Source organism: Micromonospora sp. DT233, assembly GCF_049841815.1.
Lineage (GTDB): Bacteria > Actinomycetota > Actinomycetes > Mycobacteriales > Micromonosporaceae > Micromonospora.
This window is the reverse complement of record NZ_JBNCLB010000008.1, coordinates 1-56,486: the sequence shown is the minus strand read 5'-3', so window position 1 is coordinate 56,486 and position 56,486 is coordinate 1. Positions and strand designations below refer to the sequence as shown.

General features: G+C 73.4%; 46 protein-coding genes, 2 tRNA genes and 1 pseudogene (1 of these 49 running past the window's edge). 30 read left to right on the top strand and 19 right to left on the bottom strand.

What is annotated here, in order from left to right; genetic code table 11:
* Positions 1–1,866 carry the 3' portion of a propionyl-CoA synthetase gene (locus ACLQ2V_RS18615; RefSeq protein ID WP_425719782.1) on the top strand. Its footprint begins 15 nt before the window's first position, so 1,866 of the gene's 1,881 nt are visible here — the last part of the coding sequence; the start codon falls outside the window, past its left edge; the stop codon is at positions 1,864–1,866.
* A 50-nt stretch (positions 1,867–1,916) separates the two neighbouring features.
* On the opposite strand, the gene ACLQ2V_RS18610 is transcribed toward ACLQ2V_RS18615, so the two are convergent.
* Both ACLQ2V_RS18610 and ACLQ2V_RS18605 read right to left on the bottom strand, forming a co-directional pair.
* Positions 1,917–2,609: a hypothetical protein gene (locus ACLQ2V_RS18610; protein WP_425719781.1), complete on the bottom strand. Its 693-nt coding sequence runs from the start codon at positions 2,607–2,609 to the stop codon at positions 1,917–1,919.
* A 196-nt stretch (positions 2,610–2,805) separates the two neighbouring features.
* A pseudogene (locus ACLQ2V_RS18605) lies at positions 2,806–4,716 on the bottom strand (Hsp70 family protein); the annotation flags it as partial.
* A 526-nt stretch (positions 4,717–5,242) separates the two neighbouring features.
* Between ACLQ2V_RS18605 and ACLQ2V_RS18600 the strand changes: the two are divergent.
* From ACLQ2V_RS18600 to ACLQ2V_RS18570, 7 genes are all read left to right on the top strand, one after another.
* Positions 5,243–6,091 carry a hypothetical protein gene (locus ACLQ2V_RS18600; RefSeq protein WP_425719780.1) on the top strand — a complete coding sequence of 283 codons (849 nt, stop codon included), beginning with the start codon at positions 5,243–5,245 and terminating at the stop codon, positions 6,089–6,091.
* Positions 6,088–8,463 (top strand): collagen-like triple helix repeat-containing protein, encoded by a 2,376-nt coding sequence (locus ACLQ2V_RS18595; protein WP_425719779.1) that lies wholly within the window; start codon positions 6,088–6,090, stop codon positions 8,461–8,463. Before ACLQ2V_RS18600 ends, ACLQ2V_RS18595 begins: the two co-directional genes overlap by 4 nt.
* Entirely contained in the window at positions 8,460–10,205 is a 1,746-nt protein-coding gene (locus tag ACLQ2V_RS18590; protein ID WP_425719778.1) for a hypothetical protein, read from the top strand. Before ACLQ2V_RS18595 ends, ACLQ2V_RS18590 begins: the two co-directional genes overlap by 4 nt.
* A gap of 58 nt (positions 10,206–10,263) precedes the next feature.
* Positions 10,264–10,938, top strand: coding sequence for a vWA domain-containing protein (locus ACLQ2V_RS18585; protein ID WP_425719777.1), 675 nt, complete (start codon positions 10,264–10,266; stop codon positions 10,936–10,938).
* 31 nt (positions 10,939–10,969) lie between these two features.
* Complete coding sequence (locus ACLQ2V_RS18580; protein ID WP_425719776.1) at positions 10,970–12,313, top strand: protein phosphatase 2C domain-containing protein; 1,344 nt, start codon at positions 10,970–10,972, stop codon at positions 12,311–12,313.
* A complete protein-coding gene (locus ACLQ2V_RS18575) occupies positions 12,310–13,341 on the top strand; it encodes a lipopolysaccharide kinase InaA family protein (protein WP_425719775.1) in 1,032 nt (343 codons plus the stop codon). The genes ACLQ2V_RS18580 and ACLQ2V_RS18575 overlap by 4 nt, the downstream gene beginning before the upstream one ends.
* A gap of 112 nt (positions 13,342–13,453) precedes the next feature.
* The gene (locus ACLQ2V_RS18570; RefSeq protein ID WP_425719774.1) at positions 13,454–14,152 is read left to right on the top strand and encodes a Crp/Fnr family transcriptional regulator; all 699 of its coding nucleotides are present in this window, start codon (positions 13,454–13,456) and stop codon (positions 14,150–14,152) included.
* Here the strand turns inward: ACLQ2V_RS18570 and ACLQ2V_RS18565 are convergent.
* From ACLQ2V_RS18565 to eccCa, 4 genes are all read right to left on the bottom strand, one after another.
* Positions 14,137–15,729: a hypothetical protein gene (locus tag ACLQ2V_RS18565; protein WP_425719773.1), complete on the bottom strand. Its 1,593-nt coding sequence runs from the start codon at positions 15,727–15,729 to the stop codon at positions 14,137–14,139. The genes ACLQ2V_RS18570 and ACLQ2V_RS18565 overlap by 16 nt on opposite strands.
* Positions 15,730–15,926: 197 nt before the next feature.
* Entirely contained in the window at positions 15,927–16,430 is a 504-nt protein-coding gene (locus ACLQ2V_RS18560) for a Pycsar system effector family protein (protein WP_425719772.1), read from the bottom strand.
* Between the two features lie 331 nt (positions 16,431–16,761).
* Entirely contained in the window at positions 16,762–17,268 is a 507-nt protein-coding gene (locus tag ACLQ2V_RS18555; protein ID WP_425719771.1) for a hypothetical protein, read from the bottom strand.
* A 77-nt stretch (positions 17,269–17,345) separates the two neighbouring features.
* Complete coding sequence (eccCa, locus tag ACLQ2V_RS18550) at positions 17,346–21,374, bottom strand: type VII secretion protein EccCa (RefSeq protein ID WP_425719770.1); 4,029 nt, start codon at positions 21,372–21,374, stop codon at positions 17,346–17,348.
* A gap of 116 nt (positions 21,375–21,490) precedes the next feature.
* Here eccCa and eccD point away from each other — a divergent pair, with 116 nt between their 5' ends.
* Complete coding sequence (eccD, locus tag ACLQ2V_RS18545; protein WP_425719769.1) at positions 21,491–22,813, top strand: type VII secretion integral membrane protein EccD; 1,323 nt, start codon at positions 21,491–21,493, stop codon at positions 22,811–22,813.
* Here the strand turns inward: eccD and ACLQ2V_RS18540 are convergent.
* The 3 genes from ACLQ2V_RS18540 to ACLQ2V_RS18530 are packed head-to-tail and all read right to left on the bottom strand — an operon-like array spanning position 22,720 to position 24,168.
* Complete coding sequence (locus tag ACLQ2V_RS18540) at positions 22,720–23,133, bottom strand: hypothetical protein (RefSeq protein ID WP_425719768.1); 414 nt, start codon at positions 23,131–23,133, stop codon at positions 22,720–22,722. The genes eccD and ACLQ2V_RS18540 overlap by 94 nt on opposite strands.
* Positions 23,126–23,866, bottom strand: coding sequence for a hypothetical protein (locus tag ACLQ2V_RS18535; protein ID WP_425719767.1), 741 nt, complete (start codon positions 23,864–23,866; stop codon positions 23,126–23,128). Before ACLQ2V_RS18535 ends, ACLQ2V_RS18540 begins: the two co-directional genes overlap by 8 nt.
* Positions 23,867–23,874: 8 nt before the next feature.
* Positions 23,875–24,168, bottom strand: coding sequence for a hypothetical protein (locus ACLQ2V_RS18530; RefSeq protein ID WP_425719766.1), 294 nt, complete (start codon positions 24,166–24,168; stop codon positions 23,875–23,877).
* A 59-nt stretch (positions 24,169–24,227) separates the two neighbouring features.
* On the opposite strand from ACLQ2V_RS18530, the gene ACLQ2V_RS18525 reads away from it, so the two are divergent.
* From ACLQ2V_RS18525 to ACLQ2V_RS18495, 7 genes are all read left to right on the top strand, one after another.
* Entirely contained in the window at positions 24,228–25,097 is an 870-nt protein-coding gene (locus ACLQ2V_RS18525; protein WP_425719765.1) for a hypothetical protein, read from the top strand.
* 63 nt (positions 25,098–25,160) lie between these two features.
* Entirely contained in the window at positions 25,161–25,496 is a 336-nt protein-coding gene (locus tag ACLQ2V_RS18520) for a WXG100 family type VII secretion target (protein ID WP_425719764.1), read from the top strand.
* A gap of 16 nt (positions 25,497–25,512) precedes the next feature.
* Entirely contained in the window at positions 25,513–25,806 is a 294-nt protein-coding gene (locus ACLQ2V_RS18515) for a WXG100 family type VII secretion target (protein ID WP_425719763.1), read from the top strand.
* A 161-nt stretch (positions 25,807–25,967) separates the two neighbouring features.
* The gene (locus tag ACLQ2V_RS18510) at positions 25,968–30,506 is read left to right on the top strand and encodes a toxin C-terminal domain-containing protein (protein WP_425719762.1); all 4,539 of its coding nucleotides are present in this window, start codon (positions 25,968–25,970) and stop codon (positions 30,504–30,506) included.
* Positions 30,503–31,372 carry a hypothetical protein gene (locus ACLQ2V_RS18505; RefSeq protein ID WP_425719761.1) on the top strand — a complete coding sequence of 290 codons (870 nt, stop codon included), beginning with the start codon at positions 30,503–30,505 and terminating at the stop codon, positions 31,370–31,372. The genes ACLQ2V_RS18510 and ACLQ2V_RS18505 overlap by 4 nt, the downstream gene beginning before the upstream one ends.
* Before the next feature lie 76 nt (positions 31,373–31,448).
* A complete protein-coding gene (locus ACLQ2V_RS18500; protein ID WP_425719760.1) occupies positions 31,449–31,820 on the top strand; it encodes a hypothetical protein in 372 nt (123 codons plus the stop codon).
* Between the two features lie 219 nt (positions 31,821–32,039).
* Complete coding sequence (locus ACLQ2V_RS18495) at positions 32,040–33,089, top strand: LCP family protein (protein WP_425719759.1); 1,050 nt, start codon at positions 32,040–32,042, stop codon at positions 33,087–33,089.
* Between the two features lie 88 nt (positions 33,090–33,177).
* Here ACLQ2V_RS18495 and ACLQ2V_RS18490 read toward each other — a convergent pair whose 3' ends face one another.
* Both ACLQ2V_RS18490 and ACLQ2V_RS18485 read right to left on the bottom strand, forming a co-directional pair.
* Positions 33,178–34,428: a DUF1501 domain-containing protein gene (locus tag ACLQ2V_RS18490; protein ID WP_425719758.1), complete on the bottom strand. Its 1,251-nt coding sequence runs from the start codon at positions 34,426–34,428 to the stop codon at positions 33,178–33,180.
* A gap of 1 nt (position 34,429) precedes the next feature.
* Positions 34,430–35,698: a DUF1800 domain-containing protein gene (locus tag ACLQ2V_RS18485; protein ID WP_425719757.1), complete on the bottom strand. Its 1,269-nt coding sequence runs from the start codon at positions 35,696–35,698 to the stop codon at positions 34,430–34,432.
* A 186-nt stretch (positions 35,699–35,884) separates the two neighbouring features.
* Between ACLQ2V_RS18485 and ACLQ2V_RS18480 the strand changes: the two genes are divergently transcribed.
* From ACLQ2V_RS18480 to ACLQ2V_RS18455, 6 genes are read left to right on the top strand one after another with little or no spacing between them, the layout of a single operon-like run.
* On the top strand, positions 35,885–36,997 hold the full coding sequence (locus ACLQ2V_RS18480; protein ID WP_425719756.1) for a glycosyltransferase: 1,113 nt from the start codon (positions 35,885–35,887) through the stop codon (positions 36,995–36,997).
* Positions 36,984–38,165, top strand: coding sequence for a glycosyltransferase (locus tag ACLQ2V_RS18475; RefSeq protein ID WP_425719755.1), 1,182 nt, complete (start codon positions 36,984–36,986; stop codon positions 38,163–38,165). Before ACLQ2V_RS18480 ends, ACLQ2V_RS18475 begins: the two co-directional genes overlap by 14 nt.
* Entirely contained in the window at positions 38,162–39,466 is a 1,305-nt protein-coding gene (locus tag ACLQ2V_RS18470; RefSeq protein ID WP_425719754.1) for a glycosyltransferase, read from the top strand. Before ACLQ2V_RS18475 ends, ACLQ2V_RS18470 begins: the two co-directional genes overlap by 4 nt.
* The gene (locus ACLQ2V_RS18465) at positions 39,463–40,689 is read left to right on the top strand and encodes a glycosyltransferase family 4 protein (RefSeq protein WP_425719753.1); all 1,227 of its coding nucleotides are present in this window, start codon (positions 39,463–39,465) and stop codon (positions 40,687–40,689) included. The genes ACLQ2V_RS18470 and ACLQ2V_RS18465 overlap by 4 nt, the downstream gene beginning before the upstream one ends.
* Entirely contained in the window at positions 40,689–42,101 is a 1,413-nt protein-coding gene (locus ACLQ2V_RS18460; RefSeq protein ID WP_425719752.1) for a lipopolysaccharide biosynthesis protein, read from the top strand. The genes ACLQ2V_RS18465 and ACLQ2V_RS18460 overlap by 1 nt, the downstream gene beginning before the upstream one ends.
* Positions 42,098–43,543: an O-antigen ligase family protein gene (locus tag ACLQ2V_RS18455; RefSeq protein ID WP_425719751.1), complete on the top strand. Its 1,446-nt coding sequence runs from the start codon at positions 42,098–42,100 to the stop codon at positions 43,541–43,543. The genes ACLQ2V_RS18460 and ACLQ2V_RS18455 overlap by 4 nt, the downstream gene beginning before the upstream one ends.
* On the opposite strand, the gene ACLQ2V_RS18450 is transcribed toward ACLQ2V_RS18455, so the two are convergent.
* From ACLQ2V_RS18450 to ACLQ2V_RS18435, 4 genes are all read right to left on the bottom strand, one after another.
* Complete coding sequence (locus ACLQ2V_RS18450) at positions 43,520–44,845, bottom strand: hypothetical protein (protein ID WP_425719750.1); 1,326 nt, start codon at positions 44,843–44,845, stop codon at positions 43,520–43,522. The genes ACLQ2V_RS18455 and ACLQ2V_RS18450 overlap by 24 nt on opposite strands.
* A gap of 264 nt (positions 44,846–45,109) precedes the next feature.
* Entirely contained in the window at positions 45,110–45,568 is a 459-nt protein-coding gene (locus ACLQ2V_RS18445) for a hypothetical protein (protein WP_425719749.1), read from the bottom strand.
* On the bottom strand, positions 45,565–46,071 hold the full coding sequence (locus ACLQ2V_RS18440; protein WP_425719748.1) for a SigE family RNA polymerase sigma factor: 507 nt from the start codon (positions 46,069–46,071) through the stop codon (positions 45,565–45,567). Before ACLQ2V_RS18440 ends, ACLQ2V_RS18445 begins: the two co-directional genes overlap by 4 nt.
* Before the next feature lie 131 nt (positions 46,072–46,202).
* Complete coding sequence (locus ACLQ2V_RS18435; RefSeq protein ID WP_425719747.1) at positions 46,203–46,667, bottom strand: hypothetical protein; 465 nt, start codon at positions 46,665–46,667, stop codon at positions 46,203–46,205.
* Between the two features lie 355 nt (positions 46,668–47,022).
* Here ACLQ2V_RS18435 and ACLQ2V_RS18430 point away from each other — a divergent pair, with 355 nt between their 5' ends.
* On the top strand, positions 47,023–47,406 hold the full coding sequence (locus ACLQ2V_RS18430) for a VOC family protein (RefSeq protein WP_425719746.1): 384 nt from the start codon (positions 47,023–47,025) through the stop codon (positions 47,404–47,406).
* 298 nt (positions 47,407–47,704) lie between these two features.
* On the opposite strand, the gene ACLQ2V_RS18425 is transcribed toward ACLQ2V_RS18430, so the two are convergent.
* Together ACLQ2V_RS18425 and ACLQ2V_RS18420 are read right to left on the bottom strand one after the other, a co-directional pair.
* Positions 47,705–48,064 (bottom strand): hypothetical protein, encoded by a 360-nt coding sequence (locus tag ACLQ2V_RS18425; protein ID WP_425719745.1) that lies wholly within the window; start codon positions 48,062–48,064, stop codon positions 47,705–47,707.
* A 206-nt stretch (positions 48,065–48,270) separates the two neighbouring features.
* Positions 48,271–48,723: an NUDIX domain-containing protein gene (locus ACLQ2V_RS18420; protein WP_425719931.1), complete on the bottom strand. Its 453-nt coding sequence runs from the start codon at positions 48,721–48,723 to the stop codon at positions 48,271–48,273.
* 232 nt (positions 48,724–48,955) lie between these two features.
* On the opposite strand from ACLQ2V_RS18420, the gene ACLQ2V_RS18415 reads away from it, so the two are divergent.
* The gene (locus ACLQ2V_RS18415) at positions 48,956–49,375 is read left to right on the top strand and encodes a hypothetical protein (RefSeq protein WP_425719744.1); all 420 of its coding nucleotides are present in this window, start codon (positions 48,956–48,958) and stop codon (positions 49,373–49,375) included.
* Between the two features lie 325 nt (positions 49,376–49,700).
* On the opposite strand, the gene ACLQ2V_RS18410 is transcribed toward ACLQ2V_RS18415, so the two are convergent.
* Positions 49,701–49,771: transfer RNA gene (locus tag ACLQ2V_RS18410), tRNA-Gly, on the bottom strand.
* A gap of 271 nt (positions 49,772–50,042) precedes the next feature.
* Here ACLQ2V_RS18410 and ACLQ2V_RS18405 point away from each other — a divergent pair.
* From ACLQ2V_RS18405 to ACLQ2V_RS18380, 6 genes are all read left to right on the top strand, one after another.
* Positions 50,043–50,116: transfer RNA gene (locus ACLQ2V_RS18405), tRNA-Pro, on the top strand.
* A 146-nt stretch (positions 50,117–50,262) separates the two neighbouring features.
* The gene (gene tig, locus ACLQ2V_RS18400) at positions 50,263–51,621 is read left to right on the top strand and encodes a trigger factor (protein WP_425719743.1); all 1,359 of its coding nucleotides are present in this window, start codon (positions 50,263–50,265) and stop codon (positions 51,619–51,621) included.
* A gap of 168 nt (positions 51,622–51,789) precedes the next feature.
* On the top strand, positions 51,790–52,431 hold the full coding sequence (locus ACLQ2V_RS18395) for an ATP-dependent Clp protease proteolytic subunit (RefSeq protein WP_425719742.1): 642 nt from the start codon (positions 51,790–51,792) through the stop codon (positions 52,429–52,431).
* A gap of 14 nt (positions 52,432–52,445) precedes the next feature.
* On the top strand, positions 52,446–53,108 hold the full coding sequence (locus ACLQ2V_RS18390) for an ATP-dependent Clp protease proteolytic subunit (protein ID WP_425719741.1): 663 nt from the start codon (positions 52,446–52,448) through the stop codon (positions 53,106–53,108).
* Between the two features lie 211 nt (positions 53,109–53,319).
* On the top strand, positions 53,320–54,615 hold the full coding sequence (gene clpX, locus ACLQ2V_RS18385) for an ATP-dependent Clp protease ATP-binding subunit ClpX (protein ID WP_425719740.1): 1,296 nt from the start codon (positions 53,320–53,322) through the stop codon (positions 54,613–54,615).
* Positions 54,616–54,700: 85 nt separating this feature from the next.
* Entirely contained in the window at positions 54,701–55,498 is a 798-nt protein-coding gene (locus ACLQ2V_RS18380; protein WP_425719739.1) for a carbon-nitrogen hydrolase family protein, read from the top strand.
* Between the two features lie 211 nt (positions 55,499–55,709).
* Here the strand turns inward: ACLQ2V_RS18380 and ACLQ2V_RS18375 are convergent, their stop codons facing one another.
* Complete coding sequence (locus ACLQ2V_RS18375; RefSeq protein WP_425719738.1) at positions 55,710–55,937, bottom strand: hypothetical protein; 228 nt, start codon at positions 55,935–55,937, stop codon at positions 55,710–55,712.
* Positions 55,938–56,486 lie beyond the last annotated feature (549 nt).

The following is a 56,486-nucleotide window of genomic DNA, read 5'->3' as shown; positions in this document are numbered from 1 at the left end:
GCAGCGTACGAGCGGAGCATCGCCGACCCGATCGGCTTCTGGCGGGACGCGGCGACGGACATCGCCTGGCACCGGCGGCCCGACGGCATCCTCGACGACAGCCGGGCCCCGCTGTACCGCTGGTTCCCCGACGGTGAGCTGAACACCTGCCACAACGCCCTGGACCGGCACGTGGCGGCGGGGCGGGCCGACCAGCCGGCGTTGATTCACGACAGCCCGGTCACCGGCACGGTCCGCACGTACACCTATGCCGAGCTGCGCGACGAGACCGCCCGGTTCGCCGGGGCGCTGCGCCGGCTGGGGGTCGGCCGGGGCGACCGGGTGCTGCTCTACCTGGCGATGGTCCCGGAGGCGGTGATCGCCATGCTGGCCTGCGCGCGGATCGGCGCGGTGCACTCCGTGGTCTTCGGCGGCTTCGCCGCCCACGAGCTGGCGGTACGCATCGACGACGCCCGACCGAAGGTGGTGGTGGCCACCTCGTGCGGGATCGAGGGCGAGCGCGTGGTGCCGTACCAGCCGATTCTCGACGCGGCGCTGGCGGAGGCCGACCACGCCCCCGACCGCTGCGTCGTCGTGCAGCGACCCCAGCATCCCGCGCCGCTGACCCCGGGCCGGGACCTGACCTGGGAGCAGGCCCTCGACGGCGCGGAGCCGGCGGCCTGCGTCCCGGTGGCCGCCACCGACCCGCTCTACGTGCTCTACACCTCCGGCACGACCGGCCGGCCCAAGGGCGTGGTCCGCGACAACGGGGGGCACGCGGTGGCGCTGCACTGGTCGATGGGGAACATCTTCGGCATCGGCCCCGGCGACGTCTTCTGGGCCGCCTCCGACGTCGGCTGGGTGGTCGGCCACTCCTACATCGTGTACGGCCCGCTGCTCGTCGGCGCGACGACCGTGCTCTACGAGGGCAAGCCGGTGGGCACCCCGGACGCGGGGGCGTTCTGGCGGGTGGTGTCGCAGCACCGGGTCACCGCCCTCTTCACCGCGCCCACCGCGATCCGGGCGATCCGCCGCCAGGACCCGGACGGCATGCGGATCGGCCGCTACGACCTGTCCAGCCTGCGGACGCTCTTCCTGGCCGGCGAGCGCCTCGACCCGGACACGTTCGCCTGGGCCGGCGCGCGGCTCGGCGTGCCGGTGGTGGACAACTGGTGGCAGACCGAGACCGGCTGGCCGGTGGCGGCGAACCCGCGCGGGTTGGAGCCGCTGCCGATCAAGGCCGGCTCGCCGTCGGTGCCCGTGCCCGGCTACGACGTGCGGGTGGTCGACGGGCAGGGCGCGGAGGTGCCGCCCGGCACGGACGGGTCGATCGTGCTCCGGCTGCCCCTGCCGCCGGGCTGCCTGCCCACCCTCTGGGGCGACGACGAGCGCTACGTCCGGTCGTACCTGAGCGCCTTTCCCGGCTACTACCTGACCGGCGACGGCGGGCGGTTCGACGACGACGGCTACCTGTACGTGATGGGTCGCACCGACGACGTGATCAACGTGGCCGGGCACCGGCTCTCCACCGGGGCGATGGAGGAGGTGCTGGCCGGGCACCCGGCGGTGGCCGAGTGCGCCGTCATCGGCGTCGCCGACGCGCTGAAAGGCCAGGTGCCCAGCGGGTACGTGGTGCTCAAGGCCGGCGTCGAGATCACCCCGGAGGCCCTGGCCGCCGAGCTGGTCGCCCGGGTGCGGGAGCGGATCGGCCCGGTCGCCGCGTTCCGCCGGGTCGCCGTGGTGCCGGCCCTGCCGAAGACCCGCTCCGGCAAGATCCTGCGCCGGACGATGCGTGCGCTGGTGGAGGGGCGCGACGAGCCCGTCCCGGCCACCATCGACGACCCGGCGACGCTCACGGTCTTCCGCGACCTCGCCGCCACCGACTGAACCCGGCACCTCGGCACCCCGGGCCGCCCAGTCCCGGTGCTGCGGCGCGGTCAGGTCCGGGGGGTGAAGCGGTACAGCACGAAGTCCTCCGCCGCGCCGCAGAGCAGCGCGCTGGTGTTCCACGAGCAGGTCTCGGAGCGGATGTCCCGGGCCTCGCCCAGCTCGTGCGGCCGGGGCGCCCCGACCGCCAGGCCGGCGAGGCTGCGGTTGCCCTCGGCGCTGCTCAGCGGGTCGGCGAAGAGCAGCACGTTGCCGGCGTCCAGCCGGACGGCCACCCCGTCCCGGTCGCGCAGCACCGGCTCGGCCTTCGGCCCGAGCAGCGTCGAGGCCGGCTGCGGGTACTCCCGCCGGACGACCAGGTGCCCGCCCACTCCGAAGAGCTCCGTGGCGCCGGCGGCGGCCTGCCGCCGGGTCTCGACGCCCTCGCCGGCCAGCACCACCTCGGTGGCCTCCCGGTCGCCGGAGGTGGCCTCCAGCAGGCACGCCCGGTGCTGGCCGCAGGCCACCAGCGCCTCGGCCCGCCGGTCGGGGTCCGCGGCGGTGTGCAGCACGGTCGGCTCGGCCGTGCGGGTCAGGTCGTAGGCGAGCAGCCGGTACCGGCTGCCGGTGTTGTCGACCACGTAGAGCCGGTCGTCCCGGGCGGCCACCAGGTCGTACCGGTCGGCCACCTCCGGCCAGCTCCGCAGCACCTGGCCCGTGTTGCGGTCGAGCAGCCGGGCCGAGCGGTCGGCGCCGATCTGCACGAGCCGGTCGTCGGTGCCGCGCCACGGGTCGCGCGGGGTCCCCGTCGGCGAAGGCGGGCCCGTTCGCCGCCGCGCTGGTCTCGACCCGCAGCAGGATGCTGGGGGCGTTGTCCGCGGAGTTCCGCGGGCTGTCGGCGGCCCAGACCGGCGCGCCGTCGCTCATCCGCAGCCCGACCAGGCGCTTGCCCGCGTCGTCGAGCAGCACCGCCACGTCGCGGCCGAAGCTGACCTGGTCGTCGTCGCCGATGGCCCGGCTCCACCGCTGCTGACCGGAGGCGGCGTCGCGGAGCACCACCTCACGCTGGGAGTCGACGCCGGTCGCCTCGGAGTAGGCCGCGACCGCGCCGGGGACCGCGACGATCCGGTCCCAGCGCCGCGCCGGCCCGGTGGTGGGCTCCCGCCACCGCTGCTGGCCGGTCTCGGCGTCGATCGCCGCGATCTCCAGCCGTCCGTCGGGCAGCGGGTACGCCACGTAGCCGGTGTCGCCGAGCAGGGCGGTGAAGGCGCCGGCCGGCCGGTCCGCGCCCGCCGGGACGCGCTGCACCACGGTCAGGGTGTCGAACTCCAAGCCCGGGTACCGGTCCCTGGTGAACCAGAGCGCGGCACCGGCACCCACCCCGGCGAGGGCGAGCACCGCCGCGATCGAGATCCACAGGGCCCGCCGCCGTCGCTTGGGCGGCGGCGGCGCGGGCGTACCGGAGGGAGCGGGCCCGCCCCAGGCGGCACCCGCTGCGGCGGGCACGGTCGCCTCCGTCGCCGGTCCGCCGTCGGCCCGGGTGGGTGCCAGGGTTGCAGCCTCGGCCGGCCCGGGCACGGTCGGCGGCACGTCCACGGCGGTGCCCGCCATCCCCGCCGGCACGGTCGGCGGCACGTCCACGGCGGTGCCCGCCACCCCCGCCGGGAAGCCGGGGGCCGGCCCGGGACCGGCTGCCGCCGGGAAGCCCGAGACCGGAGCCGAGCGTGGGGGCCGGGGCAGCGGCAGGTCCGTCAGCGCCCCCTCGGCCACCGGCAGCTCCGGCTGTTCCAGCACCGTCGGCGCGACGCCCAGCTCGGCGTGCAGCATCCGGGCCACCAGCGGCATCCGGGTCGGGCCGCCGACCAGGAACAGCCCGGCGAGCCGGTCGGGGGTGAGACCGGCGGCGGCGATCACCCGCGCGGTCTCGGCCACGGCGCGGGCCAGCAGCGGGGCGGCCCGCCGCTCCAGGTCGTCGCGGTCGAGCTGCACGACCGCCTGCGACCCCGGTACGACCACCGGCGCGACGGGCGCGCGGGACAGCATCTCCCGGGCCTCCCGGACGCTCTCCCGGAGCAGGTGCCGGTCCCGCCGTTGCGCGGCGTCGTGCGGGCGGGTCAGCCGCGCCCACAGCGCCGGGTCGGTCGCGGAGACCAGCTCGCCGAGCCGGTCGACCAGGGCGGCGTCGAGGTCGAGGCCGCCGAGGTCGGGTACGCCCCCGGTGGCGGTAACGGCGAAGCCGGAGTCGCCCCACGGGTCGGCGCCGGCGTTGCGCAGCACCGCCACGTCGAGGGTGCCGCCGCCCAGGTCGAACACGGCGAGGCAACCGCCGACCGGCACCGGCCGACGCAGCACTTGGGCGTAGTACCGGGCGGCGGCCACCGGCTCGCGCAGCAGCCGGGTGCCGGGCGGGGTGGGGCCGGAGAGGGTGTGCTCGGCGGCCTGCGGCCAGCCCGCCCGCAGCAGCGCGTCGGCGAGCACCTGCCGGCGCTCGTCGTCCCAGGACGCGGGGCAGGTCAGCACCGCCGGGGGCAGGAAGCCGACGGTGGCGACCGCCGCCTGGCCCACCGCGTGCAGGATCGCGGCCAGCAGGTCGGCGGGGGCGTACTCGCGGTCGCCGAGCGACACCGAGGGGGAGTCGACGCGGCGCTTCGGGTTCGGCTCGTACCGGCTCGGGTCGGCCCGCGCGAGGCGTTGGGCGTCCCGCCCGACGTGCAGCCGGCCGTCGGCGTCGGCGTACACCCCGGAGGGGATCACCGGCTGCCCGTCGAGCAGCAGCGGCCGGGTCCGCCCGTCCGGCCACCGGAGCACGGCCACGGTGTTGGACGTGCCGAGGTCGACGCCGAGGGCGTACCCCTCGTGCTGGCCTGCCATCTGCCGCTACCTCCGCCGGGACGAGGGGGATTACGGCCCGCATCGTACGCAGCCGGATCACCCACCCCCGACGCTCCACCCTCCCGGGGGGGGGTGAGGGTCGCGTCGATTGTCAATTGTCTGTCGAGACGTTGTCTGTATTAATGGCCGGACGAGTGGCCGGCGTTTCCGCTCGGCGTGCCCTTCGGGCCGATTCGGCGGGCGATTGTGTCGGCAGGTCGTCCGCGGCCGGCGGAACCCGTCGGCGTGCGGGCTGTCGGGGCATTCGCCGGACCGGCCGGGGGAGCTGCGGGGGGCCGGTGGCGCAGAAATGGAAAAGGCCCCGGCCGGGTCTGGATCCGCAGGCGTTCCGCGCCTAGGTTTGACGCCGAGGGCGGCGTCGGGGCCGATTCGCTCCGCGGATTCGCCCGGCAGGTTCCATTCCCGCCACCTGTTTGGCCCTCTACGCCAGATGTCCTTCTCAGCGCCGCCGCAGTTCGTCCAACATGGCACTTTCAGCGCGCTCGTTCGGACCGGAGGAATCGCCATGCCTGTTCCCACCCCGCACGCCATCGTGGTGGTGGATATCGAGGGCTTCGGCCGGCGCAGCAACCCGATGCAGGCGTCGCTGCGCACCGCCATGTACGAGGTCGTCCAGAACGCATTCGCCGACGTCAACCTGAGTTGGGGCGACGTCTTCCCCCAGGATCGGGGGGACGGGATCCTGATGCTCGTTCCGGCCAGCGTGTCGACCGTCGTCCTGGCCGGCGACCTCGTGCGCGCCCTCGACGCCGGGCTGCGCGAGAAGGCGAGGATCTTCACGCAGGCGCACGCGATGCGTTTCCGGGTCGCCCTGCACCAGGGGCTCTGCCAGCCTGACGGCAAGGGGTGGGTGGGCGAGGCGATCAACACCGCGAGTCGACTGGTCGACGCCCAGCCCCTGCGCCTCGCCCTGGCCGCGGCGCCCCGGGCGACCCTGGCCTTCGTGGTCTCCGACGAGATCCACCGCAGCGTCATCCGGCACGACTACCGCTTCATCGACTCGTCCACGTTCGCCTCGACCCGGATCGACATGAAGGAACTGCGCGGGGAGCGGGTGTGGATCCAGGTGCCGGGCTACCCGCATCCGCCGGGCCTGCCGGACGAGGAGCCGGAGCCGGACCGCCCGGTCGACGGCGACGGCGACGACGGCGACGACGGCGACGGCGACGACGGCGATGATGGGGACGATGGCCCCGGGTCCGCTCCGTTGCCGGGCCCCGACCAGCCGCCGCCGCCCGCGCCGCCGGGGCAGAGCGGCGGGATCAACATCCACAACTCGGACGTCCGGGTGCGCGGTAACCAGGCCGGCCGGGACATGTACGTGGACGGCCGGGCAAAGCGGGGCCGCCGATGACCGCCCCGGTGGCGTCGGCGGGCCAGCCGGCGACCGGGGCGCCGTCGGGGCCGGCAGGCGGCGCGGGGGCGGTCCCGTCCGCACCCGCCGGCAAAGGGCCCGCCGGTAGCCCTCCGGACCAGCCCGGCGCCGTCGCGCCCGCGCCCCCCGACGGCAGCGCCGGCGCTCCCGGCGGTGCGGAGCCGCCCGGCGGGTCGGCGGCCGGCTCGGCCGACGCCGACTACATGACGCCGACCACCCTCGACGCGCAGGACAATTCCCTCGGCCCGTCCACTGTCACCAACGGTGCGAGACGGCAGGACAACCTGCAACGCTCCTCGCGGTTCGTGATCGGCGGCGACCAGGTCGGCCGGGACAAGTTCGTGGTCATGCTCGGCGACCAGGAACCGGCCCCGTTGCAGCGGTTGTCCCCGCTGCTGGCTAAGCCCGTCCGACACGCCTTCGTGGAGCCGGACGACTGGCCGAGGGTGCGCAGCGCGTACGCCGACAAGCGCATCGTGATCCTGCGGGCCGCTCCCGGTCAGGGCAAGGTCACCGCGGCCATCCGGTTGCTGCAGGCGCCGTCGGACCGGCGGATCTTCAACCTGGACCGCAACGTCGACCTGCGTCAGCTGGCCCACTGGCTGAACGCGGATACGGACTCCACCGACCCCCTGCCGCGCGGCGCGGGCTTCCTGTTGTGCGAGCCGGCCGGCTGGGGCGACGTCCAGGGCTGGATGCTGCAGCAACTGGACGACGTCCTCGCCGGCATCGACGCCCGCCTGGTGCTGACGATCGGCTCCGACGCGGTGCTCGCCGACCAGGACCTGCTGGACCACGTGATCGACCTGCCGCCGGCGCCCGACCACGCGCGGGTGCTCGCCAGCCATCTGCGCTGGCGCCTGGGCGGCGACGCCGGGGGCGGCGACGCGGAGGAACGAGCCGACCGGATCCTCGCCGACGACGCGTTGCGGGCGTACATCGAGGAGGTGTTCACCGCCGGGGCGCCGCGCAAGCGGGCGGCGGACCTGGCCCTGGTGATCAGCCAGGAACTCGACGGCGACACGGTGGACGTCGCCCGGCTGCGCGACCGGATGGCCGAGCGGCACACCGAGGACTTCGACATCTGGTTCGGTGGCCTGCCGGACGTGCCGTCCCGCTGCCTGGCGATCACGTTGGCGGTGCTCAACGGCCTGCCGTACGAGGTGGTCGTGCGCGCCGCCCGGGCGCTGGCGGAGCGGCTCGACGGCCCGCCCGAGGCCGGCGGGGGCCAGCAGAAGCCCCGGGCGCCCTGGCGTGATCCGTTCGGGCTGACCCGCCGCGAGCGCGAGCGGCTGCTGCGCGCCCGCACCCGGCAGGTCACGTCCCGCGGCCCCTGGGGGCCGGTCCAGGTCGAGGCGCTGGAGTACGTGGACGACGGCTACGCCGGCATGGTGCTGGAACACGTGTGGCGTCAGTACCAGCTCCACGACGACCTGCTCGGCTGGCTCGTGGAACTGGCCGACGACCGAGCCTCGGAGGAGATGCGGGTCTGGGCCGGCACGGCCCTCGGGCTGCTGTCGACGTACGCGTTCGACGTCGTCTGGACCAGGGCGCTGGCGCCGATGGCGGAGCACGACCGGCGGTACTGGCTGCGCGAGGTGGTCGCGTACGCCCTGCGGGTGCCGGCCGCCGACGGGCGGCTGCGTCCGCTGGTGGAGAACCTGGTGGCGTCGCTCTACGCCAACCGGACCCTACCCCTCGGCCAGGCGACCGCCGCCCGGGTGTACGGGGTGAGCCTGGGCCCGTTCGACGCCGGCCGGGCGCTGGCCGCCCTCGACCGGCTGGCGATGATCGACGACGTCCGGATCGCCAACGGCATCGGCGACAGCCTCGCCGATCTGCTGCTGCAGGACCAGGAGCGCAACGCCCCGCTGGTGCTCAGCCACATCACCGCCTGGCTCAACGACCGTCGGCGCAATGTGGCCGGGCAGTACGTCTTCCTCCGGCTGGCCGACTCGCTCACCGCAGAGGTCGAGGTCGCCGGCGCCCCGGCGGGCGGCGGCCCGCATCGGCCCTCGGTGTCCTGGCCGACGTTGCTGATGCTGGCCGACCAGCATCCGCGACTGCGCGTCGTGCTGGTCGGCATGTGGCAGCAGGTGATGAACGCCGGCACCTTCACCAACCTGACCGAGCGGGTGCTGGCGAGTTGGGCCGGGCTGGCCGAGGCGGACCAGGGTGTCCGGCTCGCCTTCGGCCGCATGCTCGCCGACGTGGCCACGCGCAGCGACCGGAGCCGCCAACTCGTCAAGCGCGTCGTCGCCGGCTGGCGGGCGACGGACAACCTGCGCCCCCAACCGCTGACGGCGTACGCGGTGGAGGCCGAACTCTCCTCAGGAAGGAACCCGCGGTGACCAGTCCGTTGCCCCTGATCGTCAGCGAGACCCCGGTGTCCCGGGGGTTGCTCGCCGTGACCACCCCGACCACGCCGTCCCGCGCCGTCGTCTACGCCACGGCCGGCGGCGAGATCGCCTCCTTCGGTGGCCGCCCGATGCGCTGGTCGCAGCAGGCGCTCTCGCCGTACCGGACCCGCTACGACGTCGACATCAGCGACCACCGGCGCAGCGCGGAGCTGCGCAGCAGCCCGCTGCCGTCCCAGGGGGACATCTACTTCTTCGTCGCCCGCGTCGACGTGGGTTTCCGGGTCCACGACCCCGAGGAGATCGTGCGGCGCAACGTGCGTGACGCCATGCCGATCGTCTACGGGGCCCTGATCGACCGCTTCACCGCGATCACCCGGTCCTTCTCCGTCGAGGAGTCGGCAAAGGCCGAGGAGGCGATCCGGCGCAAGTTCGGCAGCGGCTGGGTCCTGCCGGAGGGCATCACCATCTTCGCCCTCTCGCCCCGACTGCTGCCCGACGCCGAGGCCAGCCGGTACCTGCGCGACAAGGTGGCCGCCACGCGCGAGTTGGAGGTCGACCGGGCCCGGCACCAGGTGCGGGTCCAGCAGGCCCAGCACCAGGGGCAGCTCGATCAGCTCACCCAGCGCCAGCAGCTCCAGGCGGCGCGTACCGAGCTGGCCGAGCTGGGCGACCGCCCGCTCACCCCCGCGGAGCTGATCCGTCTGCACCTGGCGCGCAACCCGCAGGACACGACGCTGGCGATGCAGCTGCTCGCGCAGCACGAGCAGGCCCTGCGCCAACACCAGGACGCGCACAACGAGCGTTCCATGGATCTGTTCCGCTTCATGGTCGACAAGGACCTCATCCTGGCGGCGGACGTGGAACCGATGCTCGCCGGCACCTTGGAACGCCTCGGCATGTCCGGCACGCGGCCGGCGCCGCTGACCGCCTCGGCGTCGACCTGGACGCAGCCGTCGGTGCTGCCGGGCCCGAAGCAGACGGCGGGCGGGGGCGCCGCGCGCGACGCGGACGGCAAGCCCTCGGCGATCGTCCTGGAGCAGGAGCCCGGCAGCCGGGTCTGGAAGCCCGCCGACGGCGTCCAGCCGGTGTACGTGATGGTCGACGAGTCCAGGGATGTCGGGCAGTACATCGGCGATCTCAGCGCCGGCGTGCACGCCCTGCACGACGCGCTGGTGCACGCCCCCGACGTCGCGCCGGCGATCCGGCTCTCGGTGCTCGGCTACGCCGACGAGGTGGCCAACCGGCTGCCCCTGGAGATGGTGTCGCCGGGAAGCCAGTCCCCGTGGTTGACCGCGCGCGGGCCGGCCAGCTACGCCAACGCCTTCGAGACGCTGCTCGACAACATCGGCCACGACATCGAGGCGCTCAAGGCGCAGCAGCCGAAGGTGCGTCGTCCGATCGTCTTCTTCCTCAGCGGCAGCGAGCCGTACGACCACCCGGCCTGGGTCAGCCCGTACCGCCGCCTGGTCGACCGCGCCACCCAGCGCTACGCGCCGAACATCGTCGCCTGCGGCATCGGCGCCGCCTCGCCGGGGCTGATTGCCGCGATCGCCACCGACCCCCGGTTCGGCTTCGTGATGGCACCCGGCACCGACGTGCCCACGGCGATCGAGCAGTACTGGCAGGCCCTGACCCAGAGCATCCTCGGCTCCGGTCGCGCCCTCATCGAGGGCTCTGCGGAGCTGGTGATCGACCAACCCGCCGGGTTCCGGCTCGCCAGCGAACTGGTCTGAACACCCCGTGCCACGGGGGAGCGACACATCCGGCGCAGCCGGAGAGAGTGAGGTTGACATGGGCGGCAACAGGGGCAATCTCCTGCCGGTCTACGTGATGGCCGACGAGTCCGGCTCGATGACGGGGGTGATGGGTCAACTGAACGACGGGCTGAGGTCGCTGCACGAGGCGCTGCTCGGCGAGCCGATGGCCGCGGCCAAGGTCCGCTTCTCGGTGCTGGGCTTCTCCGACACGGTGCTGGAGCACCTGCGGCTGGCCGACCTCCGCCGGGAGGACGAGATGCCGCTGCTCACGCCTCGGAACGTCACCAACTACGGGGCCGCGTTCGAGGACCTGGCCCGGCGCATCCCGGCGAACGTGGACGCGCTGAAGGGCGAGGGCTTCACGGTGCACCGCCCGGCGGTGTTCTTCCTCAGCGACGGGCAGCCCAGCTATGACGGGTGGCACGACGCGCACCGCAGGCTCACCGACCGCTCGGTGACCCGGGGGGCGCCGAACATCATCGCCTGCGGCATCGGTGCCGCGGAAGCCGCCACGATCCGGCAGGTGGCGACCCGGGAGGAGTACGGCTTCATCGCGGAGGCCGGCGTCGAGGTGGGTGCCGCCATCGCCACCTTCTGCACGGCGCTGACCAAGAGCATCGTGGAATCGGGACGGTCGCTGGGCTCGGACCAGCCGGAGCTGGTGGTGCAGCGCCCGGAGGGCTTCCGCATGGCGATCGACGTGGTGTGACGTGCGACGATTCTGGATCTGGTTCAGATTGATGAGCGACGACGAAGAGGCCCGGGGCCCCGGGGCCGGTCAGGTGGGCGACGGGCCGGCGCACGGCGGGCACGGCCGAACGGCCGTCGCGCACGGCTCGGCCCCGGTGCTGTACCGGCCCGCCGAGCCGCCTGCCCCCACCCCGTACCTCGACCGGCACCCGGCCCCCGCCCCCTACCTCGACGACCGGCACCCGGCCGCCGAGGGCGGGTACCGGGTGGCGGACGACCGACGCAGGGCCTCCGCCGGCCCGTCTCGGGGCGGGGCCGGGTCGACCGAACCGTCACCGGGGCGGGCGGACGGCGCCGAGCCGCCCGGCGTCCGGTCCGCGCCGGTGTCTCCGGAGCGCACGCGGCCGGAGCATTCCGGGCAGCCCGCCAACGGCGGCGCGGCCCAGCAGCCGGAGCGTCCCCGGCCGAGCCCTTGGCCGAGGAGGGAGGCCCCGGAGCCGGGGCACCGGCGGGCAGTCCCCCCGCCGTCCGGGCGCACGGCACCGACGTGGAACCCGCAGGTGCTCGGCACGCCCACGGTGGACTTCGAACCGCGTCCCCCGGCGTCCGCGTCGTACCGGCCCGACGTCGTGGCGGACGGCTGGTCGACCCGGGACTTCGTGGTGCGCGCCGCCTCCGTCCGTGGCTACGCCCACCGGCACCGGGGGACTCCCCGGCAGGACGACATCTCGGTGGCGGTGCACCAGCCCTCCGGGGCGGTCGTGTTCGCCGTCGCCGACGGCGTATCCGAGGCCCGGCAGTCGCACATCGGCGCCACGGGGGTGTGCCGGGCCGCGGTGGGGGCGATCCTGGCCGACCTCGACGCGACGGGCTGGGTCGACTGGCAGAACGTGGTGCAGCAGGCCGCCTGGCAGTTGGTCGAGCAGGCGCGGGTGGTGCTGGAGTTGGCCGAGCTCGACCAGGCCGCCGCCGAGAAGGCGATGGCCACCACCCTGGTGGCTGGGATGGTGCTGCCCGGCGGCCCCACCGTCTCGCTGATCCAGGTCGGCGACAGCAGTGCCTGGGTCTTGCGGGGCCGGTCGTACCGGTGCCTGCTGGACACCAAGGTCCGCACCGACGAGGCGGTCGTCTCCTCGGCGGTCACCGCCCTGCCCAGAGTCCCCCGGGTAACGCCGCGCACCGGCCAGCTCGGGCCGGACGAGGTGCTGCTGGTGGGGACGGACGGCTTCGGTGATCCCCTCGGGGACGGCGAGGGTGAGGTGGGTTCCTTTTTCGCCACCCGGTTGAGCAGCCCCCAGCCGCCGCTGGAATTCGCGTACAGCCTCGACTTCTCCCGCGAGACCTATGACGACGACCGGACCCTGCTGGCCGTCTGGCCACGGCTGGCGAAGTGAGGAAGGGGCCGACGGGCGACGGGGCAGCGCCGGAGATCGACATCACGGTCCTGGGGCGGCTGACCCAGATCGGAAAGGGCGGGCAGGGTCGGGTCCACACTACGGACGCCGTGCGGATCAACCGGGAATGGCCGGTGGTCTTCAAGGAGTACGAGCCCTCGGTGCTCGCCCAGCTCGACGTGGGGCAGTTGCGGCGCATGGTGGCGTTCGTACCGCAGCTGGACGCCGAGACCGGGCGCTGGCTCTGCGAGCGGGCCGCCTGGCCGGCGGCTCTGGTCACCCGGGGGCCGGCGGTCTGCGGCTTCCTCATGCGCCGGATCCCGGAGGACTTCGAGTTCGCGCCGTCCGGGGCCGTACGCCGGCCCGCCGGCTTCCAGTTCCTGCTGAACCCGGACGACTACCTGGCCCGCATCGCCGTGCCGATCGACGACGAGGGCCGGCTCAGACTCCTGGCCGACCTGGCGGGGACGCTGACCCGGCTGCACCGCCTGGGCGTCGTGGTGGGTGACCTGTCGCCGAACAACCTGCTCTTCCACCTGGGCGACCAACCGCGCTGCTTCTTCATCGACTGCGACGCGATGCGGCTCAGGGGCGGCTCGGTGCTCGACCAGACGGAGACCCCGGACTGGGAGGTGCCGAGGGCGGGCGGGGAACCCCTGGCCACCCCGGCCACCGACGCGTACAAGTTCGGCCTGCTGGCGGTCCGCCTGTTTGCCCGCGACCAGAGCAGTCGGGATCCGTCCGTGCTGTCGGCGGTCTCCACGGAGCTGGCGCAGCTGGCCCGGCGGAGCCTCGCCGTCGACCCGGCGGACCGTCCGAGCCCGGCGGAGTGGATGGCGGCCCTGGCCGCCGCGACCGCCGTCTGCGACGGTGGTGCCCCTGGGCCGGCTCCGGTCGCTTCTTCGCGGCCGGCGCCCGCCACCTCCGCCGCGACCGCCACCGGGAAGCCCGTCCCAGGGGTGGGCACGGTGCTGGTGACCCTGGCCCTGATAGTTTTCGTCGTCTATCTCTGTAGTGAGTACTGGTGAGTTCCGCCGCCGATCGCCGCGGCCCGGCCGTTTTCGCCGGGCGACGACTGGCTCTGCCGTCCTACCATGGCCACGCCGAGTGCGGGTGGTCGCGTCGGCGGAGAGGTCGGGCATGGTGCCGGTACACCGCAGGACGCCGTTCTGGTACGCCCTGAGCGAGGAGCGGCGTGCGGAGCTGCGCGGCCTCGGCGTGCTGCGCGGCTATCCCGCGGAGGCCGTGCTCGTCCACGAGCGGGACGACAGCGACTTCGTCATCGTCCTGCTGGACGGCTGCGTCAAGGTCAGCGCCGACGCCCGCCGGGGCTACCAGGCGATTCTCGCGCTGCGTGACGCCGGTGATCTCGTCGGCGAACTGGCGGGGGTCGACGGAGGCGGCCGGTCGGCCACGTTGACGGCGCTGACGCCGGTGGAGGCGCTGGTCGTGCCCGTCGACCGGTTCCGGGCCTTCCTGAAGGGCTGTCCCGAGGCGGCCGAGATCGTGCAGCGGATGGTCTCGTCACGCTTGCGGGAGGCGGACCGGCAACGGGCCGCCACCGGGGCGGAGTCCGTCGCGCAGCGGCTCGCCGTGCTGCTGCTGGACCTCGGCCGGCGCTACGGCGTCCGCGAGGACGGGGGCGGGGTGCTGATCGAGCTCCCGCTGTCCCAGTCGGACCTGGCCGGCCTGTTGCTGACCTCCCAACGCACCCTCGTGCGGACCCTGGAGAAGTGGCGGGCCGCGGGCTGGGTGGTCACCGGGCGGCGCAGCATGCTGATCACTCCGGCCGGTCGCGTCGCGCTGACCGCGCAGTCACGGATTCAGATGTCGAGGTAGGACAGTTTCGGCGCTCCGTACTGCTCGGCCAGCGGCGTCCAGAGCGCGACGAACCGCTTCTTCGCCGCGGTGGCGAGCTTCGACCGACGGTCGCCCTCGTCACGGTCCGCGCCCGTCATCGCCGACGACTCGCAGCCGGAGCGGGCCACGGCGCGGGCCCACCGGGCGTACGCGTCGTCGGCCGCGGCGGAGTGGGTCAGCGCGGACACCAGCGCGTTCAGCAGTGCCGCACCGTTGCGCAGCCGGTCGGTGCGCAGGCCGCGTGCCTGCTCCAGGGTCGTTCGCCGACCCTCGCCGGCCTCGTCGAAGTCGGCGGCGGCGCCGGAAAGGCCGGTACACCGGATGACCTTCTGCACGGCCGGCGCGATCCGGCGGCGGTCCCGGCCGGAGAGGGCGAGCAGGTCGGCGACCCGCTCCGCCTGCTCGGCGGCGCTCGAGGCCTCGGCTGCGGCGCTGCTCTGCGTCGTGCCGCCCGCGCCGGGGATCTCGATGCTGTCCCACCACGGGGCGCACGCCCCCAGCCGGGGCACCACGCAGAGCAGGAACACCCCGACCAGCGCGATCTTGAAGATGGTGCCCAATCTCGATCGCGCCGGACCGCTCGGGCCCGCCGGGCGCGGAGCTACCGGGGCCGGCTGGGGGCGCCCGACGGGCCGCGTCGGCCCGGCCGGTCGGGTCACCCCGGGCGCGGTGGTGGCCCGGTTCGGCGGTCGGGGCCCGCCGGGGGCGGAGGGCCAGGAGGGTTTCGCGCCGGAGGTGCTGGTCGCCGTCGTCGTTCCGGCGGATTTCGTGGCGCTCGGCGACTTCCGCGCCGCGGCGATCGCCCGATCCAACGGAGCCAACCACTGCGCGGGGGCCGGCCGGCCGCCTGAATCGGCGGAGAGGCCCCGCTCGGCGAGTCCGCGCACCTCGGCGCCGACCCGGCCCAGCGGCCCGACGTCGCGGGTCGTCTGGTCGCCGGCGAAGAGGCGGACGCAGAGCAGGGCGAACTTGTACGAGTCGCTGGACACCGAGGCCAACTGTTCGCCGGCGGCGCGCGGCACCTCCCAGTCGATGGTCTCCACCTGAGGCAGGACCGACACCCCGCGCAGCCGCATGGTGTCGCAGTCGATGAAGAAGCAGCGCGGCCGGGTGGTGCGACTGAACAGCAGGTTGTTGGGGGAGAGGTCGCCGACGAAGAGGTCCAGCCGGTGGAACGCGTCGAGGGCGGCGGCGGTGTCCCGCAGGAGCTCCAACTGGAACACGTCGTCGACGGGCAGGTCCCGCGCGGTCCGGTACGCGTCGTCGTTGAGTAGCAGTTGCACCTGGGCGATCTTGTCGTCGACATACCGGTTGGGCAGCCGCAACCGCGTCTTGAAGGCGGGCGGCACCTGACGCATGAGGAAGCCGGACAACCGTCCGCCGCGTTCGACCACGGCGGTGGGCCACGCCACCCGATCCAGAAGCTCACGTGCCTGGTCGGCGGGCAACTGCCCGGGAAAGCGCGCCATCGCCTCCAGGGCCGCCCGGTCCACGGATCGCAGCGCGTCGGCGTTGTATTCCTTGTAGGCGGCCGGCCAGCCGTCGCCGACGTGCACATCCGGTACGGCGTGGACACTTCCCTGGCCGCCGGAGCCAAGATTCTTCAGCGGGCCGAACGATTCGGCGCGAATGGGGCCGGGGTCAGCAGTAGGAATGGCTCTTCCTCCTCCGTCTTCCGGAACCTCATTTGTTTGTAGCGCCGTCGTCGGTGGGCGAGAAGGCCAACTGGCGTGCCACCCGGGAACGGCGGTGATCAGCCGGTGAACGCCCCGAGGGCACCCGCGAGGACGATCACCAGGATGGCACCGGCGGTGAACCGGATTCCCCAGTCGAGGTGTCGGTACTTGCGCCGGGCGACCAGGCTGTTCGCCCAGACCTGGCCGGCCACCTGTCGACGTAGCCTTTCGTGGTCGGTGACCAGCTCGGCGAACTCCTCGACGAAGGCCGACTCCCGGGCCTCGAATCCGGTGGCGACGTGGTGGAAGTGCAGCAGGGAGCGCTCTTGACCGGTCACCGTGGAGCGGGGTGCGACGGCGATGATGTTGCACGTGAGGCTGCCGGCGAGGAGCCCGGTCGCGACCAGCAGCAGAGCGGTCACGAGCGGCTGACGGTCGAAGAGATCCGGCGTCTGGAAGCGCAGCGTGATCAGCCCGATCAGGGCGCCGTTCAGCGTCAGTATCAGGCTGGCTTTCGTGTCTGCGTGCCGCAGCCATTCATTGGTGTTCTGCAGTGCTCGCCACGGATCCTCGTGTTCCACTTGCTCAGGCTAAGGGAGCGCGGCCGGCTCTCGACAGGTCGTCCGAGCCACTTGTCTCATTGACCACCCAGGGCGAACCGATGCCGATGCCTCGGCCATTTTCGGCCGATCAATTGCGGACCGACTGGCGGGTCGCTTCGCCGGGAAGTGGGCTTGCGCGGGGTCGCGGTTCGCCGGAGGTGGGCCCGCGCGGGGCAATGCTCCTCGGGCGGGCCCGGCGGCCGGGCCAGCGGACGACGATGCCCCCGTCGACCCGCCGGTGCGGGCGGGTCGACGGGGGCATCGGTGCGGATGTCGGGGAGAGCCGCGCGGGCCCCGAAGGGCGGTGCGGTCAGAAGTTGACGGTGACCCCGGCCGCCTTGCAGGCGGTGGTGATCTCCTTGCCGGCCTTCTCGAAGGCGGGGTTGTCGGCGGCGGCGCCCGGGTCCGCGGCGGTCGCCGCCTTCTCGGCCTCCGCGCCGAACGCCTTCAGAGCGGTGGCCACCTTGCTGTCGCCGCCCTCGGCGGCCAGGGCGTCCATCTCGTTCTTCATGTCGACCAGGATCTTCTTGTACGTGGCGGGCTTGATGTCGCCGCCGTCGGCCTGCAGGGCGGAGAGGAACTCCCCCTTCATCTGGTCCCCGGCCTTCTTGGCCGACTCGCAGAGCTTCTTGTCGCTGGTGCCGCCGCCCGCGGGCGCCGACGGGGCCGCAGACTCGGCGGGGGCGCTCGACGAGGTGGTCGTCGAGGCCGACGGCGCGGAGCCGGCCGTGGTGGTGCTCTCGTCCTCGCCGCAGGCGGCGAGGCCCAGCAGGGAGGCACAGATCAGGGCGGTAGTGGCAATACGAATGGACTTCACGGGCGGGCACGCTAGCCGATGCCGCGCATTTCGATCAACTCGGATTGATCGCGTCACTCCACGTAGGCCGGTCGGAGTCACTCCACGTAGGCCAGTTGCACGAGGGTGGTGCGCCGGCCGCGACGCACCAGCCGCCCCCGGCCGGGCGGCTGCACGGACAGCGGGGTCTGCGGCCAGAGCTGGCCCTCCTGCCGCTCGCCGGAGAGCAGCAACCCGGCGCAGCCGACCTCCTTCATCCGCTGCGGCACCGGCTCGTGGATGGCCCGCCCGGCGCCCCCGCTGCGCCGGGCCAGCACCAGGTGGAAGCCGAGGTCCTTCGACTGCGGCAGGAACTCCAGGAACGGCGCCAGCGGCCCGGCGCCGCCGCCGGAGAGCAGGTCGTAGTCGTCGCAGAGTACGACGATCTCCGGCCCCTGCCACCACGACCGGTTGCGCAGCTGCTCGACGGTCAGCGTGTCCGGCGGCATCCGTCGGCGCACCTCGCCGGCGACGCCCTGCACCAGGCCCTGGGCGGCGGTCGCGGTGCCGGCGTACGCGCCGAGGTAGGCGTCGGGGACCGCGTCGAGCAGCGTGCGCCGCAGGTCGACGACCGCGAAGACCACCTGGTCGTCGGTGAACTGCGCGGTCAGGTCCCGGACCAGCAACCGCAGCAGGGAGGTCTTGCCGCTGGCCGAGTCACCGAAGACGAGCAGGTGCGGGTCGGTGCCGAAGAGGTCGAGCGCGGTGGGGCGCAGCTCGGCCTCGTCGAGCCCGAGCCGGACCCGCCCGTCGGCCGGGAATCCGTCGGTGACCTCGGCGTAGTCGATCATGGTGGGCAGCATCCGGATCGCCGGGGCCACCGGCCCGGTCCAGGCCGCCGCCACCCGGGCGACCAGATCGTCGAGCCCCTTCGCCAGCGTGCCCACGTCGTCGCTGCCGTCGATGCGCGGCAGCGCGACGTGCGCCATCAGGGCGTCCTGGGTCAGGCAGCGCCCCGGGGTGTCGGCACGCAGGTTCTCGGCGGCCTTCCGCTTGATCGTCGAGTCCAGCGGGTCGTTCAACCGGAACTCGACCTTCGACCCGATCACCGCCTGGAGCTGCATCCGCAGGTCCGACCAGCGACCGGCGGTCAACACCAGGTGTACGGCGTAGCCGAGCCCCCGGGCGCCGATGTCCTGCACCAGGTCGGCCAGATCCTCGAACTCGGTCTTCAGCACCGGATAGTTGTCGATCACCAGCACCACGTCGGCGGCCGGCAGCTCGGGCAGCCGACCCTCCCGGTGCATCCGCCGCATGGTGTCGATCGAGTCGATGCCCCGGGCGGCGAAGAGCTCCTCCCGCTCGGCCATCAGCATGCTGACCTCGGTCACCGTCCGGCGGATCCGGTCCGGGTCCAGCCGGCCGGCCACCCCGCCGACGTGCGGCAGCCCGGCCAACGCGCCCAGCGCCCCGCCGCCGACGTCGACGCAGTAGAACGCGATGTCCTGCGGGGTGTGGGTCAGCGCCGCGCCGGCCACCAGGCTGCGCAACAGGGTCGACTTGCCGGTCTGCGGCGCCCCCAGCACACAGACGTGCCCGCCGCCGCCGGCGAGGTCCAGCACGAACGGCTCCTGCCGCTGCTCGGTGGGGCGGTCGAGCAGGCCGACCGGGATCCGCAGCCGCCCGCGCCGTTGCACGGGGGCCACCAGCCCGTACGCCGGGTCGGTCTCCAGCGGGCCGGTGACCGCGTCCAGCGGCAGCGTGGCCGGCAGCGGCGGCAGCCAGATCCGGTGCGCCTGCCGCCCGTGCTCGCGCAGCCGGCCGACCACCACGTCCAGGGTGCTCGGGGCGGCGATGCTCTCCTCGTCGTCGGCGCTCTCCGGCGTTGCCGTCGTCAACGGCTTCGGCAGGTGCCGGGCCACGTTGTAGAGCAGGAAGACCGTCGGGTCGGGCGCGGCGTCGACGATCTCCTCGCCGGCCGGCGGCCGGTACGTGCCGGAGACGTACGCCGCCTTGAAGCGCTCGAAGACCGTGGTGTCGACCTTCAGGTAGCCCGAGCCGGGCAGCGGCGGCAGCCGGTACGCGTCGGGCACCCCCAGGACCGTGCGGCTCTCCTGCTCGTTGAAGGTGCGCAACCCCAGCCGGTACGACAGGAACGACTCCAACCCGCGCAGCCGCCCCTCCTCCAGCCGCTGCGAGGCGAGCAGCTGGTGGATCCCGATGGACCGGCCGATCCGGCCGATGGCGATGAAGAGCTCGATGAAGTCCGGCTTGGCGGTCAGCAGCTCGCTGAACTCGTCGATGATCACCATGAGGTTGGGCAGCGGCGGCAACGACCGGCCCGCGTCGCGCCGCCGGTTGTACTCGGTGACGTTGGCCAGCTGACCGGCGTCGAGCAGGATCTGCTGGCGGCGCTTCATCTCCCCCTGGATCGCGTCGTGCAGGCGGTCCACCAGCCCCGCGTCGTCGGAGAGGTTCGAGATCATCGCCGAGGTGTGCGGCAGGTGCTCCAGCCCGGCGAAGGTGGCCCCGCCCTTGTAGTCGACCAGCACCAGGCTCAGCCGCTCGGGCGGGTGGGTCATCGCCAGGGTGAGCACCAGCGTGCGCAGCACCTCGGACTTGCCGGAGCCGGTCGCGCCGACGCAGAGCCCGTGCGGGCCCATGCCGCCCAGCGCCGCCTCCTTGATGTCCAGGTGCGCCGGGTTGCCGTCCGGGCCCACGCCGAACGGCACGTTGAGGAAGTCCGGCAGCAACCGGGGCGCCCAGAGCGTGGCCACGTCGTAGCTGGCCTCGTCGACGATGCCGAGCAGGCCACGCAGGTCGACGGTGGCCTCCAGCGGGGCGTCGTCCGCCGCGTCGGCGACCAGCCGCAGCGGCGAGATCCGCCGGGCCAGCAGCGCCATCTCCGCCAGGTCGAGCCGGTCGACCGTGCCGCTGGGCGCGCCGCGCAGCCGCTCCCGCCCGGCCCGGATCTCCGTGGCCCGGCCGGCGGCGACCTTCCGCAGGTCCTGCACGGTGACCCGGTCGCCCTCGCAGCGCACCCGCACGTCCACGTGGGACGGCTCGAACTGCTGGTCGTCGACGAGCACGACCACCGCCATGCCCAGGTCGTCGGGGTGCAGGCCGGCGTCGAGGTGGCCGAGCGGGTCCGCCCGCCCGGCGGAGACCTGGTCGACCACCACGACCAGCCGGCTGCCCCGGAACCGGTGCTGCGGGTCGCCGAGGCGGCGGGCCCGGTTGACCTCGCCGACGCGCCGGGACAGCTTCGCGGCCAGCAGCACCGACAGCGCCGCCGGGTCGGCGGCCACCAGCCGCTGCGGGGCCGGGCCGTCGTACTCGCTGGGGTGCAGGCAGTGCGGCAGCCACTTCAGCCAGTCGAACTCCGGCCCGGCGGTGCCGCCGAGCAGCCAGGCCAGGCGTACGTCGTCCGGGGCGTGCAGGGTGGCGAGCTGCGCCACCAGCACCCGGACCAGGTTGCGGGTGTCGGCCGGGCTGCCGACCACCGAGACCACGCCGGTGACCGGCACCGCGACCGGCATGTCGTCGAGCAGCCGGTCCCGGTCGACCAGCAGCCGGGCGGCGGCGAGGGTGACCGGGTCCAGCTCGACCAGCGGGTTGTGCTCGTCGGCCTGGAGGTTCACCCGACGCCAGAGGCGATCCTGGCCGTGGCCGACCCGCAACACCAGGAAGTCCGGGTCGGCCGGCCGCCGCTCCCATCGCCGGTGCGGGTCGCGCAGCACCTCAGTCAGCACCTCCGGGGCGGGGTGCCGGTGCCGGGCCGCCGCCCGCTGGGTGGCCGCGTCCGCCCGGATCTGGTCGCGCACCCGGTCGATGTGCTCCAGGTAGCGCTGCCGCTGCCGGGCGAAGCGGCGGGCCGCCCCGGTGCGCTGGTTGACGAAGGCCACGATCCCGCCGACGACGGTGGCGATCAACATGCCGAGCCCCGCGATCATCATGATCGGGTTCTGGTTGGCCACCATCATGAGCAACATGCCGGCACCGCCCATCATGGGCAGGAAGACCTGCATGACCCCGGCGAAGCCACCCCCGCCGTCGGGCAGCGCCGGTGGCGAGACCACCTCGATGGCGGTCGACTCCGGCTCCGGTGGTGGGACCCGGGCCGGTCGGTGGATCACCCGCTGCGTCATCGCGACCCCTCCCGGGCCGGGCCGCTGGCCGCCTCGGCCAGGTGACCGGTAGTGCTCCGACTGCCTAGAGTAGTACCGACCGACACACTGAGCCGACCGCTCGGGGACGGAGGGTCATGGCAACCCGATTCACCCGGGTCACGGTGGTGGCCGGCGGGCGCAGCCTCGACATCAGCCTGCCGGCGGCCCGACCGGTGCTGGAGTTCGTGCCGCAGATGTGCGAGCTGCTCTCGCTCGCCCCCGAGGCGGCCGGCCGTTGGCGACTCTCCACGGTGGGCGCGGGCGGGCTGGACCCGCACCGGTCGCTGGACGAGGCCGGCGTCATCGACGCCGACACGCTCTACCTCACCCCGCCCGAGCAGGCCGCCCTGCCGCCGCTCGTCGACGACGTGGTCGACGAGGTGCAGGCCACCCTGGACGGTGACGGCAGCGAGTGGCGCGACACCGCCCGGATGACGGGCTGCGCCGCGCTGGCCGGGGTGGTGGTGCTGGTCCTCACGTACGCGCTGACCACCATGCCGGTGCCGCCGGCCGCCGCCCCGGTCCTGTTCCTCGCGGTGGCCGCCCTGGCGGTGCTGGCCGGCCGGCTGCTCGGCGCGACCGGCGGGACGCTGCTGCTCGGCGCGGCGGTGCCCGCCTGGGCGGTCGCGGCAGCGGCGGTGGCCGGCGCGGCCGGCTGGCCGGACCAGGCCGGTGCCACCGCCGCCGCGCTCGGCGCCGGCATCGGCGTCACCCTGCTCGTCCTGGCCGGTGAGCGGTGGTACGGCGCGGCGGCCGGCGGTCTGGCGGTGACGGTCCTCGGCGGCCTCGGCACCGCGCTGCTCGCCGCCGGGCTCGACGCGGGGCACGTGGCGGCGGTGGGCGCGGTCGTGGTCGTCTTCGCGGTGGGGCTGGCCCCGCAGCTCGCCCTCAGCTCGGCCGGCCTGGTGGACCTGCTGCGCCGGCAGGAGGAGAGCCAGTGGGTCGGCCGGCACCTCGTCGCGGAGGCGGTCCGCCGGGGCCAGAGCGTGCTCTCCGGTGCCGTGGCCGGCGTGGCCCTGGCCGCCACCGCCGCCTGCGTGGTGCTGCTGACCGGGCCGTCCCGCGTCGGCGCGCTGCTCGGTGGGGTGCTGGGGCTGGTCTTCGCGCTGCGGTCGCGGGTCTTCACCCGGCTGGGCCAGGTGCTGCCCATGCTCGTCCCGCCGGTGGTGGCGGCCACCGTGGCGGTGCTCGGCGCGGTCCGCCTCGCGGGCACCGCCGAGGTCTTCGCGGCGTGGTCGACCGTCCTCGGTGGCCTGGCGGTGGCGGCGGTGGTGCTCTGGGCCGGCCGGCCCCGACTCGACGACGTCGGTGCCGCCCGGCTGCGTCAACTCTTCGACTTCGCCGAGGTGGTCGCCGTGGTCAGCCTGGTCCCGCTGGTGATCGCGGTCTTCGGCGGCTTCGACTGGGCGTCCGGCTGAGCCGTAGCCGGAGTTTCCGGCTGAGCCTCCGGCTGAGTTTCCGGCTGAGCCGCCGCTTGGGCCGCCGCTTGGGCCGCCGCTTGGGCCGCCGGACCCAACGACCGTGGGCGGCGTTGCTCGGCCAGCAGTCCGCCGATCGTGGTGATCGCCCAGACCGCCACCAGCAGCAGGGCGCCCACCACCAGGCTCCCGATCACCGCCGCGTAGGGGCGGCGCAGCTCACGCGGGCCGCGCCGGGACCCGTGCAGCAGCGCGGCCCTGGCGGTGGCGGTGCGCAGCGCGTGCGCCTCCACCACCACCCGGTCCCGGCCGTCAGCCACCGCCGCAACCCTGTTCCGCCGCGCCGCCGCGACCCTGTTCCGCCGCGTCGTGCGGGCCGGTCGGCGTCCCGCCGTCGGCCTCGGTCGGGGTCGCGCCGTCGGCATCGGCCGGGGTGATGCTGCGGCCCACGGCGACGATCACGTCGGTGAGAACCTGGTCCATCTCGGGATGCGGCGTGGCCGCGCTCAACACGGCCGTCCAGGTGGTGCCGGGCAGGGGTAGGAAGAGCTGCAGCACCGTGGAGCGGACCCGGGCCAGGCCGCCCGGCGGCACCGTGGAGGCCACGTCGCGGTGCAGCAGCCCCGGCCCGGCCGGGGCTTCGACCTCCTCCACCGTGCCGGTGCGCGGCAGGGTCTGCCGGACCAGGGCGAGACCGGCCGGCTGGGGCGCGGAGTCGAACCAGCCCAGGTGCAGCCCGGCGCTGCCGACCGCACCGGTGGAGAGCCGCCCCAACTGCACCAGGCTCAGCGCCGCACCGGCGCGTTGACAGTCGGCGACGAGCTGCTCGACGAAGTCCAGCACCGCCCGGCGTTCGGCGGCGCGCAGCCGCCGCCCGAGGAACCTGTCGTCGACCAGCCGGGCGGCGCTGCGCTGCCAGGACTCCGGGTTGGTGTCGAGCAGCGCCCAGTCCGACGGGATTCCGATGAGCCAGGCGAAGCCCGGGTGCGGGGCGTGCGGGTTGAGCTTCAGGTCGTGCGCGGGGAGCGGATCGAGCACCGGGACGTCACCCATGCCGGCCCCTACTGCTCGGTCGGACGCAGCGCGGCGGCGGTCTGGGTGTCGAAGTCGGAGACCATCTTGCCGATCGCGCTGGAGAGCCCACCCCATTCGCCGATGTTGTTCATCAACTCCAGCAGGCTGGTCTTCCACTCGTCGCGGAAATCGGAAATCGCCCCCTGGATGTCGGCATGATCGTCGGCCAACCCGGCGCAGTCGGATGCCCCCCGATGATCGCTTTCCAATTGATCTGCGAGGGTGGTCAGGTTTCCGCCTAGGCTCACCAGCGTCGCGTAAGGATACTGAACGTAGGTCATCCCGCCTCCCCGTCGTCGCGCAACAAGGCTAGCAATCAACGTCTATGTGGGAGGACCGGATGACCGAGTACCGACAGATCGGGCGGACGCTGGCGCGGGCCCTCGATCCCCGGCTCACCGCGCTGGCGCGGGCCGAGCGGCAGCGCGCCGAGCTCCTCTCCGCCCGGCTCCGGCCGGGGGCGATCGCCGTGGTCGGGCCGGGTGCGGGCACCGGGCGTTCGACGGTCGCGGCCCTGCTGACCTCGGCGTTTGCCCGGCACCAGGGCGCCGGGGTGCTGGCCGTGGACACCGGCCAGGGAGGTGGCCTGCATGCCCGGCTGGCGATCCGGCCGGGCGGCTCCCTCCAGGTGGTGCTGGCCGGTCTCGGTCTGCGGGATTCGGCCGCCGGCCGCCGGCCGGCGGTGGGCCACCGGTGGCTGCGGGAGCAGCTGGCGCTGGCCGAGCGGGCGATGGTGCTGGCCGCCGCCCCGGGCGACGCCGACCCGCCGGTCGGTGCGGCCGAGTACGGCGTCGTGGCGACCACCCTCAGCCGGTGGTTCCCGCTGCGGGTCGTCGACACCCCGGCGCTGACCGAGGACCCGGTGGTGCCGGCGGTGCTGACCCGGGCCGACCGGGTGGTGCTGGTCGCGTCGGACGACGCTCGCGGCCCGGAGTCGCTGGCGGGCTGCCGGTCCTGGATCTCGCCGCTGCTGCGGGAGCCGCTGCGCCGGATCGGCGTGCAGGTGCTGGTCCGTCGGGAGCCCGGGCCGGGTGTCACCGCGGCCCCGAGACCGCCGACGGTGCCCGCCGAGATCGCGACCCACGTGCTGCCGTTCGACCCGGCGCTGCGGGGCGGCGGCGCGCTGCGCTGGCCCGACCTCGCCCCCGACACCCGGGAGATCGTTCTGGAGATGGCCGCTCAGATTGTGCGAGATATGCGACTCAAGTAGTGGCGCTAGTTCGTTCCCCGTCTATGTTCGGGTGACTGCGGGTCGAACTAGCGGGAGGCTTCGATGGGTACGAAGTTTTCGATCACCGACAATGCGGTCAACCAACACTCGTCGAACCTGGACACCTCGGTGGCCGCCCTGAACGCTCAGGCGCGCTCATTCATCAGCGCGATCGAGCCGCTGCCCGCCGTCTGGAAGGGCTCGGCCTTCCAGAGTTGGGACCAGCTCACCCAGCGCTGGAACACGGCCATGGCCGACCTGAACAAGGCGTTGACCGACATCAAGAGCCGGGTCGGCTCCGCCGGCCAGCTCTACGACACCTACCACTCGGAGCAGACCAGCCAGTTGCAGTCGACGATGGGGTCGGCGAACTGGGATGGCGCCAAGTTCCGGGGCTGACGGGGAGGCACGGGACATGGCTGACGTCTTCAGTTACGACGAGTCGACCGCCGGATCGGCGCAGGGCGACATCGCCTCGGTCGCCAACGGGGTCCAGGCGAGCCTGGACGATCTGACCAACTTCGTCACCCGGGTCAAGGCCAACTGGGAGGGCGACGAGATGGAGATCTACAACGGGATCCAGACCCAATGGAACACCGCAGCGGAGACCGTCAAGCAGATCCTCGACTCGGTGAAGTCCGCCCTCGGGCAGACCACCACCTCGGTGCAGGAGATGCGCGGCCAGGTCCGCGGCACCCTGCAGGGCTGATCCCTTCTTCACCGGCAGCGCCCGGCCGCCGATCCGATGCGGGCGCGTCCATCGCAGCACGTGGTGCCGGGCGGGACGGCGAACGAGCGGCCTCCCCCCGGCACGAAGCTCAGTTGACGTAGCTGGCACACAGGCGTGGGCACGGGGAAGGTCCGGGCGAGATGGCTGATTTTCCGGCGCATCTGTTCAGGATGGAAGGCGACCCGTCGGCGATCCGCTCGTCGGCGACCAGATGGCACACCTTCGGGACGGCGGCGACGCAGGCCGCGAGCCAGATCACCGGGCTGGACACCAGCCAGTTCGTCGGCCCGGAGGGCGACCTGTTCCGGCAGGGGCTCAACGCGCAGATGCCCGACCATCTGCGGATCACCGGGGACGCGTTCGGCAAGGTGTCGACCAGCCTGACCACCTTCGGCGACCGGCTGGCCTCGTTGCAGGACCGGATGCGCCCGCTGGCGCAGCGCGCCCCGGGCCTCTGGGCGGCGTTGCAGGGCGCCCGAGGGCGGGCCGATCGCGCCGAGCAGGCCGACCGGCGGCACGCGCAGGAGGTGGCCGACCGGCCCCCGAAGCCGCCGGACACCCCCACCGAGCCGGACCCCTACCGCTCGGACAGCGGGCCGGCCGGCGCGGCGCTGTCGCAGGCGCAGCGGGACTGGGACGAGTGCGTCGGCCAGGCCAACGCGCTGCGCACCGAGCAGGCCACCGCCGTGCGGGACTGCGTGCGGGTGGTCAACGAGGCCAAGGGCTTGCGGTTCAAGGAGAACCCGAAGTGGTGGAACCTGAAGGGTCAGTTCACCAACTTCGTGCGGGACAACCAGGAACTGCTGCAGAAGCTCTCCGGCGCGCTGAAGATCGTCTCGCTGGTCGCCGGGCTGCTCTCGTTCATCCCGGTGCTGGCACCGATCATGGGGCCGATCGCCATCGCGGCCGGCGCCGCCGCCCTGCTCATCGACGCCTCGCTCTACGCCGCCACGGGCAAGGGCAGCCTGACCAACCTGCTGATCGACACGGTGCTCACCGTCGTGCCCATCGGTCGGCTCGCCATGCTCGGCAGACCCGTGGTGGCCCTGGCCAAGCGCGGGTTGCCGGCGCTCAGCCGGGGCTTCAACCGGGCGCGCTCGGCGATTCCGAGCCTGTCCCGGCCGAGCGTCCCCATGAACGCGCGCAGGTGCGTGAGGGACCCGATCGACGTGGCCAGCGGCGAGGTGGTGCTCGGCCAGACCGACGCCGAGCTGCCCGGCCTGCTCCCGGTCGTGCTGCACCGCAACCACCTGTCGTCGTACCGGGCGGGTCGGTGGTTCGGGCCGTCCTGGGCGTCCACCCTCGACCAGCGGGTCGAGATCGACGACGAGGGGATCTGCTTCGTCACCGAGGACGGGATGGTGCTGACCTACCCGTCGCCGCCGGCCGTCGGGGTGCCGGTGCTCCCCGAGACGGGCCCGCGCTGGCCGCTCACCTCGACCGCCGACGGCTGCCGCGTCGACCAGCCCGAGACCGGCCGGGCCCTGCACTTCCTCCAGGCCCCCGAAGAGCCCGAGCCGCCGGCCCCCGAAGAGCCCGAGCCGCCGGGGCAGGACGAGCCCGAGCCGCAGGAGCAGGGGAGGGCCGGGCCGCAGGACCAGGAGCAGGGCCAGGACCAGGCCGAGTCGCAGGGGCGGGACGAGTCCGTTCGGGTGCTGCCGCTGGGTGCCGTGACCGACCGCAACGGTCACCGCATCGACCTGCGGTGGCGCGCCGGCGACCTTACGGAGATCCGGCACAGCGGCGGCTACCGGATCGCGGTGGACACCCGGCACGGCCGGGTTGCGGCCCTGAGCCTGCTCGCCGCGGTGCCCTCCGGCGAGGCCTGGACCCTCGCCCGGTTCGGCTACGACGACGACGGCCACCTCGCCGAGGTGACCAACTCCTCGGGGCGTCCGCTGCGCTTCGGCTACGACGGCGACGGCCGGCTCACCCACTGGCGGGACCGCAACGAGCAGGAATACCGATACACCTACGACGAGCAGGGGCGGTGCGTGGCCGCCACCGGCTCCGGCGGTTTCCTGGCCGCGCGGTTGCAATACGACCCGGACGCCCGGCGGACCACGGTGGTCGACTCGTTCGGCCACGCCACCGCCTACGAGCTGAACGAACGCGGGCAGACACAACGAGTCACCGACCCGCTGGGCAACGTCACGGCCAGCACCTGGGATCGTTTCGACCGAAAACTGACAGAAACGGATGCACTCGGGCGAACCACTCGTTGGTCGTACGATGACGACGGCAACCTGGTCGAGATCACCCGCCCGGACGGGGCGCGGGCGACCGCCACGTACGACGACCGGCGGCAGCCGGTGCTCCTCACCGACGTCGACGGCGCGCGCTGGCGGCGCGAGTACGACGAGCGCGGCAACCTGACCATGGTCACCGACCCGACCGGCGCCACCACCCGCTACCGGTACGACGACGCCGGCCGCCTCGCCGAGGTGACCGACGCGCTCGGCAACACCCTGCGGGTGGCCACGGATCCGGCCGGGCTGCTCAGCCGGCTCACCGAGCCCACCGGCGCGGTGACCAGTTACCGCCGCGACCGGGCCGGGCGGATCACCGAACTCACCGACCCGGTCGGCGGCACCACCCGCCTGGGCTGGACCGTCGAGGGGCGACTCGCCTGGCGACGCGGCCCGGACGGGGTGAGCGAGGAGTGGACGTACGACCCGGAGGGGAACCTGGTCGCCCACACCGACCAGGTCGGGGCCACCACCGAGTTCGAGATCGGCCCCTTCGACCTGCCGGTGGCGCGCACCGGGCCGGACGGGGCCCGGCTGACCTTCGACTACGACACCGAGCTGCGCCTCACCACGGTCACCAACCCGCACGGGCTGACCTGGCGCTACGACTACGACCCGGCCGGGCGGCTGGTCGCCGAGACCGACTTCAACGGCCGCACCCGGACGTACGCCCACGACGCCGCCGGTCAGGTGGTGGCCCGCACCAACGGCGCCGGGCAGACCGCCGAGCTGCTCCGCGACCCGCTGGGCAACGTCGTGCAGAAGCGCACCGCCGAGGGCGTCACCACCTTCGGGTACGACCCGACGGGCCGGCTGCTGCACGCCGCCTCGCCCGAGGTCGACCTCCGCTTCGAGCGGGACCCGCTGGGCCGGGTGCTCGCCGAGATCCGCGACGGTCGGCCGGTCACCTCCTCCTACGACGCGATCGGCCGGCGGCTGCGTCGGCGTACCCCCTCGGGGGTGCAGAGCGACTGGGAGTACGACGCCGGGCACCGCCCGACGGCGCTGCGCACCGGCGGCGCGACGGTCAGCTTCGCCCACGACGCCGCCGGCCGGGAGACCCGGCGGGCGGTCGGCGGCGTCGCCCTGACCCAGAGCTGGGACGCCAACGACCGGCTGCTCTCCCAGACCGTCACCGCGAGCCCCGCCACCGGCGGTCCGGCCGGAGTGCCGGACCTGCTCGCCCACCGGGCCTACCGGTACCGCGCCGACGGCTACCTCATCGGCGTCGTCGACCAGCTCACCGGCGAGCGCCGCCTGGAGCTGGACCGGGCCGGCCGGATCACCGCCGTGCGGGCCGCCGACTGGACCGAGCGGTACGCCTACGACGAGGCCGGCAACCTGACCGACTCCACCTGGCCCGGTGCCACGGATGGGGACGCCGACGGTGGCGGGGCCCGGGGTGGTCGGGAGTACACCGGCACCCTGATTCGCCGCGCCGGGGACGTGCGCTACGAGCACGACGACGCCGGCCGGGTCGTCCTGAGGCAGGTCAAGCAGCGCTCGACCAAGCCCCTGACCTGGCGCTACACCTGGGACAGCGAGGACCGGCTGGTCGCGGTCACCACCCCGGACGGCACCCGCTGGCGCTACCGCTACGACGCGCTCGGCCGCCGGGTCGCCAAGCAGCGCCTCGACGCCGATGGCGGCGTGGCCGAGCAGGTCGACTTCGCCTGGGACGGCCCGCGCCTGATCGAGCAGACCCGCCGGGGCGAGGCCGGGGGGCGCACCAGCACCTGGGAGTACGCCCCGGACACCTTCACCCCGATCGGCCAGACCGACGCACCGGCCGACCAGGACGAGGTGGACCGCCGCTTCTACGCGATCGTGACCGACCTGGTCGGCACGCCCACCGACCTGGTCAGCCCGGACGGCGAGGTCGTCTGGCAGCAGCGGACCACCATCTGGGGGATTCCGACGCACATCAGTGCCGCCGGGGTCGACTGCCCGCTGCGCTTTCCCGGCCAGATCCACGACCCGGAGACCGGCGCCTCGTACAACTACCACCGGTACTTCGATCCGGAGATCGGGCGGTACTTCTCGACCGATCCGCTCGGCCTCGACGCGGGGCCGAACCCGCATGCCTACGTCAGCAACCCGAGCGACGAGACGGATCCCTTCGGGCTGGCACCCGGAAACTGCAACCCGATCACTCGCGACCAGTCCGACGACATCGCGAAGTACCTGGGCTACACCAAGACCAATAAGCGCTCGGCGGGCGGGGCGCCCATCTGGGAGAACAAGAAGGCACCCTCCGGGGAGCCGCGCTACATCACCTGGGACCGGACTGGGCACAAGGGCGGTATCTACAAGGGTGCCAACTTCCGCAATCCCTTCCAATCGACAAAGGACTCCGCCCGCGACGGCACCTACGACCTAAACGTGTTGCCGAACGGTGACGTGTTAGGGCTCAAGTGGGTGGCAAAATGATCGCCGAACTGGTGCTCAGCCCGCAAGACGAGGCCGTGCGGAGCGGGCTTTCCGACGCGCCGGGGTGGGCTGCCTTCGTCACCGAGCTGGAAGGCGCGCTGCGGGAAGCCATGGCGGCGAACAGAGTCGACTCTCTGGAGATCGACGAGTTGTTCGTGAGTCGACCCCTGCCCGAACGGTATTCGGGCCTGCGGAACGGCGTCCGGGTCGACCAGGATCAGGCAGTCGACCTCATTGTCCGCATGGTCGGCGGTGACGGGCCCTACTGTCGGCTGTCGAGCGCCGACGGGTTCCGTGTCGACGCGGGATGGGACGGTGCCACGCACCTGTCCATGACGCAGGAGGCGGCCGAGCGCCTGACCGATCTCTCGCGGGAGAACGTCCAGGTGCAGTGGCGTCGGGTGCGGCCGGACGCACCCGACGGATTGCGTACGGTGCGGGCCGCTGCTGACGAGAGGTTCTGGAACGCGCTGCGGTCGGCGGCGGCGCAGGAGGAACTGACGCTGCTGTGTGAGCGTTGGGCGCACGGCACCCATGGCAGCAGATGGTTCAGGGTGAGTCCGGAAATTGTTCCGCAGGTGGCTGGGGCCGTTCGGCCCAGGTCTCTCCTCTCGGTAGTCGTAAATCCGGATCTGCGGCTCAAGGTCGAGATATTGGACGACGGGTTCACGGCATTCAAGCCCCCGCTGCAGCCAGGCGAATTGGTTTCCTGCTCCTATTCCGGCGGCGCGGACAGCCTCGATGAGGTGACGAGTCAGGGGTATTCGATGATGCTCGGCGACTCGCTGCTCACCCGATGGCGTGCCGTGGTGCCCGATGCCGATGGTGAGGTGCGGGGCGCCTGGGAGGATCTGGGCGAGGGCTGAGGTTGCGCATCCATTCCCTGAGCGCTGCCGAAGTGGCTGCTGTTTTGGTCTTCGGTCTTCTGCTACGGTCGATGTCATGTCGCTTCCGCCTGCGGCGAGTCACGATTCCACTGAAGATGCCGATCAGGGGATCCCGGCGGTCCGAGAGCAACGCGGGCTTGGTCGAAAGGACATCGTCTGGGCGGGCGCGCGGTCGGTGGACACCGCCGCCGCCGACACCGTGGCCGACGTCGCCCTCTACGGCCCGGACGAGATCGCCGAACGCAACCGTACGCACGAGGTTCCCCAGTACGCGCCGGAGCTGCTGCTGATCGGCGACGACGGTGGCGGTCGCGGCTTCTTCGTGGCGCGCGACGACCGAGCGTGCTGGCGGACGGTTTCCGCGCGCTGCTCTCCGCCGAGGACGATACGGACGCTGCCTTCCCGATCGAGCCGATCGACGTGCTGATCACCCACCGCCCCGGCGTCAAGGCGTCTCACCGACGTCCGCTACGCCAAGTACGCCGACGCCATCAGCCGGATCAACCTGACCTACCGGTGCCTGGCCGTCCGCCCGCACGCCGCCGCATAGGGCCCGTTCCGGCCACCTTTCCCAAGCGGACATCGGTCGTTGATCCGTCTGATCCGAGTCGGCCACCAATCGACCGAACCCGATAGGGTCGGTGGCATGTCGTCTCCGGGTTCCGGCCCCGAACCGCCACCAGCCGACGTCATCGCTCGACCGGCGAGCCGGCGCAGGAGGATCATCTTCGTCGCTGTCGTGGCGGTCGCCCTGCTGGCGACGACGGGCCTCGGAGCCGGCCTCTACCTGAAGTCCGTGGAGTCCGACGTCGGCCGGGTGGACGCGTTCACCGGGGTGCCGGCGCAGGCCCGGCCGCCGAAGGCCCCCGAGGCGAAGGGCGCCCGCAACCTGCTCATCCTCGGCTCCGACTCCCGCGACCCGGAGAACACCGGCGGCTCGCGCAGCGACACGATCATCCTGGCCCACCTCCCCAGGGGTGGCGCCAGCGCGCAGCTCGTCTCCATCCCCCGCGACACCTGGGTGCACGTGCCCGCCGCCAAGGACGGCCAGCACGGCAACCGGAGCGCGAAGATCAACGCCGCGTTCGCCTGGGGTGGGGTGCCGCTGCTGGTGCAGACCGTGGAGAAGTTCACCGACGTGCGGATCGACCACGTGGTGATGGTGGACTTCGCCGGCTTCAAGGAGATCGTCGACGCCCTCGACGGTGTGGAGATCGACGTCGAGCGGGGCTTCACCTCCACCCACTCGCTCAACCCCGACGGCCGCCGCGAGTTCGCCCGGGGCCGGCAGACCATGGACGGCGCCGCCGCCCTGGACTACGCCCGCGAGCGGTACGCCTTCCCCGACGGCGACTTCGCCCGGATCCGGCACCAGCAGCAGCTCATCCGGGCGGTGCTGGACAAGGCAGCCTCCGGCGGCCTGCTCACCCACCCGGCCCGGCTCGACGACTTCCTCCGGGCCACCGCCGACGCCGTGACCGTCGACCAGACCCTCTCCATCTTCGACCTGGCCACCGAGCTGCGGCACCTGCGCGGCGGCAACCTGACCTTCGCGACCAGCCCCAGTCGGGGCACCGGCATGATCGGCAGCGAGAGCGTGGTGCTGGCCGACCCGGCGAAGGCGCGCACGCTCTACACCGCGATCCGCCGCGACGCGGTTCCCGACATCCTCGCCGCCGCCAAGCCCAACCGATAGCCGGCCGGCGGCCCGCCTCCGCCCCCGCACCCGCCGGCTCCGTCCGGCCTCGCCGGCCGGGACGCCCCGCCCCACCGGGCCGGGCTGGTCAGCCGGCCCGGAACAGGGGCAGCGGGGTGCCCCGGTGACCGAGCAGCAACCGCTCCGGGTCCGCACCGAGCACCGAGTGCAGCACCGCGCCGAAGACGTCCCGGAAGTCCGTGGTCACCCTCAGGTCGCCCTGGTCCAGGTCGGTCAGGCTGGGCGGCTCGCCGTGCAGGCCGCCGGCCACCCGCGCCCCGGCCACCAGCACCGGCCCGGCGGTGCCGTGGTCGGTGCCGTCGGAGGCGTTGGCGCGTACCCGCCGGCCGAACTCGCTGTAGACGACCACCGCGACCCGGCGGCCGGCCTCGGTGCCGGCCATCCGGCCCACGAAGCCGGCCACCGCCGCGTCGAGCTGGCCCAGCAGCGCCTCCTGGGCGGCCCGCTCGGCGGCGTGCGTGTCGAAGCCGCCGAGGCTGACCGAGTAGACCCGGGTCGGCACCCCGGCCTCGACGCAGCGGGCGACCAGCGCGAGCTGCGCGCCGAGCGCACCGCCACCGCCGGTGCCGGTGGCGGTGACGGCCGGGGCGTCGGTCGGGCCGGCGGCCGGGGCCTCCGCCTGCCGGACCAGCCGGCCCATCTCCACCAGATCGGCGTACGCGGCGGCGGCCCGCGCCTGCATCGCCGGCTCCCCGGCCTGCGCCCGCCCGAGCGCCGTCACCACTCCGGGCCGCACCCAGTCGGGCAGCTCCAACCCCTGGTAGCTGACGCAGGCGCCGACCCGCGTGCGCCCCACCAGCAGCGGCGGCAGCACCGGCTCGAAGCTGACCGCCGCCTCGACCGGGGCACGGGTGTCGTCGAGCCACCGGCCCACCCAGCCGGTGTCGGCGGGGCCGTCCGGGGCCGCGGTCTGCCAGATGTCCATCGACCGGAAGTGGCTGCGGTCCGGCTTCGGGTAGCCGACCCCGTGCACCACGGCCAGCCGGCCGGCCGCCCAGAGCCCGTGCAGGCCGCGCAGCGCCGGGTGCAGCCCGTGGTCGCCGTCCAACCGCAGCACCCGCTCCGGCGGGTACGCCAGTTCGGGCCGGGCCGCCCGGTAGGCGGGGTCGGCGTACGGGATGACGGTGTTGAGCCCGTCGTTGCCGCCGTAGAGGGTGACCAGGACGACGGTGTCCACCGGCCGGTCGGCCGGGCGGCGCCCGGTGCGGGCGGCGTCGAGCAGGCGGGGCAGGGTGATCGCCCCCGCCCCGGCGGCGAGGGCGCCCCCGCCCAGCACGCCGGAGGCCAGCAGGAAGCGTCGACGGGTGAGCCGGTCCATCTCAGGTCACCTGGTATTCCGGGCTGACCAGCCCGAGGGTGAGCATCAGCCGGGAGTTGTCGGCGGCCCGCAGCACCTCGTACGTGCGGTCGGTCCAGGTCTCGACGCCGAGCAGGTGGGCCACCGCCTCCGGGGTCAACCGCTGCGGGCTGAGCTGGCTGGCGAGCTTGCCGGCCAGGGAGAGCTTCAACCGGGCGGCGGCCGAGGTCAGCCAGGACGCCCCGGCCGGCCAGCCGCCCACGCTGGGCGGGGCGAAGGGGCGCTGCCCGAGGCCACCGAGCCCGTCGAGCAGCCCGGTGAGGGTCTCCGCCGGCAGGGCGGCCGGGCGCAGGCCGAGTTGCCGCAGCGCGCCGACCAGCCACTCGACCGGCTGCTTGACCATGGTGGACCGGGTGGCGGGGAACGCCTCGTCGGCCAGCAGCGCCCGCAGCATCCGCAGCGGCTCGGGGAAGGCGGCGACCATCGCCTCGCGGGTCCGCTCGGGGATCGGCTGGCTGTCGGAGCCGTAACGGTGCCAGAGCCTGGCGGCCACGAAGCGGGGGCACGCCGGCTGCGCCAGCACCACATCGACCAGGCTCTCGGCGGTGAAGCGCCCGGTCACCCCGAGGATGGTTGACACGCCGCCGTCGTGTCGGCGGGGGTCGAAGGCCAGCCGCCGCGCCCCGAGGTCGACCCGCCACCCGGTCAGCGCCCGGCCGGCCTGCTGCACGTCGGCCTCGGCGTAGCGCCCGAGGCCGAGGGTGAAGAGTTCGAGGAATTCCCGGGCGAGGTTCTCGTTCGGCGCTTCCCGAGTGTTCAGATGACCGTCCAACCAGTACACCAGGGCCGGGTCGACGATCATTCGGTGCGCCATCTCGCGGAAGTTGTGGGATTCCCGCAAAGTGCGATGCTGGGCCAGCATCAATTGCGGGCTCTTGACCTTGACGATCGAGGTGGCCCAGTGACCGTGCCAGAAGAAGAGCAGTTTCTCCACCGCCTGGTGATCGGCGACGGTCATCCGGTCCAACCACCACCGGCCGAGGGTGACCGCCTGCGCCCGCCGAAGCCCGTCGGCGGTGACCCGCTGCGCCGGGGTCGGCTCGGGCCTGCCCGCGTACGGGTCGGGGCCGAGCCGGGGCAGGGGCGCGCGGGTGGCGCCGATGTCCGGCCCGGCGGGGGCGGTCAGCGCCGCCAGGGTGGCGGTGAACCCGGCCCGCCGCGCCGCCCCCAACTCGTCGGCGGTCGGGCCGAACCCGGCCCGGCGCAGCAGCAGCGCCACGTCGTCGGTCATGGCGACCCCATACCATTTCTGACAGTCGTCGCCATCGAGTTTGGACGATCGATATTGCCAGGTGGATTCGATGTCCGATTGCCGACTGCGATCGTCGCGGCGATGCGTTCCGTTCGACGACTTCGCTACCATCGGCGTCCGGATGGCATCGGCGGTCGTCACACGCTGCGGGGGTGCGAGGTGGTGATGGACCAGCGTGTCCCGCCGGTGACGCCCCCGTGGGCCGGCCGCTCGGTCGCGCTGGTGCACGAGTGGTTCACCGCCACCGGCGGGGCCGAACAGGTCTTCCGGCACCTCACCGAGGTCTTCCCCGCCGCCGAGCGCTTCGCCCTCTGGAGCGACGACGACGCCGACCCGCCCCGGCTGCGGGTGTCCTGGCTGGCCCGGACCCCGCTGCGCGGCAACAAGGCCGCCGCCCTGCCGTTCATGCCGCTGGTCTGGCGGACCCTCACCCGGGAACGGTTCGACGTGGTGATCTCCTCCAGCCACGCCTTCGCGCACACCGTCCGGCTCGGCCGGCCCGAACGCACCCGGCACCTCAGCTACGTGCACGCCCCCGCCCGCTACCTGTGGAACCCGGCGGTCGACGACCGCGCGGCCGGCCCGCTGCTGGCCGGGCCCCGCCGGGTGCTGCGGGCGCTCGACGTCGGGCTCAGCCAGCACGTGCACAGCTACGCGGCCAACTCCATCGAGGTGCGCGACCGGATCCGGCGGCACTGGCGACGCGACGCCTGGGTGATCAACCCACCCGTCGACGTCGACTTCTTCGCCGCCGCGCCGGCCGCCGACCGGACCGCCCCGCGCGACTACCTGCTCGGCGTCGGGCGCTGGGTGCCGTACAAGAACTTCGACCTGATCATCGCGATCGCCGAGGCGGCCGGCCTGCCCCTGGTCATCGCCGGCTGCGGGCCGGAGGAGGCCCGGCTGCGTCGCCTGGCCCGGCAGGCCCGCGTGCCGGTCACCATCGAGCTGCGGCCGGACCGGGCGCGGCTGCGGCAGCTCTACTGGGGCGCCCGCGCCCTGCTCTTCCCCGTCCACGAGGACTTCGGCATCGTCCCGGTCGAGGCGCAGGCCTGCCGCACCCCCGTGCTCGGGCTGCGCCGCGGCGGCCTGCTGGAGACGGTCGTCGACGCCGAGACCGGCGTCCTGGTCGACTCGGCGGACCCCCGCGACTACGCGGCGGCGATCGGCCGGCTCGACGAGCTGGACCGGGCCCGGCTGCCCGCGCAGGCGGCCCGCTTCTCCGCGCAGACCTTCGCCCGCCGGGTCACCGAGTGGGTCACCCATGAGTGCGGCTGAACCGATGCGGGTGCTGCACGTCACCCACACCGCGCAGCCCGGCGGGGCCGAGCTGGCCCTGGCCCGGCTGCTCGGCCAGCGCCGGCCCTGGCGGGCCGCCCTGTTGGGCCCGGCCACCGGCGTCGCCTTCGACCGGCTCCCCGCCCACGAGGTGCCGCAGGCCCGGGACCTGCCGACCCTGCCCACCGGCGGCACCCGAAGCGGGTCGCCGCTGCTGGCCGCCCGCTACCTGACGGCGCTGCGGGACGGGGCCCGGGTGCTGCGGCGCAGCCCGCTGTTCCAGCAGGCCGACCTGGTGCACGCCAACACCGCCGCCGCCGCGATCATCTGCGCCCTCGCCGACCGGGCCCGCCGCCGCCCCCTCGTGGTGCATTTGCGCGGCCCGCTGACCGTGGAGAGCCTGGGCCGGATCGGGCTGCCCGCGTTCCGTGGGCTGGCCGTTCCCCGCGCCGACGGGCTCATCGCCAACTCCGGCTTCACCCTCGCCAGCGTCGCGCAGGGCCCCCGCTTCCCGACCCACCGGGCGGTGCTGCAGAGCCCCAGCGGGATCGCCGAGCGGGTGCGCCACCCCGAGGTCGCCCCGCAGGTGCGGGCCGTCGGCATGGTCGGCCGGTTGCAGCACTGGAAGGGCCAGCACGTCTTCCTCCGCGCCTTCGCCACCGCCCTGCGCGGGACGGGCGTGCGGGCGTACCTCTGCGGTGCCCCGCTCTTCGGCGAGGCCGTCTACGAGACGCGGCTGCGGCAGCTCGCCGCCGAGCTGGGCATCGGCGCGCAGGTCACGTTCCTCGGGCACGTCGACGACGTCACCGGCTTCCTCGACTCGATCGACGTCCTGGTGCACGCCTCGCTCGGGCCCGAACCGCTGGGCCAGACGGTGCTGCAGGGGCTGGCCCGGGCCCGACCCGTGGTGGCCACCGCCGGCGGTGGGCCGGGGGAGTGGATCCGCTCCGGGGTCAACGGCGTCCTCGTCCCACCGGGCGACGCCGACGCGCTGGCCGCGGTGCTGCGTGCCCTCGTCGCCTCGCCGCGGCTGCGGGGCGACCTGGCGGCCGGGGCCGCCCGCACCCCCGGCCTGCTCACCGACGCCGAATGCGCCCGGCAGCACGGCGAGTTCTTCGAGACCGTCCGCCGCGCCCACCGCCCGACCCCGGCCCGGAGCGCCGGGTGAACGCGACGGCGCTGCGGATCGGGTACGTCCTGGCCCACCCACCCGGGCTCACCGAGACCTTCATCCCCGCCGAGATCCGGGCCGTACGGGCGGCCGGCGCGACGGTCGAGGTCTTCGTGGCCGCCCCGGACGGCAACCGGGGCGCCGCGCCGGGCCGCGCCACCGCCGGGCTGCTGCGCCGCCCCGCCGACCTCGCCGGCCTCCCCGCCGACCTGCGGCTGCTCGGGCTGCCGTCGCGGGCCACCGGCTGGCCGTCTCTGGCCCGCGCGCTGCTGGCCAGCGCCGCCGCCGGGGCGCTCGCCGGGCGGGTCGCGCGCTTCGACCCGGACGTCCTGCACGCCCACTTCGTCAACCTGCCCACCTCCGTGGCCCTGCTGCTCGGGCGGCGGCTCGGGCGGCCGGTGACGGCCACCGCGCACGCCGCCGACTTCCTGCTCGACGCGGACCCGACCGCCCTGCGCCACCGGCTGCGCCGGCTGCGGCACCTCTTCGTCGTCTCGGCGGCGACCGCCGACCAGCTCGCGGCCCGGGGCGTGCCCATGTCGCAGGTCCCGCACCGCATCGTCCGGGCCGCCCTCGACGCCCGGCTCCTGGTCGCCGGCCCGCCGGAGGGCCGGCTCCTGGATGCCCCGCCGCCGGATGCCCGGCCGCTGGCGACCGCGCTCCCCGGGGGCCGGCCCCCGGCCGCCCCGCACGCCCCGACGAGGATCGTCACCGTCGCCCGGCTGATCCCCAAGAAGGGGGTAGCGACCGCCGTCGACGCGGTGGCCCGGCTCGTCGCCGACGGCCACCGCATCCGGTACGACGTCTACGGCGACGGGCCGCTGCGCGCCGCCCTGCGCCGCCAGGTCGCCTCGGCCGGCCTCACCGACGTCGTGACGCTGCACGGGGCGGTGCCGCACCCGGTGGCGACGGCCGCGCTGGCCGGCGCGGACGTCGCCGTCCTGCCCTGCCGGCCCGCCCCGGACGGCGACCTCGACGGCATCCCGGTCTTCCTGATGGAGGCGGCCAGCCAGGGCGTGCCCGTGGTCACCACCGCCGTTTCCGGCATCGCCGAACTGGTCGACGCGGACAGCGGCTGGCTGGTGCCCCCCGGCGACCCGGTCGCCCTCGCCGCCGCGCTCCGCGCGGTGGCCGTCGACCCGGCGACGGCCCGCCGCCGGGCCCGGTCGCTGCTGGCCCGGCTCCGCGCGGAGTTCGCCCCGGCGGTGCAGGCCGACCGGCTGCTCTCGGTCTGGCGGGACCTGGCCGCGACCGCCCCCGCCCGGCCCGCCGCGCCCGGCGGAGGTGGCGCCCGGTGACCCTCACCGTCGTCTCGTCGTACTTCCCGCTCCCGCCCGACCGGGGCGACCCCGTCCGGGTGTCGATGATGCTGCGGGCGCTGGCCCGCCTGCCGGGCTGCACCCTGCTGGCGGTCCGCCGCCCCGACACCACGGCGGACCAGGTGGAACAGCTACGCCGGATGCTCGCCCCGATGCCGGTCCACACCTTCGCGGCCACCCCCTTCCGGTACGACCGCCTCGGCCCGCCCGGCCGGTACGCGCAGTCCCTCGCGCGCGGCCTGCCGCCCTGGATCAGGAGCCGCTACAGCGCCGAGCTGCACCACGAGCTGCGCCGCCGCGACGGCGCGGGGCTGGCCCTCGGCGAGGCGGCCGGGGCCTACTTCCCGACAACCGGGCTGCGCTGGCACTGGGACAAGGCCAACGTCCTCGCCGCCAGCGCCCGGCAGGAGATCGCGGCGGCGCGCGACCCCGTGCACCGGCTGCGCGCCCGATACCTGACCACCGTCTCGACCCGCTTCGAGCGGCGGGCGCTGGCCCGCTGCGCCACCGTGTCGGTGACCAGCGCCGACGAGGCCGACCGGCTGCGCCGCCACCACGGCCGCAGCGCCACCTTCGTGCTGCCCAGCTGCGTGCCCCTGCCCGCCGACCACCGGCCCCGACCGAGGCAGCGGGAGCTGGTCTGGCTGGGCAGCTTCGCGTACGAGCCGAACCTGAGCGGGCTGCGGCGCTTCCTGGCGCAGGGCTGGCCGCCGCTGGCCCGGGGCGGGTTCACGCTGAGCCTGATCGGTTCGGGGCTGACCGTGCCGCTGCGCGCCGAGCTCGGCCGCCACCGGGGCGTGCTGGTGCGCGGCTACGTCGAGGACCTGCGCCCGGCGCTGGCCGGGGCCCGCGCCGGGGTGGTGCCGCTGTTCAGCGGCGCCGGGGTCAAGCTCAAGACCCTCACCCTGCTGGCCCACGCGGTGCCGGTCTTCACCACGCCGGTGGGCGCGGAGGGCATCCCGGTCAGCCCCGCCGTCCGCGTCGCCCCGGACCCGGCCGCGCTGACCGGGCAGCTCCTCGCCGCCACCCCGGCCGACCTGGACGCGATGGCCGGGGAGGCGACGCGGCTGGTGCGGCGGGAGTTCTCCGAGGCCCGCTTCGCCGAGCGCCTGCTGGCCGCGCTCGACGCCGCAGCCCGCCCCGCTTCCGAGGCCGCCGGTCCCGCTCCCGAGGCCGCCGGCCGCGCCGGACCGCCCGGGTGATGGCCGCCAACCGGCTGGTCGCCGCCAGCGCGGCGAACCTGCTCATCCCCGTCAGCGGGCTGCTGGTCAGCCCGTTCCTCTCCCGCGAGCTCGGGCCGGAGGGGCGCGGCCTCTACGCCGCGCTCACCCTGCCGATCGTGGTCTGCGGCTGGCTGGGCACCTACGGCCTGCAGGACGCGCTGGCCTTCCACGTACGCCGCCGCCGGCTGTCCCGGCCGGACGCCGCCCGGGTCAGCCTGCTGGCCGCCGTGCCCCTCGGTCTGGTCGCCGTGCTGCTGCTGGCCGCGCTGGGTCTGCTGGTCTTCGACCGGGCCGGCGACCAGCGCCAGCAGTTCGTGGCGCTGACGCTGCTGGCGCCGCTGCACCTGGTGGGGAACCTGGTCATCGGGGCGCTCACCGGGGCCGGGGACATCGGCGGGGTCAACCTGATGAAGGTCCTGCCGGCGGCGCTGCGGACGACGCTGATGGTCGTCGCCTGCGTGGCGTTCGACCTGAGCGCCTTCTGGGCCGCCCTGCTCTTCCTGACCTCGACGGCCAGCGGGGTCCTCGTCGGCCTGCCCCGCCTGCGCCGCCGCGCCGCCCCGGGAGGCCCCGGCGCAGCGGCCGATCGCGCCGAGCGGGGCGACCCCGACGGCCCGGCCGACCGGGCCGCAGCGCTCGACCCGGCCGGGCCGATTCCCGTCCGGTCCCTGCTCCGGTACTCGCTCGCCTGCCTGCCGGGGGTGCTCGCGGCGACCGCCAGCGCCCGGCTCGACCAGGTCGTCGGCCTGCCGCTGCTCGGCGCGCGCGAACTGGGCTTCTACGCGGTGGCGGTCAGCGTGGCGGAACTGCCGACCGTGGTGGCCACCGCCGCCCGCACCGTACTGCTGGGCGGGGCGGCCGACGACGACCCCGCGTCGGCGCTGCGGGTGGCCCGGGTGGCCGTGCCGGCGGCGGCGCTCGGCTGCGCCCTGCTCGCCGCCAGCGCGGGCCTGCTGGTGCCCCGCTTCTTCGGCGCCGACTTCGCCCCCGCCACGCTGCCCACCGTCATCCTCTGCGCCGGCACCGTCGTCTTCACCTGCGGGCAGGTCTACAGCGCCCTGCTGCTCGCCCACGACGAGGCGGCCCGGTCGTCGGCCGCCCTGGTCGCCGGCTCGCTCACCGGCGTACTCCTGCTCGTCGTGCTGGCCCCGCGCGGCGCGGTCGGCGCGGCCCTGGCCAGCCTGATCGGCTACGCGGTGACCGCCGGGATCGCGGCCCGGTCGGTCCGCCGGCTGCCGGCGGTGCCGTCGTTGCGCGCGGTGACCGTGCCGTACGCCGCGGATCTGCGGGCCCTGCCCGCCTGGTTGGCCGGGGCCCGGCGGGGCGACCCTCCCGGCGGGGACGACGCCGCCGGCTCCCCGGCGGCCGGCACGAGCGGGGCACGCCGATGACGGCCCGGTCGCCGTACCGGCCGATGGGCGCGTGGCGGGGCCGGCCGATGGGCACGTGGCGACGGTCCGTCAGCCGGTGCCGACCGGGCTCCACCGGCGCGGGCCGGGTCGGCACCGTCGGCGTGGGGGTGCTGCTGGTCCTCGCCTGGGTCAGGGTGACCGGCCCGCAGCTCGTCGACGTCCTGCACGACGGGCGACCGGCGTTCAACTCCCCGGTGGAGTCGATGCCCGCCACCGGCCGGCTCCTCGGCGACGCCGTCACCGCCGCGTTCCTCGGCCTGGCCGTCCTGCTCACCGGGTACGGGCTGTGGCGGCGCCGCCCGGACCGACTGCCGGCCCTCGCCCTGGTCCTCGCCCCGCTGGCGACCATCCACCTCGCCGGGCTGATCGCCGGGGAACGCCCCGGCCCGGTGGCCCTGGCCCTCCCCGCCGCCGCCGTCGCCAGCTGGGTGCTCCGCCCCGGCCCGTCGGTCCTGGCCACGATCGGTGCGCTCGGGGCGGTTACCGCCGCCGGGTCGATCCTGCTGGCGGCCCTGCGGCCCGACCTGGCGCTGCTCACCGGGGCCGACGCCGGCGCGAAGAGCGGGGCGATCGGCGGGCTGCTCACCGGCCCGTACCCGCACTCGAACGTGCTCGGGCTGATCCTCGCCCTCAGCCTGCCGTTCGTCTTCGGCCTGCGGCATCCGCCGACGCGTCGGGTCGCCCTGACGTCGATCCTGGTGGCGTTGCTCTGGACCGGGTCGCGGACCAGCCAACTGGCGGCCCTCGTGGTGCTGCTGAGCTGGGCGCTGCTCAGCTGGGGAGTGCTCCCTCGGGGGCTGCTCACGCGAGGGCGGCGCGGGCTGCTGATCGGGGAGCACGGCCGACCGCGCGGGCTGCTGATCGGGGTGCCGGTGGCGGCCGGGCTCGGCCTGACCGTAGCCAGCCCGCTGCTCACCACCGACCCGGCCAGCTTCACCGAGCGGGGGCGGATCTGGCGGGCGCTGCTGAGCCGCTGGGCGGAGCGACCCTTCACCGGCCACGGCCCCGGATACTTCGAGCGGCAGCCGGGGCTGGCCGAGGCGCTCGGCGGCCGGTACACCCACGGGCACAACCTGCTCGTGCACCTGCTGACCGTCGGTGGGCTGCTCACCGTGGCGCTCTTCGCGGTGCTGCTCGGCCTGGTCTGGCGGCGGGCGACGATCCTGGCCGGGGCCGGGGCCGGGGCCATGGCCGGGGCCGGGGCGATCACGGGGCCGCCGCGCTCCGGGTCCCCGGCCGTCGTCCCGGTGCTGTTCCTGGTCGCGCTGGCCTGGGTCTCCTGGCTGGAGGCCTCGCATGCGGCGGTCACCCTCGCCGGGCACCTGACCTGGCTGCCGCTCTGCCTGATCGCACGGGCGGGGCCACCAGACCCGCCCGATCCGGGCCCGCCGAGCGGGTCAGAAGACCAGGACGTCGCGTAGGTAGTTGGCGACCCGGCGAAGCTGGTTCGCGCCGGCCAGCGGCGCGGTCATCCGCAGCACCAACTGCTGGTCGACGTCGCCGTCGCCGCTGCGCCAGTAGGCGACCACCACCAGGCCGTACCGTCGCTCACCGTCGATGCTGAGGCTGCTGCTCTCGGCGTACGCCGACGAGGGCCCGCTGCGGACCCACTGCAACCCCCAGGCCTCCTCACCGAGCCGCATCGCGGTCTGGCGCGGGCCGTCGCACGGGGCCGGGCACTGCCGTACGACCAGCTCGCCACCCAGCGCCGTCCCACCGCCCGCCGGGACGCCGCACTGGTGCCGGCTGAGCCCCGCGGCCCGCTCGACGGAGGTGCACCGCCAGGTGGGCGGCACCTTGACCGGGAAGGACACCCCGTCCAGCTCGGTGAGGGTGAGGATCCGGTCCGTGGCGGTGAACCGCACCCACTGGGGCCACTCGCCCTTGGCCGGCGGCTCCAGGCCGGGGCTCAGCGGCGCGGCGGCGGAGGCCGGTGCCGGCAGCGACGACGGGCCGGCGGTGGGGGGCGGACCGGACGGGCCCGCGCCCGGGTCGAGGAGCGTGACCAGGCCCCCGCCGGCCACGAGGCCGAGCACGAGCCCGACGGCCAGCAGCGCCCACCGGCCGGCGCCGGGGCCCGTCGGGGCCGGGGCCGAGGTCGAGGGTGTGGGGCGCGCGGGATGCGGCGGGGTTCCGGCCGGCGAGGGCGTCGGGGTCTGCACCGGCAGCGGCGCCCATCCGGCGGGCGGCTGCGCAGGGAAGGTCGGCTGCGTACGGGGGGCCGGCGGCGCGGGTGCGGTCGGCGCAGGGGCACGCGGGGGCTCGGAGTGCGGCTGTGCGGGGGCGTTCGGTCGCCTCTGCTGCTCGTGTGGGCTTGGTTGCGCGTGCGGGCTTGGCCGCCCGTGCTGCTCGGGTGCGCCCGGCTGGTCACGCGGGCCGGGGCCGTCCGGGTCGTCGGCCGGGTCGGCAGGGACGGGCTGGTAGGTCATCCCGAGGGCGACGAACGTGCGTTCCGCCGCCTGGAGAAGCTCGCCGGGGTACGCGACCCACGGGGTGTCGGCGGAGAAGTCCGCGGCGAGGTAGAGCCGGCCGGCGGTCTCGGCATGGGCGATCGCGTTGGTGGTGGCCGCGAAGGCGTCCCGCCAGCGTGGCTCGCCGGCGATGCCCGCGTCGAGCACCGCCACCGCCAGCGGGCGCTCCTGATCGTCGACGGCGGACCAGATGCTTCCGATCTGGCAGACGCCGAGCTTCCGACGGAGTTGGTACGGAACAACCGGCTGCATGCGCGACCTCTTCCGCTCGCCCCCGTGATGATATCCATCCCCGCCCATGCCGGACGCCCCTGCTTCTGTCGGGGTTGCGCCGTCAGCACGCCCCTGCTTCTGTCGGGGTTGCGCCGTCAGCGCGGAGGATCGGGATCACCGGCCCGGCGGCGCGATGGACGTGCCCGTCCGGTCGGCGGGGCCGCCTCAGGTATTCGGACCCTGGGCCCGCCACCTCAGGCGGCGGGCCCAGTGCGCCGCGTACGCAGCCGGCGAAGGTCCGGATCAGCGTGCAGTCGGCCGGGCGGTCGGGGACGTGGACGGGCGCGGGGGCCGGGCCGTCTTGCTCGGGCGGGGGTCCGGGTTCGCGGACCTGGACACGGTCGGCGCCGGGCGCGGGCTGACGTACGTGGTCGGGCGCGGGCCGGCCGAGGTCGGCCTGGTGGACTCGGACGCGCTCGGGGCCGGTGCCGGGGTCGCCTCCTGCGACTCGATCGGGCCCGGTGCCGGGGCGCTGGTCGCCGGCTGTGGCGACCGGTCGTGGTCGTCGCCCCGGTCGGCGAACGCGAACGGCGCGCCGATCAGTACGGCGGCCAGCGCTCCCGCCGCACTCGCCGCCATGGTCCGGCGGCGGCGGTTACGCACGCGTCGCTCCGCCTCGTTCAATGGGTTGTGCACAGTCGGTGCCTCCTCGGCAAGTTCGGAGAGGGTGGAGCGGAGCAGGTGTTCGAACGGGTCGGTCATCGCAGCAGCTCCAGACGTTCCAGATTCGGCAGGAGTTGACGCAGGCGGGTGACCGCGCGGTGGGTGCGGCTACGCACCGTCCCCACCGAACAGCCCAACAGCTCGGCGACCCGGGCCTCCGGCAGGTCTTCGTAGTAGCGAAGAACCACCACCGTGCGCTGCGCCGGCGGCAGCTGCCGCAGCGCGGCCCGCAGCGCCAGCCGAAGATCCGCCTGCGCGCTCGGATCGCTGACCATGGGCTCGCCCAGCCCGATCGGTGCCTCCCGACGCCGACGCAACCACCGCCACCAGCTGACCTGCTCCCGGTACATGACCGCCCGCAGATACCCCTCCGGATCGGCGTGGCGAATGCTCCTCCACTTCGGAATCGTCTTCGCCAACGCCGACTGGAGCAGGTCCTCGGCGGCGCCCCGGTCACCGGTGAGCAGGTAGGCGACCCGCATCAATGCCGGCGTACGGCTCGCCACGAACTCGGCCAGCCGCGCCCGTTCGTCTTCGTCCACCCCGCCACCCTCGTTTCCTCGTTCACCCGTTACAGACGTTCGAGGACCGGCCCGCTATCCCGAGTTGGCCGACGAGTCTCGTGCGGGCGTCCTCGCCGACTGGATCGAGTCGCCGCAGGGCAGGGCGGCGGTCAGCTCCACAGCTCGCCGTGGAAGTCCTCGTCGTCGTCGGGCGGCAGCGGCGTCTGCCACCAGAGCTCGATGAGATATCGCTGGGTGGCGTCGCGCCCGTTCCGGTGGACCCGGACGCCGTACACCCCGGCCCTCTGCGGCAGCATGATCTCCGCCGCCGCCCCGGCGGTGATCTGCTCGACGAGCAGTTCTCCGGTGGGGCAGTGCAACTGAAGCTGTCGGTGCCCGTCCCACGCCCCGGGGTCCGGCGCGGGCTCGCCATCCCAGATCCGCAGCTCAAGCCCCACCCGCAGCGGATCCGAGGGCGTCGGCACGGTGAGCCGGTACGTGGACGCCCCGGCTACGTGACCCTTGGCAGCTTCGTACGACTCGTCGTCGTCGCCGGCGTCGCACCACGCGTCCCGCAGCGCGAAGTGGCCGTAGAGGATGGAGACGGCGGCCTCGTGCCGGGCGAGAAGTTCCATGGCCCCAGAGGTTGCCACCGCGCTGCCGAGTCCGCCAGGTCGATCGCGCCCGTCGACGCGGCGCGGCACTGTCGTGTCAAGGGTCCAGCCGTTCGCAGCACGAGTGTGTGGGAATTGGCCTGGCCGCCACATAGGAGGAGTCGGGAAAGACCCTCGTCCCGCGCCCGAGGAATAAGACCGTGACGGAGTACCTGATCACCTTCAACGATGAGTGCTCGCGACCGTGCTTGACTGGCCGCAGGAGGTGCATCGGTATCGCGGTCCCGGACAGGCCCGACGTAACGGTGCTGGGGAGAGGCGAGCGGGGTGCCGAATACCGTTGACCGTCAGCGGGCCTTAACCTAGCGTCCGCTCGATGACGTATCAGTTCCATCACCTCACGCTGCGCGTCAGCGACCTGGGGCGGTCTCGCCGCTTTTACGAGGAGATCCTCGGGCTGCGGGTCGATCAGGATTTTCCGGGCGAGAAGCTGCGGTTCAGGCTGGGCGGCACCTCGACCAGCCTGGTGCTTCATCCCGCCCTGCCCGGAACGCCTTCCGGCGACCGCTTCACCGAGGCAAGGATCGGCCTGGACCACATCGCGATCGGCGTGCCCGTGGGTGAAGTCGCACGCGTCGCCGAGGTGCTCACCGCGAACCAGGTCCCGAACAGCGGGGTGAAGGCCGACTCGAAGGGCCCGGCGATGGTCGTCTTCCGCGATCCGGACAACATCCAGTGGGAGCTGTTCGAGGAGCGGTAGGTCGTTCCGATCGCGGCTGGTCTCGCGGGCTTCTCTGGGGCCCCACAAGATCAGGGGCGCCGGGGACGAGAACGGCCCAGGTACGCGCGCTCGCCGACGAATCGGCCGAACCCCGGACCACTGGGAAAATCTGGACCTGCCCCGTTGCCTCGAAGCCGCGTCCCGCTGAATCGGCAGCATGGACGGCTGGGCCCGCAGCCAGGGCCGGGAGCTGCCCGAGCAGCCCACCCGGGCGCTACTGGCAGACGTCCTCCGGGCCGCCTACGTCTACGAGGAGCGGGAGCGACGCTGGCGCTCGTCACCGCCCCATGTGCTGGTCACGGCCATGCCGACGCCTGGCGCGATACTCAAGGACCCAGTGGGCGACCATGAGGGTCCACGTGGCCGGGAACAGCACCGCGCCGATCCACCGGGCCGGAGTGCGCCAAGTAGCGGGCGTGACCTCCGCGAGGTTTCCTAGTCCCAGGAGAGCGTAGAAGCCCATGCACGCTGCCGCTGCGGCCCACAGCCAAGGGTGATGCATGGTCCGCCCGAACAGCCGGACCGTTGACCCGTGCCGGCTGTGGACCACCACCCAGGCAGCGCACCCGATCAGGGCGACAGCGGCGCTGGCGAGCAGGATGTCCACGGCCGTCGCGCCCGCCTCGTAGGTCGTCACGGGCAGCACGGTAGTGGCCGGACACCGGCTGAAGACCGTGGGGAAGGCCGAGCGCTGTGCCTCCGCTTTGTCGGTGACTACACCCTTTGGGGTCTCGTCTGCGCCCGCCACGCGAAGCGCGTCGGCCGGTACGGCCAACGCTACCGGCCTGGCCCGGACTGCTGGAGCGCGTTCGGTGGCACCCTCGAGATCGTCACGCCCGTGGTTCAGGGTGCGGTGCCGTGCTCAGCGTACGTAGGGCCTCCGCTGTGGCGGGCAACAATAGCGGTGCGGATCCTGCGGGTGAGCCGCGACGGGCCGTGCTGCTCCAGGGAATCTGCGGCCACGTAGCGCCAATCTGTAAGTTCCCCGTCCTTGAAGTGGATGGCCCGTTCCTGCTCCGCTGTGAGCGTCCCGCCGTCGAAGATGAAGAGCAGCTTGTCTCCCTCGTGCTCGGCGGGTGCCCAGTCAACGACCAGCATCGGCCCGAGTGGAGTCGTGAGGCCGAGTTCTTCTTCGACCTCGCGTTGGCACGCTGCACGGGGTGACTCGCCGGGTTCGACGTAGCCGCCTGGAATCTCCCAGTGGTTCTTGTAGCTGGGGCGTACGAGCAACACCCGGCCCTCGTTGTCGAAGAAGAGGACGCCGGCGGCGACGCGTGGGGTTGCCACGGGTGGCATCTCATTGGCCGTCACCAGGGCAGCGTAGATGGGCTGGGCTGGCACGCCGACGCTTGTAATCCGCCTGGCGCAGTCACCGGGTAGCGGGTGGTCAGTGTCCGCGCTACGGAGCGTCACGGCAGGACCGGTCTTTCGACGTACGGTCGTGCCGATGTGCACGCACCGGCCCCGCTGATATCAGAGAGATAGGCTGCGGGCGGCGCTGATAAGGAACCGGACGCGAGGAGGGCACGTGGAGCGCGGCGAGCTTTGGTGGGCTCAGCTCGACGAAAAGCGGCCCGTCGTGCTGCTCTCGGGGGGCACGGGGCCGGAATTCCTGGTCATGCAGGTCGTCGAACCGGCCACCCCCTCCCAGAAGGTTGGTTTCGTCCTGATGTCTGGCGAGCAGGCGGTCGATGTGGGCGTGCGGCGCCGGATCCTAGAGGAGGCCGGGCCGGACCAACGCGCCATTGGCATCGAGGTCCTCTTCGGTGCTGAGGAGGGCCTTGAGGAGGGCGGCGTGGTTCGCGTGGCGCTGCCCAGGGACGGCAGAATCTTCTGCACCTGGGGCACGACTGTCAGCGTGGAGTTCCTGGTCGAAAGGATTGGCGTCCTAACTCCGGCCAAACAGCACGAACTGGACGTCGCCCTATCACTCGCCGGCCGGGAGTGACTACGCCTCGGCCTGAGGCTGTTGCAGCCGCCCCCCGATGGCCAATGCTGGTGGTGCGAAATCCGCACCGTTCCTACAAGGCGTTGAGGTGGCGTGCCCATGGTCACGTGTCGCGGCTCTGCCGCAGATGTCGTCACTCCCTGGTCGACGTAGGCCACGCCACCACGGCTACTGAACTCGTCTGCCACAGCCGCGATGATCGCCCTAGCCAGGCAACTGTAGGCGTGAGCTATGGCCCGCAGATGGCCCACAAGATCAGAGCGGGGAGTGGCCGACCGGTCAGGGATCGAGTAGACCGCCTCTGACCTGGGCAGGAGGTTGGTAGAGCGGGCGACGAGAATCGAACTCGCACCGTCAGTTTGGAAGACTGAAGCTCTGCCATTGAGCTACGCCCGCATGCGACCGCTCTCCGCGATCGCTTGGACATCATACCCGGTGCCCCCACCCGGTCGCGCATCCCTGCCTCCCCGCCCGCACCCGTCCAGTACCCAAGATCCGCTCATCTTCGGGGAACGTGCTGCCTCCCCGGCGCGCCCAGGCAGCAACTTCCCCGAAGATGCTGCCTGCCGAGGGCGGGGGAGGGGGAGGAAGAGCGGGGGATCTTCGGGGTGTTAGGGGCTCCCCGGCACTTCCGGCAGGCGGGGACGGCATACACTTCTCGTCGCCACGGGGTGTGGCGCAGCTTGGTAGCGCACTCGCTTTGGGAGCGAGGGGCCGTGGGTTCAAATCCCGCCACCCCGACTGTCGTCCGCGACCGGGTCGCTCCGGGTGCCGCCCGAATTCGGTGCGGTGCTCCGGGCGCTGCCGGAGGGCCGCGCCGGCTCGCCTACACTCGATGGGCTGAATCCACGCCCAGACTCAACTGAGATCCGTCAAGGAGTACGCCTGTGAAGAGCACCGTCGAGACTCTGAGCCCGACGCGCGTGCGGCTCGCCATCGAGGTGCCGTTCGTCGAGCTCGAGCCGAGCCTCAAGAAGGCGTACCGGGAGATCGGCCAGCAGGTGCAGGTTCCCGGCTTCCGCCGGGGCAAGGTGCCGTCCGCCGTGATCGACCAGCGGGTGGGCCGGGGCGCCGTCCTCAACGAGGCGGTGCAGGAGGCCATCCCCGAGAACATCCTCGCCGCGGTCCGCGAGCACGACCTGAAGACGCTCGGCCGCCCCGAGGTCGAGATCACCGAGTTCAACGACGGTGACTCGCTGAACTTCACCGCCGAGGTCGACGTCCGCCCGGAGATCACCCTGCCGGACCTGAGCACCGTCGAGGTCACCGTCGACGAGCTGCAGATCGACGACAGCGAGATCGACGAGCAGGTGAAGAACCTGCGCGAGCGGTTCGCCACCCTGAAGACGGTCGAGCGGGCCGCCGCCGAGGGCGACTACGTGCAGCTCGACCTGAACGCCACGGTCGACGGCGAGGACGTCCCGGGCGGCTCGGCGACGAACATCTCCCACGAGGTGGGCAGCAAGCAGCTCCTGCCGGGGCTGGACGAGGCCGTGGTCGGCCTCGCCGCCGGCGAGAGCACCACCTTCACCACCCAGCTCGTCGGCGGCGACTTCGCCGGGCGCGACGCCGAGGTGGCGGTGACCGTCCGCACGGTCAAGGAGAAGGAGCTGCCGCCGCTGGACGACGACTTCGCCCAACTGGCCAGCGAGTTCGACACCATCGCGGAGCTCCGCGACGACCTGCGCGAGAAGGTCAGCCGCAACAAGCGCGTCGAGCAGGTCTACGCGGCGCGGGACAAGGCCCTCGCGCAGCTCGTCGAGGCCGCCGAGGTGCCGGCGCCGGAGGGCGTGGTCCGCGAGGAAGTCTCCAGCCGCAAGCAGGCGATGGTCGACCAGCTCGAGCGGATCGGTGCCTCCCTGGAGGAGTACCTCGCCGCCGAGGAGAAGACCGAGGAGCAGATCGACGCCGAGCTGAACGAGGCGGCGACCGACGGGGTCAAGATCCAGCTGCTGCTGGACACCCTGGCCGACGCCGAGGAGGTGCAGGTCTCCGACGACGAGTTCGGCCACGAGATCGTGCACCGCGCCCAGCGCGCCGGGATGCCCCCGCAGCAGTACTACGACCAGCTGGTCCGCTCCGGCGCGGCGGGTGCCGTCTTCGGCGACGTGCGCCGGGGTAAGGCGCTGGCCTCGGTGATGGAGCGCATCAAGATCAAGGACACGGCGGGCAACGAGGTGAGCCTCGACGCGATCCGTGCGGAGAGCGGCGAGACCGAGGGCCACGACCACGACCACGAGCACTGATCGCCGGGTACGGCCGCCGTCCACCGCTGTGGTGGGCGGCGGCCGAAGCCCTTTTCCGGGTCGTCCGCGAGGGGCTGCGCTGAGAGCGAAAAGCACCCCGACCGGGACTGTGCCACCCGGACGAGCGGTTAGTGTCGGTGAAGACGGTACGGAGAGCGAAGGGCTGCCATGACCGACATGCACATCCCAAACAAGCCGCTCCGGGCGATCGAGGCCCGCGGTGGCGACAACATTGGCAACCTCGACGACTCGGTCTACAACCGGTTGCTCAAGGAACGGATCATCTTCCTGGGCAGCGAGGTGACCGACCAGGTCGCCAACCGCATCTGCGCGCAGCTGCTGCTGCTCGCCGCGGAGGACCCGGACCGCGACATCAACCTCTGGATCAACTCGCCGGGTGGCTCGGTCTACTCCGGCATGGCGATCTACGACACCATGCAGTTCATCGACAACGACGTCTCGACGGTGGCGATGGGCATGGCCGCCTCGATGGGCCAGCTGCTGCTCTGCGCGGGCACCAAGGGCAAGCGGTACGCCCTGCCGCACGCGCGGATCATGATGCACCAGCCGTCCGGCGGCATGGGCGGCACCGCGTCCGACATCGCCATCCAGGCGGAGCAGATGCTCTACACGAAGCGGATGTTCCAGGAGCGGGTCGCGCACCACACCGGCCAGACCCAGGCGCAGATCGAGGCCGACTCGGACCGCGACCGTTGGTTCACCGCCCAGGAGGCCATGGACTACGGCTTCATCGACAAGGTGATCACCGGAGCCACCCAGGTTCCGGAAGGCGCCGGGACCCTGAGCTGAGCGAGGAGCTGACGATGACCGACCTGAGCCTGCCGCCACAGTTCGCGGCCGTGCACAACCGCTACGTCCTGCCGTCGTTCGTCGAGCGCACGTCGTACGGGGTGAAGGAGTCCAACCCGTACAACAAGCTCTTCGAGGACCGGATCATCTTCCTCGGCGTCCAGGTGGACGACGCGTCCGCCAACGACGTGATGGCGCAGCTGCTGACGCTCGAGGGCACCGACCCGGACCGCGACATCACGATGTACATCAACTCGCCGGGTGGTTCCTTCACCGCCATGACGGCGATCTACGACACCATGCAGTACATCCGGCCGGACGTCTCGACGGTCTGTCTCGGTCAGGCCGCGAGCGCGGCCGCCGTGCTGCTGGCCGCCGGTACGCCGGGCAAGCGGCTGGCGCTGCCGAACTCGCGGATCATCATCCACCAGCCGGCGACCGAGGGCGGTTACGGGCAGGGCTCGGACATCGAGATCCAGGCCCGGGAGATCCTGCGGATGCGGACCCAGCTGGAGGAGATGCTCTCCCAGCACTGCAACCGGCCGGTCGAGGCGGTCCGCAAGGACATCGACCGTGACAAGATCATGACGGCCGAGGAGTCCCGCGACTACGGGCTGATCGACACGATCCTCACCAGCCGCAAGAAGGGCCTGCTGGCCGCCAACGCGGCCCGCTGAGGCGAGCAACGGGTCGGAGGCCGGCCGGAGAGCTTCCGGCCGGCCTCTGACACGCCCGATTTGGGGGTCGGAGAAACCCCCGCCAGCGGGTAACGTCGGGTCCGTACCGCTTGAGTCGGTTCGGTCCGGCGAGGTGGTACAGAGGCGGACGGAGCGCAGTGTCCGCAGGTCATGGCCGGCTCACCGGCCGATGAGTGCAGGGAGAACGTAGGTGGCACGGATCGGTGACGGCGGCGACCTACTCAAATGCTCCTTCTGCGGCAAGTCGCAGAAGCAGGTCAAGAAGCTCATCGCGGGCCCAGGGGTCTACATCTGCGACGAGTGCATCGATCTCTGTAACGAGATCATCGAGGAGGAGCTGGCCGAGTCCGGCGAGGTGAAGTGGGAAGAGCTTCCCAAGCCGATGGAGATCTGCCAGTTCCTCGACAACTACGTCGTGGGCCAGGACCAGGCCAAGAAGGCCCTCGCGGTCGCGGTCTACAACCACTACAAGCGGATCCAGGCCGACGCGGCCGGCGCACCGGGTTCCGGCAGCGACGCCGTCGAGCTGGCCAAGTCCAACATCCTGCTGCTCGGGCCGACCGGCTGCGGCAAGACACACCTGGCGCAGACCCTCGCGCGGATGCTGAACGTCCCCTTCGCGATCGCCGACGCCACCGCGCTCACCGAGGCGGGGTATGTCGGCGAGGACGTGGAGAACATCCTGCTGAAGCTGATCCAGGCCGCCGACTACGACATCAAGCGCGCCGAGACCGGCATCATCTACATCGACGAGGTCGACAAGATCGCCCGCAAGTCGGAGAACCCGTCGATCACCCGGGACGTCTCCGGCGAGGGCGTCCAGCAGGCCCTGCTGAAGATGCTCGAGGGCACGGTGGCCAACGTCCCGCCGCAGGGCGGCCGCAAGCACCCGCACCAGGAGTTCATCCAGATCGACACCACCAACGTGTTGTTCATCTGCGGTGGCGCCTTCGCCGGCCTCGACCGGATCATCGAGGCCCGCACCGGGCACGGCGGCACCGGCTTCGGCGCCCGGCTCCGGTCGGTCTCCGACCGCTCGACCGACGACATCTTCAGCCAGGTGATGCCGGAGGACATGCTGAAGTTCGGCCTGATCCCCGAGTTCATCGGCCGGCTCCCGGTGATCACCAACGTCCGTAGCCTCGACCGCTCGGCCCTGGTGCGGATCCTCACCGACCCGCGCAACGCCCTGGTCAAGCAGTACCAGCGACTCTTCGAGCTCGACGGCGTCGAGCTGGAGTTCGAGCAGCCGGCGCTGGAGGCCATCGCCGACCAGGCGATGCTGCGGGGCACCGGCGCCCGGGGCCTGCGCGCCATCATGGAGGAGGTCCTGCTCTCCGTGATGTACGAGGTGCCGAGCAACCCCGACGCCGCCCGGGTGCTGATCACCCGCGAGGTCGTGCTGGAGAACGTCAACCCGACGATCGTCCCGCGCGAGTTCACCGGCCGGCGGGCCCGCCGGGACCGCGAGGAGAAGTCCGCCTGACCCGGCGTCCGTATCGATGGGGGGCGCGGCTCCGGAGCCGATCCGAGGCTGTCGTGGCGGCGCTTCCCGTCGTACTCTGATGCCCATGCGTGTCGCCGTCTGCCAGCTCAACGCCCGCGACGACCGGGCCGCCAACCTGGCCGCCGCGGAGGCCCTGCTGGTCCGGGCGGCCGAGGCCGGCGCGGACCTGGCCGTCCTCCCGGAGTACGTCGACTACCTGGGCCCCGCAGCTGACATGCCGGCCCCGGAGCCGGTGGACGGCACGGTGGGGCAGTTCTTCGCCGGCGTCGCCCGCCGGCTCGGCATCTGGCTGGTGGCGGGCTCGTTCCACGAGCTTGGCCCGGACCCGGAGCACACCTGGAACACCTCGCTGGTCTTCGACCGCGCCGGCACGCTGGTCGCCACCTACCGCAAGATCCACCTGTACGACGTGGAGATCCCCGGTCGGGTCTCCTACCTGGAGTCGGCGACGGTCGCGGCCGGCGAGAAGCCGGTGGTGGTCGACGTGGAGGGCCTCCGGGTCGGCCTGTCGATCTGCTACGACCTGCGCTTCCCCGAGCTCTACCGGCAGCTGGCCACCGAGGGGGAGGCACAACTGCTGGTGGTGCCGGCGGCGTTCATGGCGCACACCGGGCGCGACCACTGGGAGGTCCTGCTGCGGGCCCGCGCCATCGAGAACCAGTGCTTCGTCGCCGCCGCCGGTCAGGTCGGCGACCACGAGCCGGGGCGTACCTGCTTCGGTCGCAGCATGGTGGTCGACCCCTGGGGGACGGTCCTCGGCCAGGTGCCGGACGGCCCCGGTCTGACCGTGGTCGACCTGGACCTGGAGCGGCTGCGGACCATCCGTGCCGAGTTGCCGAGCCTGGCCAACCGCCGCCTCTGACCGGGAGACCGACTGCACGGCCAGGGCCGGTGCCGGCCACCTCAGCCGGCGGGCCTGACCGCACGGCCCCGCCTGACCGTAGCGCGGTCTGACCGTAGCCCCGGCGCGGCCGGTGGAAAGCCGAGTCCGCTGGTCGGTCCCGGCGCAGAGCCGCTCGATCCGGCCGGGGGCCGGTTGGTCGGAGGGCGCTCGGCCAGCAGGGGCCGGTCGGTCAGCGCTGGAAGAGGACCCCGAGCACGGCCAGGCCGGCGATGGCCGCGGCGGTGACCAGCAGCGCCGTGCTCATCCGGGACGGCCCGCGGCGGGCCAGTCGGCCGACCGAGACCAGGATGACGACCAGCACGACGGCCCCGATGACCAGCTGCCAGAGGGGCATCAGCAGCCCCAGCAGCGCTTCCTCGGCCAGGGTGGTCGCCGTAAAGGGGGAGGAGTCATCCATGACAGACACTCTGGCACGCCGGCGCCGTGAGCGTGGGCGAGCCGAGCCGACGGATCGGTTCCGAGCGACGTAGCTCGCAGTGACGAACGTTGATTTGCCTTCCGGTGGCGGTACGCGTAACTTTCTCTCTGCAAGCGCGAGGCCGGACAAACCGGCCAAGAGCAAGCGCCAGGATCGTGGCGGAGACGCCGAGCGAGGCTGGTTCCGGGCGGTGCGAAGATCTCCGGTGAGACGGAGTTGCAATCGCGAAGCCGACCGGCTAGAGTGCTAAAGCCGGCAGGAGCCGGGCGGGTGGCCGCGAGAGCGGCGATCGGCCGGTCTGCGGCTTCCCACGACAGTAACGACCGCCAGTGATGGCGTGCGGTGCCGTGGTTCGATCGAGACAGCGTGGAAAATCTTGGCAACGAGGTTGTCTGCGGAGGTCTGATCGGGTAGGTTGGACAGGTTGCCCCGGAAGGGGCTCCCGCGATGCGGGGGTTTCGGATGGTGTGTGGTTGTTCTTTGAGAACTCAACAGGGTGCTTGATAAGCCAGTGCCAATTATGATTTA

What these genes read in the sequence shown, in the direction of transcription:
- eccCa (WP_425719770.1), bottom strand. Translation starts at nt 21,374, where the DNA reads ATGACGCAGCGGGTGATCCACCGACCGGCCCGGGTCCCACCACCGGAG.
- ACLQ2V_RS18450 (WP_425719750.1), bottom strand. Translation starts at nt 44,845, where the DNA reads ATGCAGCCGGTTGTTCCGTACCAACTCCGTCGGAAGCTCGGCGTCTGC.
- ACLQ2V_RS18510 (WP_425719762.1), top strand. Translation starts at nt 25,968, where the DNA reads ATGGCTGATTTTCCGGCGCATCTGTTCAGGATGGAAGGCGACCCGTCG.
- ACLQ2V_RS18485 (WP_425719757.1), bottom strand. Translation starts at nt 35,698, where the DNA reads ATGACCGACGACGTGGCGCTGCTGCTGCGCCGGGCCGGGTTCGGCCCG.
- ACLQ2V_RS18395 (WP_425719742.1), top strand. Translation starts at nt 51,790, where the DNA reads ATGACCGACATGCACATCCCAAACAAGCCGCTCCGGGCGATCGAGGCC.
- ACLQ2V_RS18515 (WP_425719763.1), top strand. Translation starts at nt 25,513, where the DNA reads ATGGCTGACGTCTTCAGTTACGACGAGTCGACCGCCGGATCGGCGCAG.
- ACLQ2V_RS18455 (WP_425719751.1), top strand. Translation starts at nt 42,098, where the DNA reads ATGACGGCCCGGTCGCCGTACCGGCCGATGGGCGCGTGGCGGGGCCGG.
- ACLQ2V_RS18445 (WP_425719749.1), bottom strand. Translation starts at nt 45,568, where the DNA reads ATGACCGACCCGTTCGAACACCTGCTCCGCTCCACCCTCTCCGAACTT.
- ACLQ2V_RS18475 (WP_425719755.1), top strand. Translation starts at nt 36,984, where the DNA reads ATGAGTGCGGCTGAACCGATGCGGGTGCTGCACGTCACCCACACCGCG.
- ACLQ2V_RS18420 (WP_425719931.1), bottom strand. Translation starts at nt 48,723, where the DNA reads ATGCCACCCGTGGCAACCCCACGCGTCGCCGCCGGCGTCCTCTTCTTC.
- ACLQ2V_RS18390 (WP_425719741.1), top strand. Translation starts at nt 52,446, where the DNA reads ATGACCGACCTGAGCCTGCCGCCACAGTTCGCGGCCGTGCACAACCGC.
- ACLQ2V_RS18580 (WP_425719776.1), top strand. Translation starts at nt 10,970, where the DNA reads ATGAGCGACGACGAAGAGGCCCGGGGCCCCGGGGCCGGTCAGGTGGGC.
- ACLQ2V_RS18495 (WP_425719759.1), top strand. Translation starts at nt 32,040, where the DNA reads ATGTCGTCTCCGGGTTCCGGCCCCGAACCGCCACCAGCCGACGTCATC.
- ACLQ2V_RS18520 (WP_425719764.1), top strand. Translation starts at nt 25,161, where the DNA reads ATGGGTACGAAGTTTTCGATCACCGACAATGCGGTCAACCAACACTCG.
- ACLQ2V_RS18535 (WP_425719767.1), bottom strand. Translation starts at nt 23,866, where the DNA reads ATGGGTGACGTCCCGGTGCTCGATCCGCTCCCCGCGCACGACCTGAAG.
- ACLQ2V_RS18530 (WP_425719766.1), bottom strand. Translation starts at nt 24,168, where the DNA reads ATGACCTACGTTCAGTATCCTTACGCGACGCTGGTGAGCCTAGGCGGA.
- ACLQ2V_RS18490 (WP_425719758.1), bottom strand. Translation starts at nt 34,428, where the DNA reads ATGGACCGGCTCACCCGTCGACGCTTCCTGCTGGCCTCCGGCGTGCTG.
- ACLQ2V_RS18525 (WP_425719765.1), top strand. Translation starts at nt 24,228, where the DNA reads ATGACCGAGTACCGACAGATCGGGCGGACGCTGGCGCGGGCCCTCGAT.
- ACLQ2V_RS18595 (WP_425719779.1), top strand. Translation starts at nt 6,088, where the DNA reads ATGACCGCCCCGGTGGCGTCGGCGGGCCAGCCGGCGACCGGGGCGCCG.
- ACLQ2V_RS18460 (WP_425719752.1), top strand. Translation starts at nt 40,689, where the DNA reads ATGGCCGCCAACCGGCTGGTCGCCGCCAGCGCGGCGAACCTGCTCATC.
- ACLQ2V_RS18435 (WP_425719747.1), bottom strand. Translation starts at nt 46,667, where the DNA reads ATGGAACTTCTCGCCCGGCACGAGGCCGCCGTCTCCATCCTCTACGGC.
- ACLQ2V_RS18505 (WP_425719761.1), top strand. Translation starts at nt 30,503, where the DNA reads ATGATCGCCGAACTGGTGCTCAGCCCGCAAGACGAGGCCGTGCGGAGC.
- ACLQ2V_RS18585 (WP_425719777.1), top strand. Translation starts at nt 10,264, where the DNA reads ATGGGCGGCAACAGGGGCAATCTCCTGCCGGTCTACGTGATGGCCGAC.
- eccD (WP_425719769.1), top strand. Translation starts at nt 21,491, where the DNA reads ATGGCAACCCGATTCACCCGGGTCACGGTGGTGGCCGGCGGGCGCAGC.
- ACLQ2V_RS18600 (WP_425719780.1), top strand. Translation starts at nt 5,243, where the DNA reads ATGCCTGTTCCCACCCCGCACGCCATCGTGGTGGTGGATATCGAGGGC.
- ACLQ2V_RS18375 (WP_425719738.1), bottom strand. Translation starts at nt 55,937, where the DNA reads ATGGATGACTCCTCCCCCTTTACGGCGACCACCCTGGCCGAGGAAGCG.
- ACLQ2V_RS18570 (WP_425719774.1), top strand. Translation starts at nt 13,454, where the DNA reads ATGGTGCCGGTACACCGCAGGACGCCGTTCTGGTACGCCCTGAGCGAG.
- ACLQ2V_RS18380 (WP_425719739.1), top strand. Translation starts at nt 54,701, where the DNA reads ATGCGTGTCGCCGTCTGCCAGCTCAACGCCCGCGACGACCGGGCCGCC.
- ACLQ2V_RS18500 (WP_425719760.1), top strand. Translation starts at nt 31,449, where the DNA reads ATGTCGCTTCCGCCTGCGGCGAGTCACGATTCCACTGAAGATGCCGAT.
- ACLQ2V_RS18480 (WP_425719756.1), top strand. Translation starts at nt 35,885, where the DNA reads ATGGACCAGCGTGTCCCGCCGGTGACGCCCCCGTGGGCCGGCCGCTCG.
- ACLQ2V_RS18430 (WP_425719746.1), top strand. Translation starts at nt 47,023, where the DNA reads ATGACGTATCAGTTCCATCACCTCACGCTGCGCGTCAGCGACCTGGGG.